Below are 55,872 nucleotides of genomic sequence, written 5' to 3' on the forward strand. Positions count from 1 at the left end.
GATCAGCCTCCACCGACTCACTGGCGCCACCAACATCGCCAAAGCCCTCAGATACACCGCCAGAGATCCCGACCGGGCCCTCAAACTACTCCTGACAACCTAAAACACGACTTTGACGGCACCCTGGGTACTGATCGAATCTCTTAGTACGGCCAACTCCAGCATTTCTGCAAGGGAGGACGGCGCGTCGCTGCCTGCCAGTATATCGACCGTCCTGTCGATCTCTTTGTAGGTGGCAAGATTGCCCGAGGTGGCTCGGTAGAGGAACTCGTGCCGGTCGCGGTCGATTGCCATCGCGACCATACGATCACGGTCGCCGGTTGTTTCGAGCAGGCTGAAGTAGGGCTCGCCTGCGTATTGTGGGGTCTCGTCTGGCCATCCGGCGGCTGCAAAACCGGCGATCCACTCGTGGATGTGTTCTCTCCAGGGAGTGAGTGCCTCGCTGCGTGCCTTGTCCCACGCCACCCGATCCTCGGGACCAAGATTGGCGGGCAGCCGCGGGCGAAGGGCCCGGATGATCCACTCGTCCAGCACAGCGTGCCCCACTTGGTAGCCGATCTCACCCCGCCGCAACGGCACCCCGTGGAGGACTCTGGCCGCATGGTCGTCGAGGAGACCCTGAACGACGAAGTGGTCTGCGGGGATGCTGCTCTGGGAACACAACTCCGCGAGATCGACTGCGGTCAGGGGCGCACCGGCAGCCGCAGCGAAGCACAGCACGCTACGACCAAGGCCGCCCGCGTATCGCCACAGTCTTCCAAGTTCATCCTCTGCTTGCTGACGACGGGCGACCGCCGCCGGTGCCGCCGCAAGTGGCTCAGCCCAACGGTCAGCCGCGAGCGGGTGATCGTACGGCACATGCAGACGCGGATTGCTTCGGGAGGTCACGAGCACGTTGACCCCATCGGGGAGCGTTGCCGGCATCGCCGCCGCGATGGATCCGTTGTTCAGCCGGTCCTCATCCAGTCCGTCGATCAGCAGCAGGAGGCGCTTGCCTTTCCGGAGGCAGTTGTCTCCGGCCTCGGTGAGCAGGCGGGTGAACTGGTCGGACCTCAATGCGAGGTCAGTCGCGGACAAGTCCACCGTCCGTTCGCCGGCGAGAATCGCGAGCTGCGGCAACATGCGGGTGTAGAAACCCGCACGGTTGTTCAAGTCCTCATCGCGACCGATCGTCAGGAAGACCGCCACCTCGGCTCCCTCGGGGGGACTGCATGCGAGGTCGGCCATCAGGGTCGTCTTGCCAGCCCACGGGGCAGCCCTCCACCACAGCCACCGACGCTCACTCTGCACGGCGAACTCCCTCGCTCGCTGTCGATCGGCTTCGCGATCGGGGTCGCTGATCGCCAGTGCCTTGACCGTCGCCAGGTATCTATCGACGTGCGGTTGCGCATTCACCAATCCGATTCGGTTCGGGAGATCCTCGATACCGCTCCGTAGGTCGGCGGCATCCTTCGCGAGCTTCGCCTGGTTCGCAAGGGAGCGGGTGGTTGCTCGGGCTAAGAAGTCCTTGCTCGCGATAGCGGTGTCCCGCAGCACATGCAGGCCCGCGTCGATGAACAGGTCGAAGAACTTCTGTGCGTCAGGCGACTGCAGTGTCGCTCGCACTTCCGCCACACCGGGGGACAGCTGCCGTTTGGTGGCCTCCAAGTCCGCCGCCAGCGCGAGCGGATCAATGGGCTTCCGGTCAAGGGCTTTTGCTGCCGCCCGATCAGCGTCTTGGAAGTCGGCACGCTGCCGCAGCTCCTTCGGGTCGTAGCCAAGTTCGTGGGAGGAGAACCCAGCCAGGATCCTGTCGTCTGCGTCAGTGACGCTCTTCCCAGGAAGGAACTTTTCGACGAGCCCAACGCCAGCCTCAAAGGCCCCGGCGGCAAGGGGGTTGCCGTTCCATCGCAACGCCTGACCGACGACGACCTTCGTCACCGCGAGCACTGCCTTCATCGCCATGGCAGACATTATTCAGTACCCGGGCACTGTATAACGCCGGTTCCCGGCGGCGGAGACGACGGCGACGCTGCTGACGCAAATGACCCGGCGTCGCATGGAGCACCTTCTATCGCCATGAGCAAGTTGCTCTAGACACAGCGAGCCGATGTTCGTGGGGTCGTCCGAGAGTGCGGTCTCAGTCGTTTCCGGGTCGGACGATACTGGTGCAGGGGGGCGTCGAGTTTGGTGCGGATCTGGGCACAGAGTTCGCGCCCCGACAAGTGACGTTCGTTGCATCCTTGTCCTCTTAAGTACCTACAGATATGCTTGATGTGTAGAGAGTTAGGAGCCTGTCGTGTCAGGACGCGAGCTGGCGCCGGTCTTCACTCTCGGCGATGCCCGGGAAGCGGGCCTGAGTAAGGATCGGGTCTACTCGCTGCTCGACCGCGACGAGATCGAGCGCGTCGGGCGCGGTGTCTACGTGCGTCCTGACTCAGTTCCGCCTGCCTTCATCGCCCTTGCGGCTGCGACGAGGCTTGACTTCAATGCGACGATGTGTCTCACGAGCGCTCTTGTGCACCATGATCTGAGCGACGCGATCCCTTTCGCGTCTGATATCGCGTTGCCGCGTGGTGCGCACCATCCAGCTGGGCTCATGAACGTCAGCTGGCATAGCTTCGATCCCCGAACCTTCCAGATCGGGCGCGAGCATGTCGAAGCCGGAGAAGCAGTCAGGGTCGCGATCTACTCTGCAGAGCGGACCATCATCGACTGCTTTCGGCTGATGCATCAGGAAGGCAGTGATGTCGCGTACGAGGCGCTGAGACGATGGCTTCGCCAGAGAGGGAACGCCCCAGCGGTGCTGTTGAAGGTCGCAGGGTCGTTCCCCAAGGCGCTCCCTCGGATCCGTCAGGCGCTGGAGGTACTTCTGTGACCCCTCCGGCACCGTCCAGAGATACGCCAGCAGGGCGCGCTTACAACGATCTGCGCAACCTTGCCAGGAAACAGAAGCGTGACCCTGCCGAGTACATCACGCTGTACGCACTCGAGGGCTTCCTCGCGCGGCTTGCAGCATCGGAATCCGCGGGGGCATTCGTGCTCAAGGGTGGTGTGCTCATGGCTGCGTTTGCTGAACGTCGACCTACCCGAGACATCGACTTCGCCGCGCGCGGTTTCGCGAACGATATCCCTGGGGTGGAACAGCGCGTCCGCCGCATTCTCGCTATTGCTCGTGATGATGGGCTCGAGTTCGATGCGTATTCCGTCAGTGGCGAGCTCATTCGCGACGAAGCCGACTACAACGGCGTCCGTGTCAAGATGACTGCGCGGTTGGTGACGGCGCAGATTGCGCTGCATCTCGATGTGAACTTTGGTGACCCTATTTGGCCTGCGGCGACGGAAGCCGTGCTGCCGCTCCTCTTGGGTGGCACCCTTCGGCTCCTTGGCTATCCGGACCACATGGTGCTCGCGGAGAAGATCGTCACGGCGCTCGAGCGAGGCGAGCAGAACACACGCTGGCGCGATTTCACTGATATTGCTGCGATCACCCGATCTCGAAGCGTTGATGGGGCGGATCTCCGGGAAGCGATTGATGTTGTTGCTCGCTACCGTCAGGTCAGCGTTGAACCTCTCGGGCCGTTGCTCGTCGGGATGCCGGCGCTTGCGCAACGCAAATGGGAGGTCTGGCGCAGGAAGCAACGGCTCGAACAGTCGACGCCGGTGAGCTTTGCTGAACTACTTGGGACGTGTTTGGCCTTCGCGGAACCCGTCCTCGCGAACGAAACTACCGATCTGCGATGGAATCCGACACGCCGGTCCTGGGAAGACGCAATCTCGAGATGACAGCGGCCCCGATCAGCGGGGTTGCTGGTCCATAGCCGGCGGCTAGTAGACCGTCGCGTCTACTGCTCGGGGTATAGGCGGCGGAGCTTGATCCGTGCATCGTTGGTGGTGAACTGCCAGTCGACCTGCCGCTGGTTCGTGTTCGTGGCTGTCTCCCACGCGGCCAGTTCCTGGTTCAGCAGGTCCAGATCGGGCAGGCGGCGGTTCAGGCACTGCCGCGTCAACGCCGAGAGCTCGATCTCGGCGATGTTCAACCAGGACCCGTGTTTGGGGGTGTAGTGGATTTCCAGCCGTTCGGCCAGTGCGCGTGCCTTCGCCGGTTCGAAAGCTTCGTAGAGCGACCCGAGGGTGTGGGTGTTGAGGTTGTCCATGACGAGAACGACTTTCTCCGCCTCTGGGCAATCCCGTGTGAGCTAGAAGGGTTTGGTCCATCCCAAGTGAGCGCACCATCCGGCCCCTGGAGTCCACCACGGAGGGGCGAGACGAGCGGCGGTCCTCCCGGTCTTGCTTGTAGAACCCGCGCGACCTGCGCAAAGATGGGGTTCTCAGGTGTGGGCAGGGGTTCTCAAACTCTCTACGGAGGTCCACCGGATGGCCGCCGTTCACACGGCGGCCTTTTGCTGTCAGCGTGTGGCTGCATGTGTGCTCCCGGATGGATCTGAGATCAGCGGGGTTCTGGATAACAGCATGCTGTTATCCAGAACCCCGATAACTCCAGATGGGCTCTGGCGCTGACGGAATCAGCCCCGATGAGCGTTGGCACCCGACGGAATCAGCCCCGATAGTCATGTGCCGGGAATCCCTCGGCACGCTGTTCGGGTCGAGCAGCAGGTTTGCACGACAGCTTCATAAAGTGCTGAGCACTCGCTTCGTGATCGGTTGGCTGGCTTCACCCAGCCGACTCCGAACCGCGGCGATGGTGCCACCCGGTGATGGTTGCCGCCGTGGTGATGGTGGTGATGACTGCCAGCAGGATTCCGATCACGCTCCATGGGATGACCGGGGCGATAGCGAAGCCCTCGGCGTCGAGGAACACCCGGAAGCGCCAGGAGACGATTCCAAGCAGCCCGGCAGCGAGCGCAAACGCGGCGAGCAACACCGACGTGGTCTCACCGAGTGCCATCGCGAGCAGCACCCGAGGGCTACTGCCGGAACGGGACAGCAGCGCGAACTCACTGCGGCGTTCGCGCAGCGAGGTGAGGACGGTCTGGACGAGTGACATGACCGCGAGCAGGCATCCGCTTCCAGCCATCGCCGTGAGGCCGCGCGACTGCGCCTGCCACTGGGCTGCGGCGGAGCGGTCGACCCACTCGTCCACTGTCATGGGGTCGAGCTGCGAGAGGTTCGCCGCTGCGGTTCGCGCCTTTTCGGTGTCGTTCGCGGCGATGTACCAGCGTTGGTAGGGGGTCGATCCGTGTAGGGGGAAGCTCGCTTCGTCGGCTATCACGTCGTCGACCAGCAGCAGGGTGTCGCGGATGACCGCGACGACGGTCACCTCGACTTCGGCACCGTCGGGTGCTTCGAGGCGCAGCGTGGCACCGAGCGGATGCGGATCGAACGTGGTTGTCGCCACGTTGGTTCCTGAGACGGCGCTGAGGTCTCCTTCGATCACGTCGGTCTTCAGTACCTTGGCGAGACTGCTGGGGTCGGTGACCGCGATGGTCGGGTAGTCGAGCGGATCGTGTGCCCCGGTCCATCCCCAGTCGAAGATAGAGTGGAACGGCACGGTTGTTGTCACTCCAGGCAACTGTTCGACGGTCGTGTTGCCGATTGAAATGCTCGTACTCGACCGTTTGGCAGGCTGAATGATGAGGTCCGCGCGGGTCGCGTCGGTCTGGGCGATGCGGCCGATGTAACCGCCGGTGAAAGCCATCATGAAGAGGGTTCCGGTGAGGCCGAGCAGCAGCACGACAGGGATCGCGAGGGCGGCCGCGCGGCCGGCATGGAAGCTGGTGTTGCGCGTCGCGAGCAGTCCGGAGGCCGGTGAAACCAACGTCCAAGGACGGCCGAGTAGCCGTCCGGCGAGCGGGACGACCACCGGAGCGAATGCGGTTGCCGCGCAGAACAGGGCACCTGCGAGCAGGATCGTCATGGCCTGGAAATCGCCGAGGTCGGTCGGCAGCACAAGCAGCAGACCTGCGACAAGGACGCATACCGAGCCGAGAAGCCACCGGCTGACGCTCATCGTCGCGGCCCGTTGCGTGTGGCCGACGAGGGCTTCAATGGGTTGCACTCGCCCGATTCGACGCACGGAGACCAGGGCGCCGACGACACCGGCGGTGAACGTCATGACGAAACCGGCAACCAGCATGGTGGGGCGCAGAGTGATCTGGAGTTCTCCCGGAGCGAGCCCGGCTGCCACGAGCAGAGCGCGCGCGGGCGATGCGGCAACAACCGACGCGGCAGCGCCGATCCCGGCACCGATCGCAGCCAGGAGCGCGACCTCCCCGATGACGAGGCGCGAAAGCTGACGGGGTGCAGCCCCCGCGAGCCGGAGCAACGCAAGCTCGCGGTGCCGTCCACCGACGACGAACGCGACAGAGGAGGCGGTCAGCGATACGACGACGAACGCGGTCACTGCCGCTGCGATCCCCACCACGTATCGAGTGCCGAACAGCTCGTTCAAAAGGACAGCCCGCGCGTTGCTGTTCAAACCCGCCAGGCTGATCCCGTCTGCGGCGTCCGCTGCGGCGAAGACCAATAAGCAGCTCGTCACGAGGAACGCGGCCAGCACGATCGACGCGAACGCGCCCACATAGGCGACGCGATGTGCGCGCAGCAGCGCGAACGAGAGTTTCATGATCGGGCGCTCCTTCCCGCAGCGAACTCCAGATCAGCGAGCATCGCGTCGATCTCAGTCCTTGTCGCGCCAGACGACTCGGCAGCCACCCTGCCGTCAGCGAGGAAGAGCACCCTGTCGGCGCGAGCCGCGACGGCTGGGTCATGAGTCACCATGACGACCGCAGTTCCGGCCGCGACCAACCCCGCGAACTCGTCGAGCACTCGGGCGCTGGCTCGGGTATCGAGAGCACCTGTGGGCTCGTCGGCGAACACGACAACGGGGGCCATCAACAAGGCGCGGGCGATCGCCACTCGCTGCTGTTCACCGCCGGAGAGCTGATCGGGCCGGTGCTGCGCACGCTCAGCAAGACCGACTCGAGCGAGCGCATCAGCGACAGCGGCGCGATCGAGCCGCGTGCCGGCGAACAACGCGGGCAGTGCGACATTCTGCTCAGCCGTGAGCGCGGGCACGAGGTTGAACGCCTGGAACACGAACCCGACGCGCGACTGACGCATGCGCGTCAGCTCTCCCGGCGACGCCGTCGTGACCTCGACGCCGTCGAGAGTCACCGACCCTTCAGTCGCGCGCAGCAACCCCGCACAGCAATGCAGCAGCGTGGACTTACCCGAGCCCGAAGGCCCCATGATGGCCGTCCAAGTGGCGGATGGAAACATCGCGTCGATGCCTTGAAGCACCCGAACCGGGCCGTTCGGCGTCCGATACTCGTGGCCCAGATCACGGGTCGCGAGGGCAGGTTGAGGAATATGTGTTGTGGTCATGCTCTCATTTGACGCTGTCCTGCGCTCGTATCCGACAGGGCGGGGTTGACTCCTGTGGTAGAGCCAGCTCTACTCTTCACGCCCGACCTGACGTCGCGCCCTGCAAGCTCCATATGCTTGGCGCATGGAATCGGCAACCGTGTGGCAGGCGCTCATGCGCCCACCGTGGCGATTCCTCTTCGGTAGGTGGCCGTGGCTGACGCTGTTGTATCTACTCATCAGCGCCTTGCTCGGGGCGGCGCTGCTCGTGCTCGTGGTCGGGACGCTGCTGGTCGTACCGTTGTGGGGGCTCGCTCTGGGCTCCTTCGAGCGTCGACGGGCCCGCATGCTGGGCTTCCCGCCCCAGGCGTCGGGGCACGTTCGTGTGAATCCCGAGCAGCGGCACAGCTGGCTCAGCGTCCGCCTCTCCGAAACCGCCACCTGGCGAGAAACCGCTGCGCTCTTCGTCGACCTGCTGCTCGGCTGGGTCGCGCTCGGGGTCCTTGCGCTGCAAGCTCTCGCTGTCACCGTGACCGTCTCGATCACGATCGATGCCTTTGGCGCTGAGACCGCAACGCGTCCGATCGAGTCCATCCCCGTCTCGTTGGGACCAACGAACTGGTGGGTGGTCATTCCGATCGGCCTCGTCATGATCGTTGTCTTCGCGTACGCAAATGCACTCCTGGCGGCCGGCCAGGCGTCACTTTTGCGGGTGCTGGCCGGGCCGCGCCAGAGGGAACTTGCCCGCAACACCGAACGGTTGCTCCAATCTCGCGCCACGCTCGTGGAAGCCTTCGAAGCCGAACGGCGGCGCATCGAACGCGACCTGCACGACGGTGTGCAGCAAGAACTCGTCACTCTCGCCGCTCGGCTCGGCATGGTCAGTCTCGAACTCGAGGATCTTGCGCGCGGGGGAGCAGACACGGTGCAAGCGGATAGTGCGCTCGAAGCGGCCCAGCGCCAAGCTGAACACACGCTCGAGACGCTGCGCAGCACGGTGCGCGGCATCCACCCCGCCGTTCTCACCGACCACGGGCTGCGGCCTGCGCTGAACGAGCTTGCTCATCGCACGGCCGTACCGCTTCGTCTCGAACTCGCCGCCTTCGACAGAGTTCCGGTCACCGTCGAAACTGCTGCCTACTATCTCGTCACCGAGGCCGTCACGAATGCGACCAAACACGCTGATGCCACCGAGATCAGAGTTCGCGCGGACGTCGAGAATGGCCGGTTCTCGTTGACCGTCACCGATGACGGCTGCGGTGGCGCTGACGCGAGCGCCGGCACCGGGCTCCGTGGGCTCCGCGAACGCATTGAGACACTCGGGGGCGAGCTATCGATCGACAGCCCTGCGGGAGGGCCCACGACCTTGCGCATGGCCACGCCGATCATGACAGAGAAAGAACATCGCCATGCGACTCCTACTCGCTGAAGATTCGGCCCTGCTGCGCGAAGCACTCGTCGCGCTCCTGGAGCGTCTCGGGCACACCGTCGTCGCCACCGCAGGAACCGCACCTGCGTTAGTCGATGAGTTCGACCGACTCTGCTCGACGGAAGACGCCCCGGATCTCGTGATCACCGATGTTCGCATGCCGCCCGACAACACCGACGATGGGCTCCGGGCCGCACTTCAGATCCGGCGGCTGCGGCCCACTCAACCCGTGCTCGTGCTCTCCCAATACATCGCCGACACCTACGCTCGCGAACTCCTCACCCTCCCAGAAGGAGGGATTGGCTACCTTCTCAAAGACCGGGTGAACCGCATCCGGGACTTCGCCACCGCACTGCAGAAAGTTGCCGACGGCAGCACGATCATCGACCCAGACGTGGTGCAGCATCTCTTGAACAACTCGCGACCCGGCCCGATGGATGAGCTCACCAACCGTGAGCGAGAGGTACTCGCACTTATGGCTGATGGGCTCTCCAACAGCGAGATTGCCGCAAGGCTCGTGCTTTCGGACGGCACCGTCAGCAAACACGTCGGCAATATCTTCCTCAAACTCGGACTCCTCCCCGTGGACGAGAATCGCCGAGTCAAGGCTGTCGTCGCCTACCTCCAGAACTAGCACGACTCCTGAGTGCTGATACACGGATTACGCCGAAGTCGGGACGCAGCCGGTAGCGGTTTTCCCTATTTCCTTGTTCTCCGGGTGGCGGGGAGCGAGAATTCGGAGATGTATACCCATACAGTCCGGTCGGGGCAGCCGGATGGCGCTGTTGCCTCACGTTTCCGGCGCGCAGGATCGCTGTTCCTGGCGCTGCTGATGTCGTTGACTCTGGTGTACGGCTCGGCGGGCACTGCCTCCGCCGAGATCACGTTGTTGCGGGTTGACGTCCAGTTCAAAGATCCCTACACCGGGTTGCCCAACTGGGCCAGCGAGGCGGCCGTCACGGTGACCGGCTCGGCGGGCACTTGGACGGAGGCGACCGACGACGAGGGGGTCGCCCACTTCCGCGACCTTCCGGCGGGGGTCTACAGCGCGACGGTCACGCACCCCGACTTCTTCCCGATGACTGAACCCGCCGAGATCGACTACTCGGGAGGCCATAAGACGCTCTACATCGAACTGACGCATCGGCCGCTGGTCAAGGTGGTTCCCGCCGTGCCGACCATCAACGGCACGCCCCAGGTCGGAGCGACGCTGACCGCCGTGCCGGGTGCGTGGGAGCCGAGTGGCCTCCTGTTTACCTACCAATGGCTGCGCGACGGCGACGAGATCCTGGATGAGACCAAGCCCGCCTATAAGGTCACGGCGGCCGACGTCGGCGCCAAGATCTACGTGCGGGTCACGGGGACCAAGCCCGGAAACGACCGAGCCACGATGACCTCGCTGGCCACCGCGCCGATCGCCAAGGGCAGCTTCACGACGAAGCCCAAGCCCACCGTCTCCGGGACAGCGAAGGTCGGCAAGAAGCTGACCGTGAAGACCGGAGAATGGAAGCCGAAGCCGTCGTCGTTCGCCTACCAGTGGTACCGAGGCGACACGAAGATCAAGGGCGCCACCAAGTCCAGCTACACCCTCGCGTCCGGCGATCGCGGCAAGGCCATCTCGGTGCGGGTGACGGCCAAGAAGGCCGGGTACGCGTCGGCGTCGAAGACCTCGACGGCGACGAAGAAGGTCGCCTCGGGCTCGTTCACCAAGGCCTCCACCCCTGTCATCTGCGGGACGGTGAAGATCGGCAAGAAGCTGACCATCAAGGTCGGCACGTGGAAGCCCAAGCCGTCGTCGTACGCCTATCAGTGGTATCGGGACGGCACGAAGATCAAGGGTGCCACCAAGTCCAGCTACACGGTGGCCAAGGCCGACAAAGGCAAGCGGATCACCGTCAAGGTGACCGGCAAGAAGTCGGGCTACACGTCGGTGACCAAGGCCTCGAAGGCGACCAAACGGGTGGTATAGGTTCTATCCGCCCCCGCCGCAAACCACTGGTTGCCGTTGGTGTAGGTTCTCGTACCGAAGCCAACCAAGGGGGGCCGATGTGGGAGAACCTGACGTCGCCGTTGCCTTTTGCGTCGACGTGCGTTGCGTCCGCTCCCTCGACGGCGCACCGCTGAGCCGGGCGATCGCCTGGCTCAGCGCGAGCTGCGGTGCCGGGCTCCTGGACGTCGACCTCAGCCTGACCACGGAGGTTCTGCATGCCCACGAATGACTCGGTGAAGAAGCCGTTCTTCACTCCCCGCGTGGTCGCCCGGCTGGCGATCCTGGTGGCGCTGTCCGTCGTCGGAGCCTTCGTCAAGCTGCCCAGTCCGACAGGAACCGTCGCGCTTGACTCCGCTCCCGCTTTCCTCGCCGGCGCCGCCTTCAGTCCGCTGCAAGGCTCGATCGTCGGGATCATCGGTCACCTGATCACCAGCTTGACGGCCGGCTTTCCGCTCGGGCTGCCGGTGCATCTGCTCGTCGCTGCGGAGATGGGCGTCTTCGTCTGGGTGTTCGGCTACCTCTACCGCAACGTCAACGCGTGGGTGGCCGTGGTCGTCGGCGTGCTGCTCAACGGCGTGTTCGGTGCGGCGATCATGATCTTCATCGGCGGCCCCGGCATGTTCGCCGCGCTCGTCCTGCCCCTCACCGTCGGAAGCGCCGTCAACATCCTGGTGGCGGTAGTTGCGGAGCGCGCATTGGTGGCGGCCGGGCTGGCCCGGCGCTCGAAGCGCGCAGAGAAGCGCCAGCAGCAGGCGGTGTGAGGTTGCCTCCTATGGATGCCAATTGCGGGAACTCTGCGTCGGTGACGAGGATCGGCGACCTGCTCGTCCTCGAGGAGGCCGGCGCCAGGTTGGTCATCGCCTGCGATTCGGTGGGCGGCATCGGACCCAAGCCCGCCGACACCGTCGCCATCGATGCGCGCTCGGTGGGCCACTTCGCCGCCAGGGTGCCGTTGATGGAGGTGCTGTGCGCGGGCGCGACGCCGCTGATGGTGGTCAACAACCTGTGCGTCGAGGCTGAGCCGACGGGCCGGGAGATGATCGATGCGGTGCGGGGGCTCGCGGAGAGCGTCGGAGTTCCGCCGGGGCGGGTGACCGGCTCCACCGAGGACAACGTCGAGACGCGCGCCACCGGCATCGGCGTCACCGTGATCGGACGCCTGTCCCAGGACGCGCCCGCCGGGGGCTCGCGGTCGCAGGATGTGGTGGTCTGCCTGGGGTGGCCGCGATCGGCGCCGGAGGACGACATCTACCTGGGACGCCCTGATCTGGTCGACCTGGGCCACCTCGCGCGAGCGCTCCGATCGGGTCTGATCCACGACGCGTGGCCGGTGGGATCGAAGGGCATCCGATGGGAAGGCACGCAGCTGGCGCAAGCGGCGGGGCTGGCGCTCCGATGGGCCGACGACAACCCCGTCCCCATCGACCGTAGCGGCGGGCCCGCGTCGTGCGTGCTCATCTCCTGCGACGAGGACGAACTCTCGAGGATCCGGGCGTTCTTCTCGGAGGAGCTGCCGATCACCGTGGTCGGCCGGCTCGCCTCTGATGCCACCGATGGCTGATCACGCAGCTCCTACCCCCGAGATGCCCGTGTGCATCGAGGCCCGCGACTACGGCTTCCGCTACGACGCGGCCGACGAGCCCCAGCTGCGCAACCTGACGTTCGCCATCCGGCAGGGCGAACGCGTCGCCATCATGGGGGCGACGGGCGCGGGCAAGACCACGCTGGCGATGTCGCTCAACGGCCTCGTCCCGCATCATCACGAGGGGGAGGTCTCCGGCCATCTGTGCATCGATGGCCACGACGTGGCGGCGACGACGATCACCCAGCTCGTGCGCGACGTCGGCCTGGTGATGCAGGACGCGGAGGCGCAGGTCACCGGGCGCACGGTGGGAGAGGACGCGGCGGTGGGCCCGGCGAACCTCGGACTTCCGAAGCACGAGGTGCTGATCCGCGCGCGTGCGGCCCTCGAACAGGTGGGAATGGGAGGCCTCGAGCGCCGGGCCACGTCGCAGCTCTCGGGTGGCCAGCTTCAGCGCCTCGCTATCGCCGGGATCCTGGCGATGAAGCCGCGGATCCTGGTGTTGGACGAGCCGACGAGCGAGCTGGATCCCGCCGGTGCCGCACAGGTTCTCTCCGTGCTGCACGCGCTGTCGGATGAGCCGGACGGGCCGACCGTGATCCTGGTCACCCACGAGCCGGAACTCGTGATGGAGTGGGCGAGCCGCCTACTCGTGCTCGGTGACGGCCGGCTGATCTACGACGGTGCCCCCGCCGCCTTCTTCGTGGATACCGATCTGGTCCGGCGCTCCGGCGTACGGCAGCCAGGGGTCGTGTCGGCCGTGGTAGCGCTGCGCGAGGCCGAGGCGATCGCCGCTATCCCCCTCCCCGTCACGATGGAGGAGGCCGTCGCCTTGTTGCGCCCCCATCGTCGGGCCGGAGAGGTCGTCGTTGCCCCGCGCGACGAGCCGCCGGTCGCTCCCAAGAACCCGCCCGTGCTCCGCACTGTGGCTCTCAGCCATCGTTATCCCTCGGGAGTGGTGGCGCTGGCCGGCGTCTCCGTCGACATCCATGAAGGCGAGTTCGTGGCGCTGCTCGGTGCCAACGGCGCCGGCAAGACCACCTTCGCCCGCCACCTGAACGGCCTGCTGCGACCCACAACCGGCATCGTCGAGGTCAACGGCCGAGCCACCGCAGGGCGGCCGGTCCACGAACTCGCCGCCGAGGTGGGTTACGTCTTCCAGAACCCCGACCACCAGATCTTCGCCGCGTCGGTGTTCGACGAGGTGGCCTTCGGGCTACGCAACCGAGGCGTCGGTGAGCGTGAGATCGCCGAGCGGGTCCAGGCCGTCGCCCATCGTGTGGGGCTGGATGGGCAGCTGCGCACGCATCCCTACCGGCTGGGAAAGGGTCAGCGCCAGCGCCTGGCCGTCGCGAGCGTGCTCGCCACAGAGCCCGGCATGCTCGTCATCGACGAGCCCACCACCGGGCAGGACTGGTCCGGTTCGCTCGCGACGATGGAGCTGGTGCAGAGCCTGAGCGACGAGGGTCACACGATCCTCATGATCACCCACGACATGGCGCTGGCTGCCCGCTATGCCCGTCGCGCGCTGGTGTTCGATCAGGGCAGGATCGTGGCGGACCGAGACATGCGCGCCCTCCTCGGCGACGGCGACCTGCTGCACCGCGCCAGGCTGGCGCGTCCCCACGTCACCGAACTCGCGGTCCGGCTCGGGCTGTCTCCGGTGGGCACGCCGGAGGACTTCGTGGTGGCCTGGGGAGCGGTCGGATGAGGTTCGAGTACGTCCCCGGCAACACGTTCCTGCACCGGCTGGATGTGCGTACCAAGCTGCTGGGGGTGGCGGTGGTGGTGGCGATGACCGTCCTGCTCCCGACGCCAGGTGCCCAGGTGCTGCTCGCCGTCGGGAGCCTCGCCCTGGTGCTCCTGCTGCACGTGCCCGCGAAGCAGATCGTGTCGATGTTCGCGCCGCTGTCCTTCGTGATCGCGATGATCGTCGTGTTCGCGTCGCTTTGGCCCCCGTCCGGGCGTCGCGGTGGCGAGGTGCTCCTGCATCTCTGGTTCGACGGTGCCCTGCCGCTCACCACCACGGGGCTGGCCTGGGGCGCGACCCTCGGCCTGCGGATCGTCACGATGGTGGCGATCACCAGCGTGCTGGTGCTCAGCACCCCGATCGAGGATCTCGTCGCCCTGATGCAGAAAGCGCGGTTGCCGTTCCCGCTGGTCTTCATCGTGATGACCGCCCTGCGCTTCGTGCCCACACTTCAGGCCAGGTCGGCACAGATCCTGGATGCCCAGCGCGCCCGGGGCGTCAAGGTCGATGACCGCGGGATGATCGGCGCGATCCGCGCCCACATCAGCATCATGGTGCCGCTGTTCTCGACGAGCATCCGAATGTCTGAGGATCTCGCCGCCGCCATGCTCTCGCGGGGCTACGGCGTGACCAAGCGTCCGACATCGTTGGTGGAGCTCAGGGGAAGCTGGCGGGACGCAGTGGTGGTCGCGATCCTGGTCGTCGTCCTCGCAACGACCATCGTTCTCCGCGTGACCGGGATGGGAACCTCTTAGATACCGGCCGTCGCGACGTCGTCGGGGCTGTCTTCCCCGAGGGCGCGGACGACGGTGCGCAGCTCGGCGAGGCCGGATCGGGCCGTCTCGCGCACTTGTCGCGCCGACGCCGCCAGCTCGGGATCGCGCGTGCTCACCTCCAAAGCGCCAGCTTGCATGGTGACCAGGGTGAGGGCTCGTCCGAGCGAGTCGTGCAGCTCGTGTGCGACCCGGTCGCGTTCAGCCTGAGCCGCCTGCTGGGCGGCGTGTTCACGCTCGAGTTCGGCGCGCGTCGTCTCCTCGACGGTCCGCGCGAGCCGCTCGCGCTGAACGCGAACATAGGTGCCGATGAGCACCGGGGGCAGGCAGACGGAGACGATGTTGATCAGCAGCGTGACGAGCCCAGTGGCGAGGGGAACGCCGTCCTCACTGAGCACGGTCATCGAGAGAACAATGATGACAACGCCGGCGCCGGCGACGAGCGACCACACCGGCCAGCCCCGACGCCTGATGCTGAGGCTGATCATGCCGAGGCTGTAGTAGACGAAGCCGACGGACGAGCCCAACTCGATGAGTCCCAGCAGGGGAAAAGCGTAGGGCCAGCGGTCGCGCCACACGATGGCGGCGATCACGAGGGGCAACAGCGCCAGTTGGAAAGGCCACGCCCAGGTCGGGCGGGCGGAGCCGCCCTCCCATGTGAAGTAGAGGGCGACGCCGATGGCGGCCAAGTAGGGGACATGGGATGCCCAGGTGTCGGCTCGCCGATCGCTCCGCGGTCCACGGTCCGCGGGTGCTTCCTTCCTGCTCGTACCCATGCCCTGACGCCTGACTCAGGCCGAGGCGTCGCGGACGAGGAGCGCGAGACGCACCCTGTTGCTGTCGCCGATCTTGGCGAAGACGTGCGTGAGGTGGGTCTTCACGGTCGCCTCCGAGCAGAACAGCTTGTCGCCGATCTCTGCGTTGGAAAGGCCCTCGGCAACGAACTCCGCCACCTCGCGCTCGCGGGTGCTGAGCTGCGTCAGCAGTGCGCGGGCGGTGTCGCGCCGCCGGTCGCGGCCCGTGTCGGCGAACCGCTCGATCAGGGCGCGTGTGTGAGCGGGGCTCAGCATGGCGTCGCCGCCGGCCACGATCCGCACGGCCTCCACCAGCTCGGAGGGCGGAGTGTCTTTGAGCAGGAATCCGCTGGCCCCCGCCTCGATCGCGGCGAAGACATGCTCATCGAGCCGGAATGTGGTGAGTACCAGAACCCGCGGTGGATCAGGGGTCGCCATGAGGCGGCGGGTCGCCTCGATGCCGTCGATGCGGGGCATCCGGATGTCCATCACTAGCAGGTCCGGCTGGGTGCTGCGCACGAGCTCCGGCACTCCGGTGCCGTCGTCGGCCTCTCCCACCACCTGGATGTCCTCGGCGGAGGACAGGATGGCGCGCAGGCCGGCGCGCATGAGGGCATCGTCGTCGACGATGGCGACCCTGATCACGACGACACCTCCCATGGCAAGCGGACGGTCAGCGTGAACATCCCGTGCGACGTTCTTGCGTCGAGTGTGCCACCCATCACCGCTGCGCGTCGCCGGAGCGTCGCAAGTCCGGTATGTGAACCCGCCTCGCCGCCCGGGGCGAGGGGATTCTCCGCGACGATGGTCACCCCGACGCCGGGCGACCCGAGCAGATGAATGCTCACAGGCACGCCCGGTGCATGGCGGTGAGCGTTGGTCAGCGCCTCCTGCACCACCTGATAGGCCAATCGGCTGGTCGGGGGAGGCAGCGTCGTGGCGTCCTCGAGGTCGTCGATCAGGTCGATGTCAGCGCCGGCGTCCCGGCTGGACTCGACGAGCTGCGGCACGGTCGCGAGCGTCGGGGTGGGGGTGCGGCGGGAGTCCTCGCCGAGCACCTGGACGGCCTGGCGGAGTTCGGCAAGGCCGGAACGGGCCGTCTCACGGATGCGCACGGCCGCGTCGGCGTCGTCGGAGTGGCGAGCGCGCACCTCCATCGCCCCAGCCTGCATGCTCAGCTGCGCCAGGATGTGGCCAAGGGAGTCGTGCATGTCGCGCGCGATGCGCTCGCGTTCCTCGGATACCGCATGCCTGGCGGCGACCTCGCGCTCGAATGCGACGCGGGCAGCCCTCTCCACCGCAGCGGTCTGGAGGGTGCGCTGCCGACGGATGTAGCTGCCGATGATCATCGGTGTGCACGCGTTGAAGAGCACCCAGAACACAGCGGAGATCACCTGCAGCTCTGGCGAGAACTCCTGGACGTAGCCGTACTCGAGGTGGCGAGGTATCGAGAGGGCGCTGCCGAGCCCGGCCATGATCCAGACCCACGGTCCACGACGACGGACGGTGAGGCTGATGAGGCCCGCCCAGAAGACGACGAAGGCTGTGAGGAGAGCTACCTCGAGGATCCCCAGGAGGGGAAGAGCGTAGGGGAACCGGGTCCGCAGAACGACCGCGGCGACGATGACGGGCGCCAGTATCGCGTGGATTCTCCAGTCCTCCGAGAAGACGTTGAACTGGGTGATGTAGAGAAAGACGACGATGGTGCCCAGATAGACCATGTGGGAGGACCAGCGCAGCACCCAGGGCCGATCGCGCAGCCGGGCGTGCGGGGAGGACGTCGCGGCGGCGGGCATAGCTGGATGCTACTGATGGGAGGGCTCGCGGACGCTACACCCTTGGTCGTATTCTCTTCGATCCGATCGGCTGATGCTTCTCGACCCGCTCGGGCGATGTGCGACGATGCGGGCCCGGGGGAGGGTCAAGGCATGACCAGTCAGACTCCGTACGTCACCGGTGCCCTCATCGTCGCCGATCGCCTGTCCAAGTCATACCCGGTGGGCACCTCCACCGTGGATGTCCTGCACAACGTCTCCCTCACCGTCAGCGAAGGGGAGGTCTGCGCCATCATGGGCCCCTCCGGATCGGGCAAGTCCACCTTGCTCTACTGCCTGGCCGGGTTGGAGCCGCCGTCGGCGGGTGACGTCGCTCTGCTGGGGAAGAGCCTGACCAAGAGTTCGCGCACGCAGCTCGCCGAGCTTCGTCGATCCGATCTCGGCTTCGTGTTCCAGTCCTACAACCTCATGCCGACGCTGCCCGTCGCGGAGAACGTCGCCCTGCCGTTCCGCCTGCGCGGGGAGCGCGTCGACAAGGGCCTGGTCGAGTCGGCGCTGACCTCGGTGGGGCTCGGCGGCCGCGGGGCCGTGCTCCCGTCGTCGATGTCCGGCGGCGAGCAGCAACGCGTCGCCATCGCTCGGGTGTTGGCGCAGCGACCGAAGATCGTCTTCGCCGACGAGCCCACGGGAGCCCTGGACACCCGGTCGGGGCGCGCCGTGCTCACCGAACTCCGACGCATCGGCAGCGAACCCGGGCAATGCGTGCTCATCGTGACGCACGATCCTGCCGTCGCCGCGGCCTGCGATCGAGTGGTGTTCATGCGCGACGGACGGCTCGCCAATCAGATGACGGCACCCACCACGGAGGAGGTGGCGAGCATGCTCGCGGCCCTCGAGGAGAGCACGGGGGAGGCGGCGTGATGCGCGGCTTGGTCTTCTCAGAGCTCAGAGCGGCCTGGACCTCGTGGCTCGCGGTTCTGATCGCCTTCATCGTGACCAGCTTCGCGATCGTGCTGGCGGTGCTCGCCATCGACAGCCTCCTTGCGACGATCGCGACGGGCAACATACCGGAGTCGGAGGGCCCGGCCCTGATCTTCCTGCCGGCCTGGAATCTCGCGCTGGCGATCGTCGGCACCCTCAGCGTCATCGGCGCGGTGACCGGGCTCGTGGTGCAGGCGCGACGCGGTGCTCTCGCCCGCCTGTCGCTCGCTGGGGCCACGCCCAAGCAGGTGTCGCGCATTCTGCTCGGGCAGCTCGCGATCGTCGCGCTGGCCGGATCCGTCGTCGGCGTGGTGATCGCGATCCTCGTCCAGCCGGCCGCCATCGCGCAGGCCGTGGGGGAGCGCGGGGTGTCCGGTGACTTCGCCGTCTTGCGCGTCGACCCGGTGCTCGTTCTGGTGGGCGCCGGGGGCTTCGTGCTCTTCGCGCTGCTCGCCGGCCTGCGTCAGTCCAAGGTTGCCGCTGCCGTACCGCCTGTCGAGGCGCTCCGGACGATCCCCGGCGCCGCCGCGCGCGGCCGCCAGATCTTCCGCTGGATCGCCGCCGTGCTGCTCGCCTTCGCCATGGTCGGCGTGGCCGGGGGTGCGATCGCGGCGGCGCCGGAGATGGGGGTGGACGGCGGCGACACCGTCATGCAGGCGGCGGTCGGCTGCATCCTGATCACCAGCGTCGTGCTGTCCTTGGCCGCTCCGCTGACGATCGGGTTGTTCACCCGGGCCTGGACGGCGCTCGTCCCGGCCCGATCCGCGTCCTGGGTGATCGCACGCGCCGCGGTGCTCGCGCGGGGGGAGCGACTGAGCCGCACCGTCACGCCGATCGCGATGGCCGTCGGCCTGATCGTCGGCCTGCAAGCGATCGTCGGCTCCGTCATCGCGGTGCTCGAGCAGCTGCAACGGGATCAGATCGAGCACGCCGGCACCGGAGCCGTTCTCGGCCTGATCGGACTCGTGCTGCTGATCTCCATCTCGGGCGGTGTGAGCGTGGTGCTGATCATGTCGCGGCAGCGCGAGGCGGAGCTCGCCCTGGTCGGCGTGGTCGGCGCCACGAGGCGTCAGCAGGTGCTGGTGCCGGTGTTCGAGGGCCTCATCGTCACGGTGACCGCCATGATCCTCGGACTGATCATGACCGCCGTGGGGGTGGCGGTGTTCGTCATCGGTACCGACGCCTTGGATATCGGTGCCACCGCGCCGATCGTGGTGCCATGGATGGAGCTCGGCGTCGTCACCCTGCTGTGCGCCGTGATCGTGATTGCCGCCACGACGCTGCCGGTGCTGAAGTCCCTCGACAAGCCCGCGCGTCAGGTGATCGCGCAACTCGCTGCCGAATGAGCGGCCGGAGCCCTGTCCCGATGGCGGGCGTACCGCTTAGGGTTTGCACATGATCACCGAGTTCTTGCGAGACCAGGCCGTGGCGATCGCCTGGCTCGCGTTGATGGCCGCCGGATGGTTCGGATGGTCGCAGGAAGACCCGAAGCCGCGGCTGCGCGCCTACCTGGGAGCCGGCTCGGTGATCGGGTTCCTGCTGTCGGTCGCCTTCGGCATCCTCGTCTGGCGCAACTGGGCGACGCCGACCGTCCTGGAAGGGCGGTACTGGGTCTTCGGCTCGGTGGTGCTCGGCGAGGCGTTGTTGATCGGCATCGGTTGCATCGTGCTCGCGCGGCGGAAGCAGAAGCGTTGGTACGGCTGGTGGATCGCCCTGTGCGTCTCCCTGCACTTCCTGCCGCTCGTGTGGGTGTTCTCCGATTGGTCGTATGTGGTTCTGGCGGCCGTGCAGCTCGGTGGCCTGTTCGCGATGCTCCCGGTTCTGCGGCGCGGAACCTACGAGACGAGCAGGTGGGCGTGCTCGTGGGTCGCGGTGACGTTCCTCGTCTACGCGGCTCTTTCCGGTGCGCTGTTCCTCAGCAGATACGGCTACCCCTACTAGGGCCTCACGTCACTGTGTCGCGACGATGCGACGCTGAGCCCGCCCCGGGTCGCGGCGAAGTGGCCAGGCGGTCCGCCCATGGTGCGTCGGAACGCTGCGCTGAACGCGCTGGGAGACTGGTAGCCGACGCGAGCCGATACCTCGGCGACGGTCAGCCCGTCCCCGAGCAGCGACACGGCCTCGCGGAGGCGTAGCAGCGCCCGCCACTGCACGACGCTGAGGCCGGTCTCCTTGACGAACAGCCGGCGCAGCGTGCGAGGGCTGGTGTGGGCCTGGAGCGCCCATGCCTCGACTGATCGGTTGTCGACGGGCTCGGCGAGCAGCGCGTCGGCGACGATCCGGGCGCGTGGATCGCTGGGCATGGGGATGGTCAGCGTGTCGTCGGCGCGAGACAGCATCCCGACGGCGACGTCGACGATCTGGTCGCGCAGGGGGTCGCTCACGTCGGCCACGCTGTTCTGACGCAACGCCTCGGCGGCGAGCGGATTGATAGCGATCAGGCATGGGGCGTCCCACGGCATGGCGAAGGAGTCGGGCTCGACGAAGGTGCAGGCGAACGAGCTTGGCGCGTGAACGGCCACGTCGTGCGTCGTGCCCGCAGGTATCCAGAGCCCGGTGCCGGGTGGCACCAGCCAGAGCCGGTCGGCGACTTCGATCGCGACGCTGCCGGAGACGTCCCACACCAGCTCGTGTTCCCGGTGTCGATGAGCCGACCATCGTGTGGGCCGGCTCACCTGCCACCACCGGGTGAACAGGCGCGCCTCGCCGAGCACCACGTGGGCGTCGAGCTGCTGAACGGTCGGTGCCCTGCGTTCGGGTGGTCGCCTCGCGGCGGCGCGGGTGGTGTGGCCGTTCATAGCATTATCCTGGCAGGTGAGCGCATTGTGGGTGAGGTTTGGCTACCCTAACATCAAGGGAATGGCTCGTACTTCACAGCGCGGACGCGTCCGCGCCGCATTGCTCGCTGCACTCACCACCTTCGCGCTGGTCGGCACCGCGTGCTCGACTCCCACGCCGCCCGCGTCGTCGCCCTCATCGACGCCGTCGGTCACCGAAGCCACCACTCGCGAGGTGGACACGGACCTCGGAAAGGTCACCGTGCCAGGTGAGGCCACCCGTGTCGTCGCCGGCGACTATTTCGTCGGGTTCACGCTGATGGATCTGGGGGTGCCGTTGGTCGGCGTCTCCGGTAGCGACTATTCGGACCAAGGCGAGACCTACTCCGAGGGTGCAAAGGATGCCGAGATGGTCGGCACCTGGACCGATGTCGACTACGAGGCGATCCTGGCCGCCAAGCCCGACCTCATCGTGCGCGGCATCGACACCGACGAGGACACCTACAAGCGCCTCTCCGACATCGCGCCGACGGTGGTCATCTCGTTCCAGGGCCTCTCACTGAATGAGGTCACACAGAGGGTCGGCGATGTCGTTGGACGCAGCGACAAAGCGACGGAACTCATCGAAGAACTCGAGACCCGAACCACGAAGATCAAGACCGAACATGCGGATGCGCTTGCCGACAACACCTTTGATCTGGTCACCCCGACCGGCGACGGTCAATGGTGGCTGTACGGTCCGGCATGGACCGACTTGACGGTGCTGACCCAGGCCGGCGCGCAGCTCGGTGTGACCGCGGCAGGGCAGACCGAGCAGGTGGTGCCCTACGCGTACGAGCAGCTCGACATCCTCGAGGAGGCTGACGTGATCCTGACGGACGCCTATACCGACTACGCCGAGTTCGAGGCGAGCGGACTGTAGGAGAAGCTGCCCGCCGTCGCCGCCGGAAAGACGTACCCGATCACGACGGGAACCTCGTCGGTAGGCACCGCCTTCGAGCTCCTGGATGAGTTCGAGGACATCCTGCAGAAGGTGGCCGGGTGACCGACCCGTCCCAGGCCGTCGTCGTCTCCATGGTGAGGCTGACGCCGTCGATGGTGCGGGTCCGGCTCGCCGGGAGACGGGGATGGTTCGCCACCACCGGGGTGCCCGACGAGTACGTTAGGCTCCATCTGCCGACGCCGCGCACCTACACCGTCCGACAGGTCGGCGACGACTGGATCGATGTCGACTTCGTGCTGCACGGTCATGGCGCCGCCGCGCGCTGGGCGGCGAATGCGACACCGGGGGAAACCATCGGCGTGAGCGAACCCGGCACGATCTACGACCGCACCGACGAGTTCCGCCGCCAACTCCTGCTCGCCGACGCCACCGGCCTGCCCGCGGTGGCGCGCATCTGCGAGCAGACACCGTCCGACGTGAGCACGACCGTCGTGGTCGAGGTGCCCCTCGCCGCCGACTCCCAAGAGCTCTCCTCGGCCGGCCCGCTCCAAGTCCGCTGGCTGCCGGGAACGGGTAACGGCATCGCCCCGAGCCGGCTCGGGGCCGAGCTTCGGCGCGCTCTCGCATCCGAATCTCGTCCCGACGAGACCTATGTGTGGGCGGCCGGAGAGGCCCGCGAGATACGCGCGATCCGCCGGTCGCTCCGGCACGAACACGGCCGCACGCCGTCCTCATACAAAGTGCTCGGCTACTGGACGGACCGCGCTGAGGAGTGGCGCGAACGGTACCTCGCGCTGCCTGAGCAGACGCGCGCGCTGATTGACGAGCTCTATGATTCGGATGCGGATATCGAGGAAGTGACCGACCGGGTGGACGCGCTCTACGACGCGGCCGGGTTGTGACGCGGCCGCGCTTCCCCTGGGTGGTGGTCGCGCTGGCGCTCATGCTGGCGGCCGCCATCGCGGCGAGTCTCCTCTTCGGGGCCCGAGGTGTGCTTGCGCTCCGCTTGACGGAGCTGATGGCCGACCCGGCTTCCCGCTCCCCGGATGCGACGGTGCTGTGGCAGCAGCGGGTTCCGCGCACGCTGGCCGGCGTCGCCGCGGGTGTGGGGCTCGGCCTGGCCGGCGTGCTCACGCAGTCGATGACCCGCAACAGGCTCGCCGATCCCGGCCTGCTCGGCGTCGCGCCCGGGGCGGCTTTCGCGGTCACCGTCGCCGTGGCTTGGAACGCGCACCTTGCGTTGCGAGACCAGATGTGGGTTGGCCTGGTGGGTGCGGGCGTCGTGACGTCCGCCGTATACCTGCTGGGCCGCAAGGCCTCCCCGGCGAGGCTCGTGCTCGCGGGCGTGGCGATCGGCTCGGTGTTCTCGGGGCTCTCCAGCGCCATCGCTCTGCGCAACCCCGACGCGTTCGACCGGATGCGCCGCTGGGGTGCCGGCGCACTGGGCGGGCGCAGCATCGGCGATATCGTCGACTTCGTTCCGTTCGCCATCGTGGGCATCCCCGTCTGCTTCGCGCTCGCGCGCTCCCTCGACCTCCTGGAGCTCGGCGACGACACCGCCAGCATGCTGGGGCTCAACGTGACGACGACCCGGGCGATGATCACGGCAGCGGTCGCCCTTTTGGTGGGTTCGGCGACCGCGCTGGTGGGCCCGGTGAGCTTCGTCGGGCTCATCATCCCTCATCTCATGCACCCGTTCGCCGGAGCGAGGCACGCCCGGTTGCTCCTGTTGACCGCGCTGGCCTCGCCGACGCTGGTCCTTGGTGCCGACGTGCTCGGCCGGACGCTGCCGCTGTCCGGCGAGCTCCCGGTGGGCATCGTGACGGCCCTGCTCGGTGGCACGATGCTCGCGCTCCTGGTCGGCGGTAGGCAATGGAGGGCGAGAACATGAGCGCGCAGCCTGGGTATCGGTTCGGGCGTCGGTCTCACGGCCGCGCCCGTCGTCGCGTCGTCGGCGCGATCCTGCTCGCCGTGCTCGTCGTCGTCGCGACGCTGCAGCTGCTGACGGGGCCGGGGGATCTTGATCTGGTGGCGGTGACCAACGTGCTGCGCGGGGACGGCGACGAGACCACCCGAATGGTCGTCCTGGAGTGGCGGTTGCCGCGTGCGCTGCTGGCCATCCTGATCGGCGTGCTGCTCGCGCTGAGCGGTCTGATCGTGCAGACGCTCGCCGCGAACGACCTCGGCAGCCCCGACCTTCTGGGACTGACCGTCGGCGCCCATACCGGCGTGCTCGTGACGGCGACCGTCGTCGGCACCTCGGCGGCGGCCCAATTCAGTGGAGCGTTGCTGGGGAGTGCGGCGGTCGCGGCGGTGGTGCTGCTGCTGGTTCGGGGGCGCCTCGACGGACCTCGGCTGGTGCTGGTGGGGGTGGGCATCGGAATGGCGGTGGGGGCCGTCAACACGTGGCTCATGCTGCGTGCTGACCGGGATCTCGCCATGGCGGTGGCGGCGTGGTCAGCCGGATCGCTGAACGACGCGACGATGGACCAGGTCGCGATCGTGAGCGTGGTCGGCGTGCTGGCCCTGGTCGTGCTGGCCCTCCTCGCGCGGCCGCTCTCGCTGCTCGAGCTGGGGCCCGAGACGGCGCAGGCCCTCGGCGTGCGGATCGCGTCGCTGACCATCACGAGCTTCGGCCTCGCGGTGGTGATGGCCGCCGTCGCAACAGCCGTCACCGGACCGGTCGCGTTCATCGCGTTGGCGGCTCCGCATGTTGCGAGGGCGCTGCTCGGCGGCAGGCCGGGTTTTACGATCACCGCCCTCACGGGGGCGGCTTTGCTGGTGACCGCCGATATCGTCGCGAAGATGTCGGCCATGCCGGTGGGGTTGGTCACACTCATCGGCGGTGGCGCGTATCTCGCGAGCCTTCTGCTGCGCCGAACGAAGTGACGGGGTGAACCGGTGGTCGAACCCCCTTTCTCAGGCCCAGAGGCGGTCATATGCCGCTGTCACACGGGATAATGGGGAGGCATGAGGCAGACGAGCGCCCGGCTGCGGCCCCCTCGAAACCGGTTCGACGACCGGAGCGTCGGGTGGCGACGCGCCCAGTTGCTCATCGTCGTGGGCGCCGTGGTGCTGCCGGTGATCGTGCTCGGGGTGCTGATCGCCCCGGCGAGGGGGTGGCTGCTGGGGATCGGCGCGGTGCTGGCTGTGTTCGGAGTGCTCCTGGCCATGGAGCTGCCGGCGTGGTGGCACCGCGTGCACCGCTGGGAGGTCACCGACCAGGCCGTGTACGCCCTGACCGGCTATTTCTGGCGCACTTGGCGGATCGCGCCGATGTCGCGGATCCAGACGGTCGACACGACTCAGGGACCGCTGCAGCGGTCGTTCGGGCTGTCGACGGTGGTGGTCACGACGGCGTCGTCGGCGGGAGCGGTGCGGCTCGACGGTCTTGCTCAAGCGGTCGCGGAAGAACTCGCTGAGGAGCTGACCCAGCTCGCCGAGGCCGCGCCGGGAGACGCCACATGACCATCGGTGAGGCGGTCGGGTCGGGGGCCGCCGACTCCTGGGAGCGGCTGCATCCTCGTACCGTCGCGGTGACCGCTCTCACGATGGTCGGGATCGTGGCGGTGGGCGGCGGCGGGGCTGCCATTGCCGTTGCGGCCGCAACCTCGTTGGGCGTCGCACTGATGTGGGTGCTGCCTGCGGCGGTGCTGCTGTTCGTCGTCGTGACGGGGTACGACCTGTTGCGCGTGCGGCACACTCGCTACCGCGTCACACCCGAACGGCTGGAGCTGGAGACGGGTCTCTGGTTCCGGAGCCGCCGCTCGCTCGCCCGCGAACGGATCCGCTCGGTGGACCTGACCGCCGACCCGGTGTCGCGAATGCTCGGGCTGGTCCGGGTGAAAGCCGGTACGGGCGAGACCGGCGGTGGCGAGGGCTCGACGACGGAGAGATCCATCGATCTGGACTCGCTCTCCCGTGCGGCCGGCGAACGACTGCGGGTCGAGCTGCTGCGTCGCGACGGGGCCGCCCCGTCCGATGGGACGGAGCCCGTCGACGAGCGGCTGGCGACCTGGCGGCCGGGATGGCTGCGCTACGCACCGTTGTCGTTTGTCACCCCGGCCCTCGCCGTCGGCCTGGCCGGCGGCATCTTTCAGGTGGCCGAGTGGTTCGGCATGGCGCGGGTGCCGGTGGAGATGGTGGCGGGGCTGATCGCGCGCCATGGCCCTTGGCTCGTGCTCGGACTTGGCCTGGTGGGCTTCCTCCTGATCGGGGCCTTGGGAAGTCTGTTGTTACAGGCGGAGTCCTCGTGGGGGCACCGGCTGGACCGGGAGCCGGGCGGCACCTTGCGGGTGCGGCGAGGCCTGCTGGTCAGCCGCTCGTTGAGCCTGGAGGAACAGCGGATTCGCGGCGTCGAAATCGTGGAGCCACTCGGCGTCAGGATGGCGGGCGCTGCCCGGCTCGACGTGATCGCGATCGGGCTGAAGAGCGCCGACTCGGCCAGTGACCTCACCACGCTGGTACCCGCAGCACCCCGACAGGTTGCGTGGGTCACGGCGGACGCAGTGGCCGGCCCCGTCGACGCCGTCGGCCTTCTCCCGCATCCGCTCGCGGCTCGGAACCGGCGACTGCGCCGGGCGGGCATCGCGACCCTCGCGCTCGCCGCGGTCGTGTTCGGCGTGCACCTGCTCTGGTCACCTCCGCTGTCCTGGTCTCTGTTGACGATCGGTGTCGCCGTGTTTCTGGCGACCTGGGCGTGGTGGAGTGCGTTCGACGCCTACGCCTCGCTGGGGCACACGCTCGACGGCGAGTACCTGGTGACCCGCCACGGCACCCTCCGGCGCGCGACGGTGCGGCTCCGTCGCTCAGGAATCGTCGGGTGGCGGATCCGGCAGTCCTTCTTCCAGCGCCGACTGGGGCTGGTCACCGTCGAGGCGACCACCGCGGCGGGACGCGGTCACTACGTGATCATCGATGCGGCCCAGGACGAAGGCGTCGACTTCGCCGCGATGGCGACCCCGGGCCTGCTCGACGCCTTCCTCGACTCGCGTCTTGACGCGTGATCCCGTCGCGTCGACAACAAACATCCAGTCGTGCGAGGCTTCAGTTCTTGCGAATGTCGCGGGACATCGCGAGGGTCATGAGCTGAACGTCACCTCCGGGAAGTCGACGGGCACGTCCAGCGAGATGTTGATGTAGTTGGTGAACAGGTTGAGCGCCACCTGCGCGATGGTCTCGACGATCTGCTCGTCGCTCCACCCGTGCTCGCGGAGCGTGGCGACGCTGTCGGCGTCGACGGCCCCGCGGTTCTCGACGAGCAGGACCGCGAACTCAAGCAGCGCCTGGACGCGAGGGTCGTTCGACTGGGCCTGCTGGGCGGCGGCCAGATCATCGGCGGCGAGACCGGCGTTCGTGCCGAGGACGGTGTGAGCGGCGAGGCAGTAGTGGCAGCGGTTCCGGTCGGCGACGGCGACGGCGATCTGCTCGGTCAAGGCGGCGCCGAGCGATCCGGTGGAGAAAGCGCCGAAGGCCGCCCACATCGACTGGAGTGCGGCTGGAGAGTTCGCCACCGCGCGGAACATGTTGGGCACGCCGCCGAAGGCGCCCTCGATCTTCGTGAGCAGCGGCTTGACCTTGGTGTCGGCCTGGGTGGGATCGATGAGCGGTACGCGGGACATGACGGTTCTCCTTCGGTGGGATCGGTGCCTGGGTGGCTGTGTGATCCACTTTGCCTGCATCTGGTGGAGGATTCGCGTCTTTTAATCCGTGATACTTGTCTGATCGTCTAGAGTTGGCGCATGTCGGCCATCGATCGTCTCGACGCGGTGCTGGAGCGCTTCTCCGTCCGCGCTCAGCAGTTCCACCTCGGAGGGCTCTGTGAGGTGCGGCGGTTCGAGGCCGAACCGGGCAGAGGTTTCCTGCACATCCTGCGCGCGGGCAGCCTCGTCGTCGCCGACGGTGCCGACCGCACGCAGCGCCTCGTCTCCGAGCCGAGCCTGCTGTTCTACCCGCGACCCAGTGAGCACATCTTCCACGGTGCACCGGATCTGGGGATCGATCTGGCGTGCGCCACGCTCGACTTCGACGGCGGCGACGATCATCCGCTCGTGCGCGCCCTGCCGGACGTGATGACGGTGCCATTGCGCGAGGTTGCCGGCATCGAGGGGGCCTTGGATCTGCTATTTGCAGAGATCGACGAGTTTCGCTGCGGGCGGCGTCACATCGTCGACCGATTGTTCGAGATCGTGCTCCTGAAGCTGTTGCGCTGGCTGCTCGACCACCCTGGAGAGCTCAAGCTTCATCCTGGCTTGATCACAGGGCTGTCGGATCCCGCCATCGCTCGTGCAATGGTGGCGATGCACGAGGATCCCGGACGGGCTTGGACGCTGGATCTGCTCGCCCGGAGCGCGGCTATGTCGCGCAGCGCCTTCGCCGCTCGCTTCCGCGAACTCGTCGGCACCACGCCTCACGACTACCTGACCGCCTGGCGCCTGACCGTCGGGCGGCAGATGCTCCGAGCGGGGCGCCCGGTCGCCCAGGTAGCGGCCGATCTCGGATATACGAACAGCTCCTTCTCCCGGGTCTTCGCCCAGCGACATGGTCTCTCGCCCCGTGCCTGGGTCGACGCGCACCGCAGATAGCGGGCGGGTCACGACTGTTAGGGTTCGATCATGCCCAGTCCCTCTGCCGTTCTTTTTCCGTCTGCTCGACCGTGCGATGACGTTGAAAGAGAACTCATCGAGGTGGCCCGGGCGGCCGTCGATGAGAACACGGATGCCGGCCCAGACGGCGATGGCGTTCATACGATGGGCGCCGCGGTCCGCTGCGCGGACGGACGGATGTTCGCCGGGATCAACCTCTATCACTTCACTGGCGGGCCCTGCGCCGAACTCGTCGCGCTGGGGGCCGCGCGCGCTGCCGGTGGACGAGAGTTCACCCATATCGTCGCCGTCGGCAACCAAGGCCGTGGAGTGTGCAATCCATGCGGCCGGGACCGCCAGGTGTTCGTCGATTACTGCCCCGAGATGCGGGTGATCTTCTCTACGCCTGAAGGCGTGCGAAGCATCCTTGCCGCCGATCTGTTGCCCCTGTCCTACGCTCGCCCCGCGCAGCTAGCGTGACAGAGGCGCTGCTTGCTGCTGAGCGTCGCGCCAACGCGCTGTGGTTGAGGCGTTCGGACTGATATCGAATGAATTGTGACCGCAGCGCGGTCACAGTCGGGGGAGAGCGATGCATAACGCTGGCTGAGCGGGGGTGATCTGTGCAATACGTACAGATCACCCCCGCTCAGCCAGCGTTATGTTCGCCATGCCGAGTAGCACGGCGGTGCGGCCACGTTCTCAAGGCTGCTCGTCCTCGTGGGTGGACTGCTCCGCCGCGACGATCTCGCGCTCGATCTGCGTTGCCAGCTGTTCTTCGGTGGGGAGATACAGCTGGTACCGGGAAGCATGGATGGCTGTGTTGTCGACGGGCAGTGAGTAGCGAACGACGGTGTCGTTCTTGTCGGCGCAGAGCAGGATGCCGACCGTCGGATTCATCTCGGACGTCTTCTCGTTGCGGTCGAAGTAGTTGACGTACATCTGGAGCTGGCCGATGTCGTGGTGGGTCAACTTGCCCGACTTCAGTTCCACGATCACGAAGCACCGGAGCAGCCAGTTGTAGAACACGAGATCAGCGAAGAACTCGTCGTCTTCCAACAGGATGCGGCGTTGCCGCGCGACGAAGGCGAAGCCGTTCCCGAGTTCGAGAAGGAAGTCTTGAAGGTGCGTGATCAGAGCCGTCTCGAGATCGCGTTCGTAGTAGGAGGCCTGGGGTTTGAGGCCGACGAACTCAAGCATCATCGGATCCTTGATGATCTCTTCCGGGCGTTCGGGCACACGCTCGCCGTGAGCGACGGCCAAGACGGACTCCTTGTCGCTGGAGGCGAGCAGGCGCTCGTACAACATGGAGTTGACTTGGCGTTCTGTCTCGCGGCCGGTCCAGCTGTTGCGGATGGACTCAGCTTCGTAGAAGCCGCGCTTGTCGGGATCCTCGATACGAATGAGGGTGCGGTGTTGGTACCAGTTCAATTCGGAACGCACTGCGTTCCACATTGGGTAACGCTGGTAGAACTGCCGCGCGTACCTCAGCTGACGAGGCGAGAAGCCGCTGCCGAACTCTGGTTGGATCTGGCGCGCGAGGTCTTCGATCAGTGCCGCGCCATACGGTGCTCGCCGCAGACCGTCTTGTTCCTCCTCGAAGATGCGTTGGCCGAGTCGCCAGTAAGTGACCACGCGATGGTGGTCGACGCTGCGAACGGCTTCTGCGCGCCCGGTCAGGATGATGTGCCTGACATCCTTGACCAGGACGTCGAGGCGGTCGGGATTAGAGACCTCTGACATTGGACTTCCTCCTTCGCGGGCGGTTGGGGCTACACCGGTTCTGCCACGGAAGTCACGCTAGATGTGGGGTCTGACATTTTGGATTCGGGGGAGCCCGGCCGAGGTGGCCGGGCTCCCCCGATGCTTATCCCTTCACGCAGAGGATCGTGGTGAGGCGGGCCTCGATGGCGACGAGGTCGGACTGGTTGGCCATCACCTCGTTCAGATCCTTGTAGGCCGCCGGGATCTCGTCGAGCACCCCGCCGTCCTTGCGGCACTCGACACCAGCGGTCTGCGCGGCGAGGTCGGCGATCGTGAACTCGCGCTTGGCGCGAGCACGCGACATCCGACGACCGGCGCCGTGCGACGCCGACTGGAACGACTCCTCCGAGCCCAGGCCCGAGACGATGAACGACCCCGTGCCCATCGAGCCGGGGATGATCCCCAACTGGCCCGTGCGGGCCGAGATGGCGCCCTTGCGCGTCACCACCAGGTCGAGACCGTCGTGGACCTCCTCCGACACGTAGTTGTGGTGGCACTGGATGGGCTCGTCGAACGCGATCTGCGGGAAATGGGTCCGCAGCACGTCGGTGAGCAGCGCCAGCATCACGTGCCGGTTGAGCAGGGCGTAGTCCTGGGCCCAGTACAGGTCGTGCAGGTAGTCGTCCCACTCGGGCAGCACGCGGCCGGCCTCGTCGCGGTGCAGGAACACCGCCAGATCGCGATCGGGCAGATCGGTGTTCCAGTCCAACGTCTTGGCCTTGAGGATGTGGCGCTCCGCGATCTCCTTGCCGATGTTGCGCGACCCGGAGTGCAGCGTCAGCCACACCTGGTCGTCGGCGTCGGTGCACAGCTCGATGAAGTGGTTGCCGCCACCCAGCGTGCCGCACTGCGAGCGCGCCTTCGAGCCGCGTTCCTGCACCCGGTCGGCGCGGAGCTCGTCGAAGCGACCGAACAGGGCGTCGAAGCGAGCCTTGAGCGGTCCGCGACGGGCGGTCTCGGCGATCCCGTCGTGCCCGCGGAAGCCGACGGGCACCGCCTCCTCGAATGCCCAGCGGAGATCGCCCAGGTCGTCGGGGAGGTCGGCGGCGGTCAGGCTGGTGCGCACGGCCCCCATCCCGCAGCCGATGTCCACCCCGACGGCGGACGGTGAGACGGCATTGCGCATGGCGATCACCGAGCCGACGGTCGCACCCTTGCCCAGGTGCACGTCGGGCATGGCGCGCACGCCGTGCACCCACGGCAGCTTGGAGATGTTGCGGAGCTGGTCGAGGGCGGCGTGCTCGATCTCGTGCTCGGGCGCCCAGACATAGGTGGGGGCCACCGCTCCGCGCAGAGCGAAGGGGAGTCCTCGTGCGTTGACCATGATCGGTCCTTTCGTGTTGGTGATGCGGTTGGCGACGACGTTCCTGGTTCCGGCGTCGTGTTCCGGATGGGGCCCGCTCCCGCCCGGCCGCGTTCCGGCGCTTCGCGCGGGCCCACGGCTTTTACGCCCACCAAACCCACTCGCGAACCCCATCCTCCACACGACTAGGCGTTCGGGTGCGAGTGGGGGTGGTGGGTCATTGACGGTGTTGGAGGCTGCGCCAGACCTCGGCCTGGACGCCGGCGTATTGGGTGACGTCGACGCGGGGATCCCACAGCAGCTTCATGCCGGCCTCTTCGGGGGTCCGGGCGGCCTTGAACTCGTTGCAGCCGCCGCAGGCTGCGACGAGGTTGCCCCAGGTCCACCCGCCGCCCCTGGAATCGGGGAGGACGTGGTCGACGGTGTTGGCGTAGTCACCGCAGTAGGCGCAGGTCCAGCCGTCGCGACGCAGCACGTCGAGGCGGCTGCAGCGGGTGTGCAGGTCGGGCGCCTTCCGGTGAGGGATGGTGACCCAGTAGTTGAGCCGCACGATGATCGGCCACGCCATGTCGACGGTGCCCCCGGCGGAGCGGACGCGACGCGTCGGCTCCACCTTGAACGGGGAGTAGATGCCGTCGAGGATGCCAGAGACCGCGCTGGTCCAGTGCACCTCGCCTTTGACGTCGTAGTCGAGGCCGATGACGAACACGGTGTTCGTCCGGGATGGCTGAATCCCATGGGTGGGAAATGCCCTGCGGGTGTGCAGCATCGTCTTCATGGGTGGCCTCCTTTCTGCTCTTTCTGGCTACGTGAAAACATGTGATTGCCTGTTTTGAGGCAAGGTGAATAAGCCGATCCCGAATTGTCGGATTTCGGCGGATAAGGACCAACAAAAAGGCCCCTCGGGATGATGTTTCCCTCGGGGCCCTGGCCTTGCGCTGCCTGCAGCGTGACGGTGCTGCGTGGCTTTAGGTCAGTAGTGGCCCCTGGCTCGGGGATTCGTCGCGGCGCGACGGCCGTGCGGAGACGGTAAACCAGTCCTGCGGGTGCAGGGGGCTTCGCGCGCCGCGCGGCAAGCCCGTCATCGGGCACGCCACGTACAGGCCCTCATGGCCCATCGTCTTGATGCCCTGTTTCACGGTTCCTGCTCCTTTGAGGCTGATTAACCGAATACACGATAACAGCCGCTTCTCGATATTGCCAAATGTGAGGTGTCGTCGGTGAATGGCGAGGATAAAAGAAGACGGTCCGCCCAGGGGGATACCCAGGGTGGACGGCTCAATGCTCGACAGATGGCTGGGCTATTCGTCGTCGGGAACCCAGCGCAGGATGTCGCCCACCTGGCAGTCGAGCGTGCGGCAGATGGCGTCCAGGGTGGAGAAGCGCACGGCCTTCGCGCGGCCGTTTTTCAAAACGGAGAGGTTGGCCGGCGTGATGCCGATGGCGTCGGCGAAGTCACCCACCGACCACTTCTTCTTGGCGAGTTCCACGTCCAGGTCGACGATGATGGCCATCAGATCACCTCCTCGAGTTCGGCGCGAGCATCGGTGGCCTGGCGCAGCAGCGCTCGCATCACGGTCATCAGGAGCGCGAATGCCGCACCACCGAGGGTGAGGACGATCATCATGATGAACGGGGCGGGTGCGCCGGAGGTAGGTACGAAGACCATGATGCCGACGACGATCAGAGCCAAGGTTGTTGCGATGCCCGTGGCCCAGATGATCGCGTCCACCCATCGGAAGGCGCGCTCCGAGAACACGGAGCCTTGCTGTGCCATGCCGAGGAGTACCCACAGGGAGACCAGCACCGCCTCCACGCAGATGAACGCGACGAAGGCGCTTCCGACGTAGGGGACCAGCACGTGGGAGAACTCGCGCGCGTACCGCAGCACGTCCATGGCCAGGCCCGGGATGGCGAAGAACTGCATCAGGAGCGCGAAGGCGAAGAAGATCGAGATCAAGACCTTGAGGACGACGGTAGTAACCTTGCTCATACATCGATTATCGATGGATATATGTTGAAAATCAACAGAAATCATTTGAGAGACGATGGATCACTGCGGGGCTGTGCTTACTGAGATCTCCCGGGGGACGGCCGCGGGGCCGAGCGCCGCGCGCACCGCCGCTCTCCACGACTCGAGGTCTGCGTGGGTGCCGGGGGTGAGGCGCACCGATGCCGTGACGCGTCGGCCGTACAGCTTGTCCGGGACCACCTCGACGATCGCGTCGGCGACGCCCGGCTGCGCGAGGAGCACGTGGCGCACCTGTTCGGGGTGGATGAACTCGCCACCCAAGCGGGCGACCGGGCCCACCCGCCCCAGGATGGAAAGCCGTCCGCGGCGGTCCATCCTGCCCAGGTCGCTCATGGTGAGCCAGCGCGTTCCGGGGCCGTCGGCCTGCGACGCCATCGGTGTGCGCACCCGCACGCGGCCGGGTTGGCCGATCGGCACCGGGGCGCCGTCGTCGGCGACCACCTGGACTCTCGACGCCACGAGCGGTCGGCCCACGGAGGCGGCGTCGTCGGCCAGCATGGAGCCATCGGCCATGGTGAAGGTGCCTGCCTCGGTGGAGCCGTAGTAGCTCACCAGGACCGGACCGAGGGTCTCGGTGAGCGAGACAATGGTGTCGGCGTCGAGCGCGTCGGAGCCGCTCATGACGGCTCGCAGCCGAGGCGCGACGCCGGTATCCTCGTGGAGCGCCGCCGCCAGGGCGCGTAACTGGGCCGGGGCGCCGAAGACCACCTCGACGCCGTACCGACGGATCGCCGCGAGCGCCACCTCACCAGCACCCTCGGCGAGACTCAGCCGGGGGAGGGCGCTGGAGGTGACCATCGGTGAACCGGCCACCAGGCAGAGGGCCGCTGCCGCGAAGCCGTAGCCGTGATAGAGCGGCGGCCAGGCCAGGGTGGGGGAACCTGCTCGAACCTGGGTGGCACCGGCCAGCCCGAGCGCGACCAGAGCCTGGGTGGGGCGACGCTGGATGGCGATGCCCTTCGGGGTGCCCGTCGTGCCGGAGGTCACCATGATCGAGCGCGACTCCCTCGCCCGTGACGGTGCCGCGTGGCCTCGAGGTGTCGCGGCGATCAGTTCGCCGAACGTGGTCGCAGCGACGGTGCGTCCGGGGAAGCGGGTCGCCAAGTCATCAGCGGTGCGGGAATGTAGCAGCAACTCGACGCCGGCCTCGGTGATCCAGGAGTCGAAGGCCGTGTGTCCCATACGCGGCGAGATCTGCGCCACGGCGGCTCCGGTCAAGCCCAGGGCGGCGGCTGCGATGAGAAGGTCGCGGTCGTCGTCGCAGGCGATGGCAACTCGGCGTCCCGGGCCGGCCAGGTCGTGGTGGTCGAGTGCGGCGGCCAGCTGCGTCGTGGCGCGACCGAGTTCGGCGTAGGTGATCGCGCCTCTGTCATCGATCAGCGCCACTCGATCTCCCCAGGCGTGAGCGGTCGCCGAGATCGCCGCAGAGATGGTCATGCCTTGAGCGGGGAGTCCGCTCAGCAGAATCCTGGCGAGGGTGATGGGGTGCGAGAAAAGGCCGAAGACTCGCAGCCCGTCCCGGAGCTGACGCAGTGTCTCGGAGACGGTGGGCCGGGTATCGGACAGCATGGGCTCATACCCTCCGTCCGGAGGAGAGGATCCCAGCGAAGACGGTGTCGGCTACGCCGGGGGCGAGTCCGGTGAGCGTGCCCCCTGCGGCCGCCCACCAGGGGCGCACGATACGCGGGCGGTGCACGATGGCGCGGCACACCACGTCCGCGGCCTGGTCGATGGTGAGCTCCGGCACGGGGTACCGGCCTGCAGTCGGGGCGCTCATCGCCGTGCGGACCCGGGGAAGATGGAGCGACGTGGTGCGCACGCCGGCGGCGCGCAGCTCGGGAGCGACGCTCGCCAGCCAGACGTCGAAGCCGGCCTTGGTGGAGGTGTAGGCCGACCAGCCCGGAAGCGGTACGTCGATGCTCGTGGTCGAGACGTTGATCAGATGGCCCGAGCAGGTCGCGGTCATCTCGCGCAGCAGCGGCAGCAAGAACGCGATGGGGCCGAGGAAGTTGACGCCGCTGAGCCTGGCGACGTCGTGAAACCGATCCGTGTACTCGGCCAGGTAGCGATGGATCGAATGCCCGGCGTTGGAGATCACCAAACCAGGGGCGCCGTGTTCGGCGAGTAGGTGCTCGGCCGTGGCCGTGGCGGCATCGGTGTCGCGCAGATCCAGCACGCAGGGCACTGCACCGCCTGGAAGGCTTTGCAGCGCCGTCTCGTCGCGGGCCACCGCGAGCACCGTCGCGCCCACCTGCGCCAGCCGTTCCGCGACGCAGCGTCCGATGCCTCGAGAGGCTCCCGTGACCACCACGGTGCGGCCCACCACCATCGGCCTGACCATGGCGGGCGTCGAGCCGTCGACGCGGACCCCTAGAAGCGCAGGAATCAGCGGCTGCGCCCACGCCGTCGAAGGGCTGCGTTCGGGTTGCCGGTCCACGCGCCCAGGGTAGCGACTGGGGCCAGGCACCGTGTGGTCACGGCTGATAGGTCACGACCACCCGGCGGTTCTTCTTGCGGTCCTCTTCGTTGTCGTTGGGTGCGATGGGCTGCTCGGCCCCGCGCCCGACCGACTCGAACTCGACGTCGATGGTGACCGAGGCCGCCAATGCGTCGCGGACCGCGTCGGCCCGGGCCTGTGACAGGCGCTGCTGAAACTCGACGGAGCCTTCGTCGGTGCCCGCCACATGGCCTTCGAGCAGGATCTTCTCGCCGGCGGCGACCGACTGGTCGATGTCCCTGGCCACTCGGGAGATCGTCGCCTTGGCGGCGTTGGTGAGCACCGCTGAGTCCGGCTCGAAAGAGACCGTGGCGTCCAGGGTCACCTCGACGACCTCGCTGTCGCGGCGTTCGATGGAGGAGTCATCAGTGCGCACCAGGATCAGCTCGTCGACGGCGGTGTCCGCCGCCGCGATCGCAGCCGGATCGGGAAGCGGGGTGGGCCATTCATCGAGACTCCATCCCTGCCCTTCTGATTCGGGAACCCAGGTGCCGAGATCATCCGCATCCACCTGTGTGAAGGGAAGGATCGCTGGAGCCGGGGTGGTGGGCACTTGGGTGAACGGTGCGAGGGAGTCTTCTGGGAATGTGACGTCGGTGGCCGTGCTGCCCGCCGGCAGCGCGGGAAGCTGAACGAAGTAGGTTTGGGTGTCGCCCTTGGTGGCGAGACGGTTCGGGCGAGTGATACTGAACGGGATCCGGGAGGCCAGTGCCTCCTGCATGGGCTGCTCCTCCACGTAGCGCGTGCCTATCTTCTGATCCTCCATCTGCGAGACGGTCGCGACCCACGCGCGAAGCGTCGCCGCTTCGCCTGTATCGCTGCTGACTCGAAGTCCTGGCCCCGACACGGTGCTCATCGAGATCGACCACCACCAGTAGGGCACCTGTCCATCCCTGAGGGGCAGACTGGTTGTCACGCCGATGCCGGGGCCGTCCTCGAGTGCGGTGACGGTCAACTGGAGCGACGTACTCGCGGGGCCGACGAGGATTTGGTCGATGCGCAGCGAGAGTCTCTGTTCCGGCTCCTCGTGGGTGCTGACCGGATAGCCGAACTCGACATCCGGTGTGGCGGGGGAGATGGGCGTCGCAGGGGCGGCGAGGTCGACGGTGGGGCCGGTCAGGATCTTCCCGGCGTCGGCGATCGGCACGTCTTCGATCAGTGGCCCGCCTTGCATCGATATGGCGATTGCGGTCAGCTCGTCAGGCAACTCCGGGAACGCGGTCTGCAGCACTCGGGTGACGCCCACCTGGAACTCGTTCTCGATCAGGTTCCATCGCGTCGACAAACAGCCGATCACGTTGTGCTTCCCCCAGGTGGAGGGGTCGTCGTCGAGCGGCCGGTATGCCATCCGGGCCTCCAGATCGAGGAGGCTCACCCCGCATCCGCGCTCCACCCACTCGTCCATCCCGACGCTGAGGGCTTGCCCGACGGCGTCCCCGACGTTCTGACCCGACGCGGCCAGCGGTGTGACCGACCAGTCGAGCACGCTGGCTCCGTCCAGGCGACGCACACCGTGCAGTGCCACCCGCGCCTCCTGTCTCGACTCCGTGCCGGCATCCACCACCCATGACGCGACCACCGGGATCTCCGGCGCGGAAGGGCTCTTCGAGGGTGCGACGCTGGGCGACGGCGACACGCTGGGATCGGGCACCGGCGGCGCCGTCGTGCCGCATCCGGCGAGCAGGGCAAGCGCGACGAAACCCACGGCAACAATGAGCGGCCGCGCGGAGCGGATGGCGGGCACTGAGCGCATGGTCGCCCCCTTCGTTGACGGGAAATCACTGGGATTTCGCGTCACCCTACGCGGGGGATGCGACGAGCAGAAGGGGCGCGAGCCAACCTGTGGATAACTATGTCGTTGTCCCCATGATCTCCCTCTCCAGCTCGTCGATGCGCCGGATAGGGTGACCCTCATGACCGTCGCCCCGGATGCACACGAGCTTGAGCTGCCCCGGCAGCCTGGGGCGATTCGTGGGCTGATGCGCCGCCATCCGCGCTGGGTGGATGGCTTCATCGCCGGGTGCTATCTCCTGGGCACGGCGGGTCTTGCCGCGCTTCGCCTGGTGGCGATCGAGATGGCGGGGGCGGACGTCGTGGGCGACGACGTCGACTATGGGCATTGGCCGAACATCCTGCGGTTGCTGCTCGGGATGGGCGTGACGGCCACCGCCCTGCTGTTGCGCCGTCGCTTCCCGCTGTCCAGCCTGGTCGCGGTATTGCTGGTGCTCTTGGCGGCGCCCGACGACATGCTTCTGAGCGCCGGCGCCTCGGTGGCCTCCTGGGTGCTGCTCTATTCGGTGCCCGTCTATCGCTCCGCCAAGGCCGGCTGGGTGGGATACGGCGCGGCCGTGGTCGCCTCACTCCTGCCGATTCCATCCATGATCGGCGACCCGGTCAGCGCCGATCTCTCAGGGCCCGGTGGCGCGTTCTCCGTCGCGATCACGTCGGCGCTGATGATGCTGATCCCCGTCGTGATCGGCATCAATGCCGGCAATCGCAATCGCTACACCGAGGCCATCATCGATCGGGCTCACCAGCTGGCACGCGAGCGCGACCAGTTGGCTCGCTTGGCGGTAGCGGAGGAACGCTCGCGGATCGCGCGTGAGATGCACGACATCGTCGCCCACTCCGTCTCGGTGATGATCATGCTGTCCGAAGGCGCATCCCGGGCGGCGGCGATTCAGCCGGAGGCGGCGGCCAAGGCGATGGAGCAGTGCGCCGAGACCGGCCGCTCCGCGCTGGGGGAGATGCGTCGCCTCATCGGCGCGCTGCGCGAGCCCGACGCCGTCGAGGCCGCCGAGTTGGAACCCACCCCGGGCGTCGAGGCGTTGCCAGAGCTGATCGATGGTTTCCGAGCCGCCGGTCTTCAGGTCGATCTCACGCTGAAGGGCGCCCCTCGCGTCGCCGATGGTGCGGCCGGTCAAGGACGGGAGCTGGCGATCTACCGCACGGTGCAGGAGGCGTTGACCAACACGCTGCGGCACGCCGGCAGAGGTGCGGCGGCAACTGTCCTGATCGATCAGCGGGGCGGGTCGACGGTGGTGCGCGTCACCGACGACGGCGGGCCACCCGGACAGGCGGCGCCCATGTCGGGCGTGGGCTCAGGCCAGGGGTTGATCGGGCTGGCCGAGCGGGTGCGGGTCTTCGGAGGCGAGCTCGACTACGGACCCGACGGAGCACGTGGGTGGCGCGTGACGGCGACGCTCCCGGACGGCGAGAGGCCGGCGGACGAGCTCCGGGCCGGCGCCACCGCCATCGAGTTTGGAAGCGAGACGAGAGATGACTGACCAGATCCGCGTGCTGCTGGTCGACGATCAGGATCTGATCCGAACCGGGTTCCGGCTGATCCTGCTGGGCGAGCCCGGGGTTGCCGTCGTGGGGGAGGCCTCCGACGGACGCGGCGCGCTCGCCGAGCTGACCCGTCTCGACGGCGCGTGCGACGTCGTGCTGATGGACGTACGTATGCCGCGGATGAACGGCATCGAGGCCACCCAGCAGATCGTCGCCCGGTTCCCGGATGTGAGGGTACTGGTGCTCACCACCTTCGATCTCGACGAGTATGCCCAGGCCGCCGTCCAGGCTGGCGCCGCCGGTTTCCTGCTCAAGGACGCGCGCCCGACCGAGCTCGTCGACGCGATCAAGCGCGTCGCGACCGGCGACGCCGTGATGGCACCGTCGACGATGCGCCGCATGATGGAGCAGATGCGCGGGGGCGGTGCCGCCCCGGCCGCTCCGTCAGCCCCGGCAGGCACGCCAGCACCACAGCAACCGCGGCAGGCCCCGGTCGATGCCGGCGCGCTCTCCGTGCTGACGGAGCGCGAGCGCGAGGTATTGGCGCTGATCGCCGAAGGCCTCAACAACACGGAGATCGGCGAGCGGCTCTATCTGTCGGAGTCGACGGTGAAGACCCATGTCGGCCGCGTGCTGTTCAAGCTCAACCTCCGCGACCGCATCCACGCGGTGATCCTGGCGAAGGAACTGGGGCTCTAGCACCACGCGACTGGTACCGGGGTACCACCCGGCCGCGAGGTGGTACTCGAAGACAGCCCCGGCGGGCGACGCGCGGGGGTGCCCTTCCTCGGAAAGCTAGGGGTTACAGACAAACCCCCACCGAGGAGACAGAAAATGATCACCGCACGCGGACTCAGCAAGCGCTACGGCAACAAACTCGCCCTGGACGGCGTCAGCTTCGACATCGAGCCCGGCCAGGTCACCGGATTCCTCGGCCCCAACGGCGCCGGCAAGTCCACCTCGATGAGGCTGATGGTCGGCCTGGATCGCCCCACCTCCGGTGAGGTCACCATCGCCGGCAAGCCCTTCGCCCAGCACGACGCGCCGCTCACCGTCGTGGGCGCGCTGCTCGACGCGAAGGGCGTTCACCCCGGCCGCTCGGCCCGCAGCCACCTGCGCGCTCTGGCCGCCACCCACGGCATCGGCAGCCGCCGCGTCGACCAGGTGCTCGAGATGACCGGCCTCACCGACGTCGCCGGCAAGCGCGTCGGCGGCTTCTCCCTCGGCATGGGGCAGCGCCTCGGCATCGCCGCCGCACTGCTCGGCGATCCCCAGGTGCTGATTCTCGACGAGCCGGTCAACGGCCTCGATCCCGACGGCGTGATGTGGGTCCGCCACCTGGTCCGCAGTCAGGCGGCCGCCGGTAAGACGGTGCTGCTCTCCAGCCACCTGATGAGTGAGATGGCGCAGACCGCCGACCACGTCATCGTGCTGGGTCGCGGCCGCGTCGTCGCCGACGCCCCCATCGCCGAACTGCTGGGTGCGAGCTCGCCGCGGGTCCGCGTCGTCACTCCCGAAGGATCGCGGCTGGTGCATGCGCTGCGCAGCGCTCAGCTTGGCGGCGCCGAACTGAGCATCGACGTCGGCAACGACGGCGCCCTCACCGTCCGCGGCGTCGATGCGGCCGAGGTCGGCCGGCTCTGCGCACATCAGGGCATCGAGCTGCATCAGCTGACGCCGGTCACCGTCAGCCTCGAAGACGCCTACCTGGCCCTCACCCGCGGCGAACTCGAGTACGAGACGCAAGAACCCGTCGCCATCCCCGCCTGAACCTCATTCACTGCTCAACTAAGGACTTCACGATCATGACTGCCACCACCGTTCCCCAGCCCTCCGTCGTCTCGCTTCCCGCCACCCGTTCCGCCCGGCTCACCTTCGGTGGGGTCGTGCGTTCTGAGTGGATCAAGGCGCTGTCGCTCCGCTCGATCCGCTGGAGCGTGATCGTCTCGATCGGCCTCGGGGTGGCCATGAGCGCCGCCATCGCCTTTGCGCTCAATGCCATGGCTGCCGACGCTCCGGCCGAGAGCCACGTCGGCTTCCTGACCACGGTGACCAGCTTCCCCGCCGGCTTCCTTTCGCTCGTCTTCGGCGTGCTCGGTGTGTTCCTGTTCTCCAGCGAGTACGCCTCGGGCATGATCCTCTCCACGCTGACCTCGGCCCCGCGTCGCGGCCTGGTGTTCGCTGCCAAGGCCGTGGTGCTGACGGTTCTGTCGGTGTTCGTCGCCGTCGTCGTGCTGGCCTCGGGCATCGGTGCCTCGGCGATCGTGCTTCCTGCCTCCACCGGCAGCATCCTCGATCCCCAGGCGCTGACCGGCTTCCTCGGCACCCTGGTCTTCCTGCTGGTCGTCGCCCTGTTCGCCTTCGCCGCCGCCGGCATCCTGCGCAGCACCGCGGGCGGCATCACGGTGATGGTGGCCGTGGTCTTCCTGCTCCCGACGATCCTGCAGATCGTGACCCAGGTGTCCGACTGGTCGTGGGCGCCGGTCATGCTGAACTACCTGCCGAGCACGCTCGGCACCGTCGTCGGAGCCGGCGTCGTCGAGGGCGGCATGGGCTCGGACCTGGGGATGCCCGGCTACGGCACCGCACTCGTGGCGCTGGCCGCCTGGGCGCTGATCCCGATGGGTGCCGCCGCCTGGCTCTTCTCCTCCCGCGACGCCAAGTAACCCGTCGCGCCTCCGTAAAGCCGCCGCCCTGGGCCACCAGGGCGGCGGCTTCGTCGTGCTGCTCGCCGGTTTGTCCCAGGTGGCGGTGCGGTAGGCTGACCGGCGGTGCGTCCGCACCGACACCGACGTGAGAGGACTCACTTTCATGAAGCTGACTCGGCTCGTTCCCGCGGTGGCCGCGCTCGCTCTGCTCGCAGCCTGCACCCCGGCGCCCAGCACCGTCGCGCTCGTGGGTGGCACGCCGGTCACGGCCGCTGATCTCCAGCGCAGCATCGACGGATGCGCCGAGTTGGGCATCACCACCCAACAGCTGCCGGTGAAGCAGCACGTGCTGCTCCTCGCCGCCGGCGAGCTGGTGGACCAGGCCGCCGAGGCACGTGGCTTCGAGGTCTCCGACGGCGAGCTGAAGTCGCTGGCGGAGCAGAACGGGTCGGCGGATCTGCTGGGCAACGAGGAGTGCGCCAAGCTCGCCTACCCGGGTGTCAAGCTGACCCTGCTGGGTCAGGCTGCCGGTCAGGACGAGCTGATTGCGGAGCTCAAGGCAATCGAGGTCGACGTCAATCCCCGGTACGGCGAATGGGACGCGGAGGCCCTTGGGCTCGCCGGAAGCGGCTCGTTGTCGCTGCCGTCCGCATCCTGAGCACGCGATGTCGGAGGCCTTGGAGCGGCTTCGCGATGTGATGGCGACGCTGCGCGTGCGCTGTCCGTGGGATGCCAAGCAGACGCATGAGTCGCTGCTGAACCACCTCATCGAAGAGGCGTGCGAGGTGGTCGACGCCGTCGAGGAGGGCACTGACGACGACCTGCGCGAGGAACTGGGCGACCTGCTCCTTCAGGTCTATTTCCATGCGCAGATCGCGACGGACGAGGGTCGCTTCACCCTCGACGACGTGGCCGATGGCATCGCTGACAAGCTGATTCGCCGCCATCCGCATGTCTTCGGCGATGCGGAGAACCCCGCGGACCTGCGCTCCAACTGGGAGATCGCGAAGAAGGCCGAGAAGGGGCGCGAGTCGTCCCTCGACGGGATCGCACGCTCGATGAGCGTGCTCGCTCGGGCGCACAAGGTGGTCTCCCGCACGCGCTCGCACCACGTCGACGTGGCTCTTCCCGACCAGGCGATCGGTGCCGAGGAAGTGGGCGACGCCATGATCGCGCTGGTGGCGCGGGCACAGGCCAACGGCATCGACGCCGACGCCGCCACGCGCGCCGCGCTGCGCCGTCTGGAGGCGGAGATTCGGGCGGCGGAGAAGTAACGGGTGAACATTGCGTAGAGGTTCCGCGGATGGGTGGTGCCGTAGCGAGGACGTGCTGGATGGATGACATGGCAAGGCAGAGAACGAAGCTGCCATTGGGTATGCCAGTGAGTTCGATAACGAAGCCAGGTCGCCATCCAGTGCGCCGCAGTAGGTGCCACGCACCCGCGGAACCTCTAAGATGCAGGTGTCCAAACCTTGCCCCGGACACGCAACGTCGCTCGCGGCAGTTAGGCTTGGCCCCGTAAGCCCCATTGTTCGAAAGGGATCACATGGCATACATCGAGTTCATTCAGGCCCGCGAGGTTCTTGACTCGCGAGGCAACCCCACCGTCGAGGTCGAGGTCGAGCTCGACTCGGGCGCGAGCGGCCGTGCGATCGTGCCCTCGGGCGCCTCCACCGGTGCGTTCGAGGCCGTTGAGCTTCGCGACGGCGACAAGAGCCGCTACGGGGGCAAGGGTGTCCTCACCGCGGTCTCCAACGTTGCCGTGATCGCCGAGGAGATCGAGGATCTCGACGCTACCGATCAGCGCACGATCGACAACGCGATGATCGAGCTGGACGGCACCGACAACAAGGGCAAGCTGGGCGCCAACGCCATCCTCGGCGTGTCCCTGGCCGTCGCCAAGGCTGCCGCCGAAGAGGCCGGCCTGCCGCTGTACAAGTACATCGGTGGCCCCACCGCCAACATCCTGCCCGTTCCCATGATGAACATCCTCAACGGTGGGTCGCACGCCGACTCCAACGTCGACATCCAGGAGTTCATGATCGCCCCCATCGGCGCGGCGACCTTCGCCGAGGCCCTCCAGATGGGTGCGGCGGTGTACCACCAGCTGAAGAAGGTGCTCAACACCCGCGGCCTGAACACCGGCCTGGGCGACGAGGGCGGCTTCGCTCCCAACCTCGAGAGCAACGCTGCGGCGCTCGACCTGATCGTCACCGCCATCGAAGAGGCCGGTTACAAGCCCGGCACCGATGTGGCGCTGGCGCTCGACGTCGCCGCGTCCGAGTTCTACAAGGACGGCGCCTACCAGTTCGAGAGCGAGGCCAAGTCGGCCGAGCAGATGATCGACTACTACGCCGGTCTCGTCGACAAGTACCCGCTGATCTCCATCGAGGATCCGCTGAACGAGGAGGACTGGGACGGCTGGAAGGCCATGACCGATCGCCTCGGCGACAAGGTGCAGCTGGTCGGCGACGACCTGTTCGTCACCAACGTGACCCGCCTGCAGCGCGGCATCGACACCGCTACCGCCAACGCCCTGCTGGTGAAGGTGAACCAGATCGGCTCGCTCACCGAGACGATCGACGCGGTCAACCTTGCCCACCGCAGCAGCTACCGCACCATGATGTCGCACCGCTCCGGCGAGTCCGAGGACACCACGATTGCCGATCTCGCCGTCGCCCTCGGCTGCGGCCAGATCAAGTCGGGTGCACCCGCTCGTACCGACCGCGTCGCCAAGTACAACCAGCTGCTGCGCATCGAGCAGGATCTGGACGAGGCTGCGGTCTACGCCGGACGTTCCGCGTTCCCGCGTTTCCAGGGCTGAGCATTTCGAATGATCCGGCACACTGTATAGGTGGCACGGACCCCTGGGCATAAGCCCGTAACGAGTGGTCCGGGAGGCGGGAAGCCGTCCTCCCGGACCACTTCTTCGCGTCCGGGGGGACGGCGTGAGCGCTCCCGCCCGGTCGCCGACGACGAGGCGCGCTCGACGGAGGATGCCGTCGCAGCCTCGGCGCCACGACGTCCGCGTGCCGGCACCATCACCTGGCGGCTGATCGTGCTGCTGGTGGTGCTCGCGAGCATCGCGCTGCTGCTGGCCAACGGGCTGCGGGTGTACTTCGCCCAGTCGCAGCAGTTGGCGGAGGTGCGTGCAGAGATCGTGTCCCAGCAGGAGAAGATCGCCGATCTGGAAGACCAGCTGAACCGCTGGAACGATCCCGACTACGTGCGTTCGATGGCCCGTTCGAAGCTGGGCTGGGTGATGCCGGGCGAGGTCGGCTACCGCGTCCTCGGTGCCGACGGCGAGCCGCTGGACGGCTCCGAGAGCGCCTCCGACCTTCCCGAGGGCCCGGAACTGCTGTGGTGGGAGGCGCTGGTCTCCTCCATTCACACGGCCGACCAGCCCGTCGAAGAGGAAGCGGAGAAGACGGAGACCACGCCGTCGCTCGATCCCGACCGCGTCGTCGGCGCGTCCCCCTCGCCCTCCCCCGAACCCGAAGAATGACCACACCCCACCCTCGCCCCGCAGTCCCATCCCCCCACTTCCTCCCGCCCCAATCCGGGAAAATCGGCCAATGGCCGATTTTCCGGTGTCTTGGGCCGAAAATCGGCCACTGCCTGGCGATTCCGAGGGTCTGGATCCCGTCGAAAGGTGCCTCATGCCTGAACTGAACCCCGACGACCTCGCCGTCGTCGCCGAACAGCTGGGACGCGAGCCCAGGGGAGTGGTGGAGGTGGCCTATCGCTGCCCGAGCGGCCACCCCGGCGTGGTGAAGACGCTGCCCCGGCTGCCCAACGGCACGCCGTTCCCGACCGTGTACTACCTCACCTGCCCGCGTGCCGTCTCCGCGGTCTCCACGTTGGAGGCCTCGGGCCTGATGACCGAGATGTCGGCGCGCCTGGCCGACGACGAGGACCTGGCAACCCGCTACCGCGCGGCCCACGAGGCCTACCTGGCGGATCGTGAGGCGCTGGGCCACGTCGACGAGATCAGCGGCATCAGCGCCGGCGGCATGCCCACCCGGGTGAAGTGCCTGCACGTGCTCGTCGGCCATGCGCTCGCGGCCGGGCGCGGCGTGAATCCGTTCGGCGACGAGGCCCTCGACGCCATGGGAGACTTCTGCTCATGACCCACACCGTCGCCGCCATCGACTGCGGCACCAACTCCATCCGCCTCCTGGTGCTGCGTCGCGGCGCCGATGGCATCGTCGAGGAGCTCGCCCGCGAGGTGCGCCTGGCCCGGCTGGGGCAGGGCGTGGACGCCACCAGCGAGTTCCATCCGGACGCCCTGGCCCGTGCCAGCGCGATCTTCGACGAGTTTGCCGCGACGATGCGCGAGCTGGGCGTCGACCGGGCCCGCTTCGTCGCCACCGCCGCCGCGCGCGACGTGAGCAACCGTGACGTCTTCGAGGCCGACGTGCAGCAGCGGCTGGGGTTGGCCGTCGACGTGATCTCCGGCGACGAGGAGGCCCGGTTGTCGGCCGCCGGTGTGCTGAGCGGCGTCGACGCCCCGGCACCCGTGCTGGTCTTCGATATCGGCGGCGGATCGACGGAATTCGTCCTGATCGACGCCGACCGTCAGGTCACCCACGCCGTCAGCACCCAGATGGGTGCCGTGCGGGTGAAGGAGCGCTTCCTGCACGACGATCCGCCGACGGATAATCAGATCTCGTCGGCTCGGGGCTTCGTGCTGGGCACCATCCTCGGCACCGGCGTCGACTTCTCGCAGGTGGCCACCGCGGTCGGCGTAGCCGGCACCGTGACCAGCGTCGCGGCCTCCATGCTCGGCCTCCAGGAGTACTCGCGCGACGCCGTGCACGGCACCCGGCTGGACCGTGGCCAGATCGCCGCCGCCTCGCATCGCTGGCTGGCGCAGACGGCCGACGAAACCGCCAAGGAACCGTGCATGCACCCCCTGCGCGCGAGCGTGCTGGGGGCCGGCTCGTTGATCCTCGACGAGATCGCCTCTCAGGTGCCTGGCCAGGAGATCCTGGTCAGCGAGACCGACATCCTCGACGGCATCGCCCACGGCCTGCTTTAGAGATCCCGTCCGCGGGTGCTGGCTGACGGAACCTCTCAGCCCAGCACTGCGTTGATGACCGCTGTGGCGGTGATCGCGAGCAGCACGATGCCGGCCCAGGCGGGCGCGCCGAGACGTGTTCCGCCGCGGGCGGACGGTGCCTCCGCGTGCCAGGTGCGCATGAGCCGGAGGGCCTGCTCGCTGGTGGCATCCTCATGGTGGAACACGTCCTCCGGCGCGAAGAAGAAGACCTCGTCGGGATCGGTCAGGCGCAGCCCGACCACATCGTCGTTCGCCGCCATGAAGCTCACCCGAGAGGCCGGAGTCCGCTCGTCCTTCAGCACGCCGTACAAGACGATGAGCGCGCGGCGGAGGGCCATGTTGCCGATGCCAGGGGCGTAGACCACGACCACGACTGTTCCGATGAGACCGACGATGAGCGGCGTGCCCCAATCGGTGGGGTCGTCGATCACGCTGATCGCGACGATAGCCGAGGTGACCACGACGATCAGCATGCTCCACAGCACCCGCGAGAGCTGCGGGTGGCGTTCGATGAAGCGGGACAGCCAGCTCTGAGAAGCGTCTGGCGTGGCCAGATCCCGGAGATCGGATCGCAGCCCGCGGGTGCCGGTGTCATCCGTGACCTCCGCCATCCAGGTGACGCCCCGGTGGTGAAAGGCGATGGTCGCACCGCGCCGAGGGATGCCGAGCGTCGACACCGTGATCAGATCGGACTCGTCTGGCTCGGCGGCTTCGTCGGGATCGTCGGCGGTGAGGTCGTCGAGGTAGGCGCGCAGTTCCTCGACGGAGTCGGGGAGCTTCTCGTCGTTGTCCTCGTCGTCCTCGTCGTCATCCCAGTCGTCGTCATCCTCAGACGCATCGAACCAGCCGCTGGAATCGGCCTCCATGGCGGTGATGCCGGACAGCCGCATCGCCGGCCAGGTGGCGTCGGTGGGAATCAGGTACGTGTACTCGCTCGGGGTCGCGATGCGCGCCCGTCCCATCGGGCCGCCTTGGCGGGCCAGTCGTCGCCGATTGAGCGCGGGGAACAGCCAGTGCAAGGCCGCGTACCAGGCGGCGAGCGGGCTCAAAGCGGCGATGCCGAGCAGCCACGAGGGATCCTCGGGAGCGTCGGCAAAGACCACCCGCTCGGGGTCGGTGGGGTCGACCAGCAGCGCCACCGTGTCTCCGGGCTCAGGCATCTCATCCAGCCACTCCAGTTCATGGGTGATGCCGTTCACGCTGACGCTCACGTAAAGGTCCTCCTCGTCGACGGCGAGAACCTCGGTGTCCACCACCTGAGCGCGCTCCTCGAAGGCGGCCACGTCGGCCATCTCGTAGCTGTGGAAGACGACCAGGCCCACTCCTGCCAGCAGGGCTGCCGAGATTGCCACCAGACCGGGCCACAGTCCTCGGTAGGCCTCGGTCTTGGCAAAGGGCACCTCGGCCGTGGGGACCGCGTGCCGCGCCGCTGGTGCGGCTCGTAGTTGGGCGACGCTCAGCCAACCCCAGACGCCGAGCGCCACGGCTGCGATAGCCGCCCACAGGGACGGATACGCAGCCGCCCCAGGCAGTGCTGCTAGTGCCACGGCTGTCACCGCCGCGAAGAGCGCTCCCGTGGCCGGCAGCAGAAACACCGCCGCGAATTGGGCGAGGACGAAGACGAAGCCGACGCCGTCGAGCACGTAGTCCAGCGATCCCAGCGGCGCCCGGGTCGTCGGTTCATCCGGAGCGGAGAGTTCGAGGGCAGCAGCCGCGATCAGGCAGAGCAGCAACGCGACGCGGATGCCCGTGACGGGCGGCCAATGACGGCGCAGTCGGGACGCATTCCAGTCGATCATGGGGTACATGATGGCATGGACTCTGGCGGGTCGCGGCGCGGGTGTGCTATAGATTCGGGCCGCCTAATAACAGGGATGTAACCCAATCCCTGGTGTCGCTTGCGGGGCCCGCCCCCTATATGTAGTATTCGAGACCTGCTGACGCGCAACTGGGGGCGTCGGAGATAGATCTCGAGGAGTGACTGGTCACTATGGCAATCACCGTCTACACCAAGCCGTCCTGCGTGCAGTGCAACGCCACCTACCGTGCGTTGGACTCGAAGGGTCTCGACTACGAGATCCTGGACCTCAGCGAGGACGAGAAGGCGCTGGAGATGGTGAAGTCGCTGGGTTACCTGCAGGCCCCCGTCGTGATCACCGATGACGACCACTGGGCGGGCTTCCGTCCCGACAAGATCGCCGCCCTGCGCGTCGCCTGAGACGCCAGCCAGGCGACAGACAAGCATAAAACTGCGTATACGGCGAGGCCTGCGCTATATGGCGAGGCCGAGCTGAATAGGCAGTTTTATGCACGGCAATCCGACGTGAACGACACAGAACTCAATCCGGAGCTCCCGCTGGTGGTCTACTTCTCCAGCGTCTCGGGCAACACGGCCCGATTCGTGGAGAAGCTGGGCCTTCGGGCGGCACGCATCCCGACCGTTGCCGCCGATCCCGCGATCGCCGTCGAGGAGCCCTACGTGCTGGTGACGCCCACCTACGGCGGCGGCCAGGGCAAGGGTGAGGAGAAGGGGGCGGTTCCCAAACAGGTGATCCGCTTCCTCAACGATCCGCACAACAGAAGCCTGATCCGCGGAGTGATCTCCGCGGGCAATACCAACTTCGGCGAGGCATACTGCTTGGCCGGGGAGATCGTCAGCCGCAAGTGCCGCGTGCCGCACCTGTACAAGCTGGAACTGTTCGGTACGCCAGAGGACGTCGCGCGGGTGCGCGCCGGATTGGAGCAGTGGTGGCAGCAACGACCGCAGAGTTGACGTACAAGAACAACCCGGCCTTCGAGGGGATGGACTACCACGCCCTGAACGCGATGCTGAACCTCTACGACGCCGAGGGCAACATCCAGTTCGAGGCCGACAAGCGCGCCGCCCGGGAGTACTTCCTGCAGCACGTCAACCAGAACACCGTCTTCTTCCACTCGCTGAAGGAGCGCCTCAACTATCTCGTCAACAAGGAGTATTACGAGCCCGAAGTGCTCGACAAGTACGCCTTCGACTTCGTCAAGGCCCTCACCGAGCGCGCCTATGACGCGAAGTTCCGCTTCGAGACCTTCCTCGGCGCCTTCAAGTACTACACCAGCTACACCATGAAGACCTTCGACGGTCAGCGCTACCTCGAGCGCTTCGAGGATCGCGTCGTGATGACGGCGCTGGCGCTGGCCGACGGCGATCCGGAGCTGGCCACGTCGCTCGTCGACGAGATCATCTCCGGCCGCTTCCAGCCGGCTACCCCCACCTTCCTCAACGCGGGCAAGGCCCAGCGCGGCGAGCTGGTGTCCTGCTTCCTGCTGCGCATCGAGGACAACATGGAGTCCATCGCGCGCGGCATCAACTCGGCCCTCCAGCTGAGCAAGCGCGGCGGTGGTGTCGCGCTGCTGCTGAGCAACGTCCGTGAGCAGGGCGCGCCGATCAAGCAGATCGAGAACCAGTCGTCGGGCATCATCCCCGTGATGAAGCTGCTCGAGGACAGCTTCAGCTACGCCAACCAGCTGGGCGCACGCCAGGGTGCGGGTGCGGTGTACCTGTCGGCGCACCATCCCGACATCATGCGTTTCCTCGACACCAAGCGCGAGAACGCCGACGAGAAGATTCGGATCAAGACGCTGTCGCTCGGCGTCGTCATCCCCGACATCACCTTCGAGCTGGCCAAGCGCGACGAGGACATGTACCTGTTCTCCACCTACGACGTGGAGCGCGTCTACGGTGCGGGCCTGGCCGACATCTCGATCACGGAGAAGTACCAGGAGCTGGTCGACGATCCGCGGATCAAGAAGACCAAGATCAACGCCCGCAAGTTCTTCCAGACGCTGGCCGAGATCCAGTTCGAGTCGGGCTATCCGTACATCGTCTACGAAGACACCGTGAACCGGGCCAACCCCATCAAGGGCCGGATCAACATGTCCAATCTGTGCTCGGAGATCCTGCAGGTCAACACGGCCACCACGTTCAACGAGGATCTGTCCTACGACCAGATCGGCAAGGACATCTCCTGCAACCTCGGGTCGCTGAACATCGCGCTGGCGATGGACTCGCCCGACCTGGGCGCCACCGTCGACACGGCCATCCGCGCGCTCACCGCCGTCAGCGACCAGAGCCACATCCGCTCCGTGCGCTCCGTGGAGGAGGGCAACGAGCGTTCGCACGCGATCGGCCTCGGCCAGATGAACCTGCATGGCTACCTGGCCCGCGAGCGCGTCTACTACGGCTCCGAAGAGGGCGTCGACTTCACCAACATCTACTTCTACACCGTGCTGTTCCAGGCGCTGAAGGCGTCGAACAAGCTGGCCATCGAGCGCGGCCGGGCCTTCGACGGTTTCGCCGAGTCGAAGTATGCCAGCGGCGAGTTCTTCGACAAGTACACCGAGCAGGAGTGGGTGCCGCAGACGGAGCGGGTGCGCGAGCTCTTCGCGGGCCATCACATCCCGACGCAGGAGGACTGGCGCGAGCTGAAGGCGTCCGTTCAGGCCCACGGCATCTACAACCAGAACCTGCAGGCGGTGCCGCCCACCGGCTCGATCTCCTACATCAACAACTCGACCAGCTCGATCCACCCGATCGCGTCGAAGGTGGAGATCCGCAAGGAGGGCAAGCTCGGCCGCGTCTACTACCCGGCGCCGTTCATGACGAACGACAACCTGGAGTACTACCAGGACGCCTACGAGATCGGCTACGAGAAGATCATCGACACCTACGCCGCGGCGACGCAGCACGTCGACCAGGGCCTGTCTCTGACGCTGTTCTTCAAGGACACCGCCACCACGCGCGACATCAACCGTGCCCAGATCTACGCTTGGCGCAAGGGCATCAAGACCATCTACTACATCCGCCTGCGTCAGATGGCGCTTGAGGGCACCGAGGTCGAGGGGTGTGTCAGTTGCACGCTGTGAACGGTGATGGCACGCTCCTCGAGGTGCGAGCGAAGCGAGCCCTTCGAGACGGGCGCGGGGCGCCCTCCTCAGGGACCACCCCGAAAGGGGCACCCCCGAAGGGAACCCGTGCGACCGTCTGCCGGGATGTGGCCATCGCTCGCTGGGGTCTGCGCTTCGTCGAGCGTCAAACGAATGTCCAAGAACTCCGATCTACCGGGAGCACGAAATGATGAGTGGTCACCTGCTGGACCACGTCCAGGCGATCAACTGGAACCGCATCCAGGACGACAAGGATCTCGAGGTCTGGAACCGTCTGACGGGCAACTTCTGGCTGCCGGAGAAGGTGCCGCTGTCCAATGACATCCAGTCATGGAACACGCTGACGCCGCAGGAGCAGCAGCTGACCATGCGGGTGTTCACCGGCCTGACGCTGCTGGACACCATCCAGGGCACCGTCGGCGCGGTCTCGCTGATCCCCGACTCGCTCACCCCGCATGAGGAAGCCGTCTACACCAACATCGCCTTCATGGAGTCGGTGCACGCCAAGAGCTACTCGTCGATCTTCTCGACGCTCTGCTCCACGGAGGAGATCGACGACGCCTTCCGCTGGTCGATCGAGAACGAGAACCTGCAGCGCAAGGCCAAGATCATCATGAGCTACTACCACGGCGACGAGCCGTTGAAGCGCAAGGTGGCCTCGACCCTGCTGGAGTCGTTCCTGTTCTACTCGGGCTTCTACCTGCCCATGCACTGGTCCAGCCGTGCGAAGCTCACCAACACCGCCGACCTGATCCGCCTGATCATCCGCGACGAGGCCGTGCACGGCTACTACATCGGCTACAAGTTCCAGAAGGGACTCGAGTTCGTCGACCAGGCCAAGCGCGACGAGCTGAAGGACTACACCTTCTCGCTGCTGTTCGACCTGTATGACAACGAGGTGCACTACACCCAGGATCTCTACGACGCCGTCGGCCTGACCGAGGACGTGAAGAAGTTCCTGCACTACAACGCCAACAAGGCCCTGATGAACCTGGGCTACGAGGCCATGTTCCCGTCCACCGTCACCGACGTCAGCCCGGCCATCCTGTCGGCCCTGTCGCCGAGCGCCGACGAGAACCACGACTTCTTCAGCGGCTCCGGCTCGTCCTACGTCATCGGCAAGGCCGTCGCCACCGAGGATGAGGACTGGGACTTCTGAGTCGTTGATGTAGCCCCAGGCCCGTGAGGGCTGATGAGAGGCCCGGAACTGCAGGATTCTGCAGTTCCGGGCCTCTTTTCATGCCACCTCCTGATGAACAGAGGAGGACGGAAATGCACATCAGTATCCAGTCGGAGTGGCACGGAGGTGGCACGGGCGCACCTGCCAGACCAGAGCGGGGTGGGTTCCCGGACGGAAAGCAGGTTCGAGAGGTCACCGAGGCCGTGCCACAACGTGCCAGCGAGGACGTTTCAGGCTCGCTCGGAACCGCAGAATCATGCGGATCTGGGCTGATCCAGGTGCCTAGTGGCACGAAGTGGCACGACCGTCCGCAACAGTCCGTTTGCGGCCACGGGAGGGCATGATGAGCGTCACGGAGCAGAAGAGGCCAACTACAAAGCGTGAGACCTGGGGAAGCCTGCGAAAGCTCCCTTCGGGGCGATGGCAGGCTCGCTATCCGGCGCCTGACGGGGAGATTTACACTGCGCGAACCGACGACGACAAACCGCTGACGTTCCTTACCAAGACGGATGCTCGCACCTGGCTCGCAGGCGCTCACACGAAGATTGCTCGCGGCGACTGGCAGCCTCCGTCCGCAGTGGCTGCACGTCGTCGCGCGGAAGCAGCTGCGGATCAGGCGCGCGCGGTCGGGTTCTCGGAGTACTCGGAGCGTTGGCTTGCAATGATCCGCACGGAGCCGAACCGCAGCGGTAAGAAGCGTGCCGTCGGCACCGTCCGCTCTTACCAGAGCAAAGTCACGGGCTATCTGGTGCCAGAGTTCGAGAACACTCCAATCCGTGACATCGACGAGGCCCGGATTCGCGTCATGACAGAACGCCTCGACAAGATCCCATCGCCGTTGAATCCGAGGTCGAAGTTCAACGGCGTCACGCGTCCGGTCTTGATCGTATTGATGATGATCTTGCGACAGGCGGCACGGGACGGCATCACTCCTGCGGCTCCGAACGTCTCGATTCCACGTCAAGAGCCGGTGCGACACGATGCCGACCACGATGCCAGCGAGGACGTGATCGCACCCGAACAGGTTGAAGCTTTGTATGCGGCGGCACCCCCTGAGTGGTCGATCATGGTGCTGCTGGCCGCGTGGTGCCAGTTGCGGCGAGGCGAGTGCCTCGGACTCCAACGCCGAGACGTTGAATGGTACCCAGACGGGAGCGCCACGCTGCACGTACGTCGACAGCTGAACGCGAACACCGGGGACTACACAGATCTGAAGAGCGACGCAGGCAAGCGATCGCTCAGCGTCCCAGATCTGATGGTTGATCGCCTGCGCGAGCACCTTCTGTCGCGCGTCGCGCCGGAGGCCAAAGCGCCCTTGGTGCCGGCAAGCCCTCGCGGAAGCATGCCCCTTTCCAACACTCGCTGGGGGTTCATCTGGGGTGACGTCCGTGACAACGTCGCTGGGCTGCCCCCAAGGTTTCGCTTCCACGATCTGCGCCACACCGGTCTGACGCTGTTCGCTCAAGAGGGTGCCACGTTGGCTGAGCTGATGCGTCGGGGCGGGCACTCGGATATGAGGATCGTGTTGCGATACCAGCACGCCACGATGACGAGAGATCGAGAACTCGCCTGTCGAATGAGTCGCCGTGTCGAGGCTGCCATCACCTCCGCACTGCCTGAGAACGGTAGTAGCGGTGCGGCCCGGGATTCGTGAAGGGCACCTATGGGATGAACCCATGTGACGACAGAGAAGGAGAGGTGTTGACATGGTTCGTCAATCTCGAACAAAAGTGCCCGTCGAGAACCTGGTCCCGTTGGCAGAGGCCGCGGTGAGATTCGGGGTGTCCGTGAAGACGCTACGCCGGCGGATCTCGGACGGCACGGTTACTGGGTACCGTGTGGGACGCCTGATCCGAGTCGACATGAAGGAGCTGGAAGAACGATTGCTGGTCGAGATTCCATCGACGCGATAGAAGTGAAAAGGGAGGAACGGTCCTGGCGGACGTTCCTCCCTTTCGTGTTGGCCGGGAGTCCAACCACGGGTGCCGGCCGGGATCATTGAGACTTCGAACCCTTTGCGGCCGCGACCGCGGCGGCGATCGTTTCCTCTTCGATCTGGGCGCGACGGGCGGCGTCGGCAGAGACGAACGTGATGAAGTCAGCGTCCCGATCCGGGATTACCTCATCCTCAATCGGTGCCTGCGCAACCTCACCAGGCCAGGTGGTCTGCCGAGTTGGCCGGTCGCGATCCAGGCGGGTGCCGCAGGTGGCCACCCATTCGCGGAGCCGTTCGCGGGCGAGCGCGAAATCGGTGTGCCACGCGATCGGCCCCGACCCGTCCTGTTCGGGGTCGTAGCTGCACAGCCAATGCGTGTGCAGCGCAGAGAGCTCCCAGACGAGTTCGGGATGCCGATGCCAGAACGGCGGCACTACCGACGCGGGCAGCCCATAGGTCTCGCGGAGCTGGTTCACCCACTGGTTCAGATCGAGCCATTCTTGTTCGGCTTCGTGCGAGCGCAGGAGATGCCAGTTGATCGGCTTCGGGGTGATCG

Annotated in this window: 55 protein-coding genes and 1 pseudogene (1 of these 56 only partly in view); 37 read left to right on the forward strand and 19 right to left on the reverse strand. The window is 66.9% G+C overall.

Features of this window, described 5'->3' with window-relative positions:
- Nucleotides 1-99: 99 nt before the first annotated feature.
- Nucleotides 100-1,920: a hypothetical protein gene (locus P0D62_RS10145; protein WP_275702515.1), complete on the reverse strand. Its 1,821-nt coding sequence runs from the start codon at nucleotides 1,918-1,920 to the stop codon at nucleotides 100-102.
- Between the two features lie 358 nt (nucleotides 1,921-2,278).
- Here P0D62_RS10145 and P0D62_RS10150 point away from each other — a divergent pair, with 358 nt between their 5' ends.
- A complete protein-coding gene (locus P0D62_RS10150) occupies nucleotides 2,279-2,857 on the forward strand; it encodes a type IV toxin-antitoxin system AbiEi family antitoxin domain-containing protein (RefSeq protein ID WP_275702516.1) in 579 nt (192 codons plus the stop codon).
- Complete coding sequence (locus tag P0D62_RS10155) at nucleotides 2,854-3,765, forward strand: nucleotidyl transferase AbiEii/AbiGii toxin family protein (RefSeq protein ID WP_275702517.1); 912 nt, start codon at nucleotides 2,854-2,856, stop codon at nucleotides 3,763-3,765. Before P0D62_RS10150 ends, P0D62_RS10155 begins: the two co-directional genes overlap by 4 nt.
- 59 nt (nucleotides 3,766-3,824) lie before the next feature.
- On the opposite strand, the pseudogene P0D62_RS10160 reads toward P0D62_RS10155, so the two are convergent.
- The 3 genes and pseudogenes from P0D62_RS10160 to P0D62_RS10170 all read right to left on the reverse strand — a co-directional run.
- Nucleotides 3,825-4,157, reverse strand: a pseudogene (locus tag P0D62_RS10160) (transposase); the annotation flags it as partial.
- A 497-nt stretch (nucleotides 4,158-4,654) separates the two neighbouring features.
- Nucleotides 4,655-6,565, reverse strand: a complete 1,911-nt coding sequence (locus P0D62_RS10165; RefSeq protein ID WP_275702518.1) for an ABC transporter permease — start codon at nucleotides 6,563-6,565, stop codon at nucleotides 4,655-4,657.
- Nucleotides 6,562-7,326, reverse strand: coding sequence for an ABC transporter ATP-binding protein (locus P0D62_RS10170; protein ID WP_275702519.1), 765 nt, complete (start codon nucleotides 7,324-7,326; stop codon nucleotides 6,562-6,564). Before P0D62_RS10170 ends, P0D62_RS10165 begins: the two co-directional genes overlap by 4 nt.
- 124 nt (nucleotides 7,327-7,450) lie before the next feature.
- On the opposite strand from P0D62_RS10170, the gene P0D62_RS10175 reads away from it, so the two are divergent.
- The 8 genes from P0D62_RS10175 to P0D62_RS10210 all read left to right on the forward strand — a co-directional run bounded on the left by P0D62_RS10175 (nucleotide 7,451) and on the right by P0D62_RS10210 (nucleotide 14,811).
- A complete protein-coding gene (locus P0D62_RS10175) occupies nucleotides 7,451-8,734 on the forward strand; it encodes a sensor histidine kinase (RefSeq protein ID WP_275702520.1) in 1,284 nt (427 codons plus the stop codon).
- A complete protein-coding gene (locus P0D62_RS10180; protein ID WP_275702521.1) occupies nucleotides 8,715-9,368 on the forward strand; it encodes a response regulator transcription factor in 654 nt (217 codons plus the stop codon). Before P0D62_RS10175 ends, P0D62_RS10180 begins: the two co-directional genes overlap by 20 nt.
- Nucleotides 9,369-9,476: 108 nt before the next feature.
- On the forward strand, nucleotides 9,477-10,703 hold the full coding sequence (locus tag P0D62_RS10185; RefSeq protein ID WP_275702522.1) for a hypothetical protein: 1,227 nt from the start codon (nucleotides 9,477-9,479) through the stop codon (nucleotides 10,701-10,703).
- Between the two features lie 79 nt (nucleotides 10,704-10,782).
- Nucleotides 10,783-10,953: a hypothetical protein gene (locus P0D62_RS10190; RefSeq protein ID WP_275702523.1), complete on the forward strand. Its 171-nt coding sequence runs from the start codon at nucleotides 10,783-10,785 to the stop codon at nucleotides 10,951-10,953.
- A complete protein-coding gene (locus tag P0D62_RS10195; RefSeq protein ID WP_275702524.1) occupies nucleotides 10,940-11,485 on the forward strand; it encodes an ECF transporter S component in 546 nt (181 codons plus the stop codon). Before P0D62_RS10190 ends, P0D62_RS10195 begins: the two co-directional genes overlap by 14 nt.
- 41 nt (nucleotides 11,486-11,526) lie before the next feature.
- Nucleotides 11,527-12,285, forward strand: coding sequence for an AIR synthase related protein (locus tag P0D62_RS10200; protein ID WP_275702525.1), 759 nt, complete (start codon nucleotides 11,527-11,529; stop codon nucleotides 12,283-12,285).
- Nucleotides 12,278-14,017: an ABC transporter ATP-binding protein gene (locus P0D62_RS10205; RefSeq protein ID WP_275702526.1), complete on the forward strand. Its 1,740-nt coding sequence runs from the start codon at nucleotides 12,278-12,280 to the stop codon at nucleotides 14,015-14,017. The genes P0D62_RS10200 and P0D62_RS10205 overlap by 8 nt, the downstream gene beginning before the upstream one ends.
- The gene (locus tag P0D62_RS10210; RefSeq protein ID WP_275702527.1) at nucleotides 14,014-14,811 is read left to right on the forward strand and encodes an energy-coupling factor transporter transmembrane component T family protein; all 798 of its coding nucleotides are present in this window, start codon (nucleotides 14,014-14,016) and stop codon (nucleotides 14,809-14,811) included. Before P0D62_RS10205 ends, P0D62_RS10210 begins: the two co-directional genes overlap by 4 nt.
- On the opposite strand, the gene P0D62_RS10215 is transcribed toward P0D62_RS10210, so the two are convergent.
- From P0D62_RS10215 to P0D62_RS10225, 3 genes are read right to left on the reverse strand one after another with little or no spacing between them, the layout of a single operon-like run.
- Entirely contained in the window at nucleotides 14,808-15,605 is a 798-nt protein-coding gene (locus P0D62_RS10215) for a sensor histidine kinase (RefSeq protein WP_275702528.1), read from the reverse strand. The genes P0D62_RS10210 and P0D62_RS10215 overlap by 4 nt on opposite strands.
- 15 nt (nucleotides 15,606-15,620) lie before the next feature.
- Nucleotides 15,621-16,268, reverse strand: coding sequence for a response regulator transcription factor (locus tag P0D62_RS10220; RefSeq protein WP_275702529.1), 648 nt, complete (start codon nucleotides 16,266-16,268; stop codon nucleotides 15,621-15,623).
- A complete protein-coding gene (locus P0D62_RS10225; RefSeq protein WP_275702530.1) occupies nucleotides 16,265-17,419 on the reverse strand; it encodes a sensor histidine kinase in 1,155 nt (384 codons plus the stop codon). The genes P0D62_RS10220 and P0D62_RS10225 overlap by 4 nt, the downstream gene beginning before the upstream one ends.
- 132 nt (nucleotides 17,420-17,551) lie before the next feature.
- On the opposite strand from P0D62_RS10225, the gene P0D62_RS10230 reads away from it, so the two are divergent.
- From P0D62_RS10230 to P0D62_RS10240, 3 genes are read left to right on the forward strand one after another with little or no spacing between them, the layout of a single operon-like run.
- Nucleotides 17,552-18,319: an ABC transporter ATP-binding protein gene (locus tag P0D62_RS10230; RefSeq protein ID WP_275702531.1), complete on the forward strand. Its 768-nt coding sequence runs from the start codon at nucleotides 17,552-17,554 to the stop codon at nucleotides 18,317-18,319.
- The gene (locus tag P0D62_RS10235; RefSeq protein ID WP_319947001.1) at nucleotides 18,319-19,725 is read left to right on the forward strand and encodes an FtsX-like permease family protein; all 1,407 of its coding nucleotides are present in this window, start codon (nucleotides 18,319-18,321) and stop codon (nucleotides 19,723-19,725) included. The genes P0D62_RS10230 and P0D62_RS10235 overlap by 1 nt, the downstream gene beginning before the upstream one ends.
- Nucleotides 19,726-19,774: 49 nt before the next feature.
- Nucleotides 19,775-20,320, forward strand: a complete 546-nt coding sequence (locus P0D62_RS10240) for a hypothetical protein (protein WP_275702533.1) — start codon at nucleotides 19,775-19,777, stop codon at nucleotides 20,318-20,320.
- Here the strand turns inward: P0D62_RS10240 and P0D62_RS10245 are convergent.
- Nucleotides 20,317-21,177, reverse strand: a complete 861-nt coding sequence (locus P0D62_RS10245; RefSeq protein ID WP_275702534.1) for a helix-turn-helix domain-containing protein — start codon at nucleotides 21,175-21,177, stop codon at nucleotides 20,317-20,319. The two genes, P0D62_RS10240 and P0D62_RS10245, sit on opposite strands and share 4 nt — an antisense overlap.
- A gap of 61 nt (nucleotides 21,178-21,238) precedes the next feature.
- Between P0D62_RS10245 and P0D62_RS10250 the strand changes: the two genes are divergently transcribed.
- The 6 genes from P0D62_RS10250 to P0D62_RS10275 all read left to right on the forward strand — a co-directional run bounded on the left by P0D62_RS10250 (nucleotide 21,239) and on the right by P0D62_RS10275 (nucleotide 27,105).
- Nucleotides 21,239-22,078 (forward strand): ABC transporter substrate-binding protein, encoded by an 840-nt coding sequence (locus P0D62_RS10250; RefSeq protein WP_275702535.1) that lies wholly within the window; start codon nucleotides 21,239-21,241, stop codon nucleotides 22,076-22,078.
- Nucleotides 22,079-22,197: 119 nt separating this feature from the next.
- Complete coding sequence (locus tag P0D62_RS10255) at nucleotides 22,198-23,001, forward strand: siderophore-interacting protein (protein WP_275702536.1); 804 nt, start codon at nucleotides 22,198-22,200, stop codon at nucleotides 22,999-23,001.
- A complete protein-coding gene (locus P0D62_RS10260; RefSeq protein WP_275702537.1) occupies nucleotides 22,998-23,990 on the forward strand; it encodes a FecCD family ABC transporter permease in 993 nt (330 codons plus the stop codon). The genes P0D62_RS10255 and P0D62_RS10260 overlap by 4 nt, the downstream gene beginning before the upstream one ends.
- Nucleotides 23,987-24,988, forward strand: coding sequence for a FecCD family ABC transporter permease (locus P0D62_RS10265; RefSeq protein ID WP_275702538.1), 1,002 nt, complete (start codon nucleotides 23,987-23,989; stop codon nucleotides 24,986-24,988). Before P0D62_RS10260 ends, P0D62_RS10265 begins: the two co-directional genes overlap by 4 nt.
- Nucleotides 24,989-25,069: 81 nt before the next feature.
- On the forward strand, nucleotides 25,070-25,567 hold the full coding sequence (locus P0D62_RS10270; RefSeq protein ID WP_275702539.1) for a PH domain-containing protein: 498 nt from the start codon (nucleotides 25,070-25,072) through the stop codon (nucleotides 25,565-25,567).
- Entirely contained in the window at nucleotides 25,564-27,105 is a 1,542-nt protein-coding gene (locus P0D62_RS10275) for a PH domain-containing protein (RefSeq protein ID WP_275702540.1), read from the forward strand. The genes P0D62_RS10270 and P0D62_RS10275 overlap by 4 nt, the downstream gene beginning before the upstream one ends.
- Nucleotides 27,106-27,180: 75 nt before the next feature.
- Here P0D62_RS10275 and P0D62_RS10280 read toward each other — a convergent pair whose 3' ends face one another.
- Complete coding sequence (locus P0D62_RS10280; RefSeq protein WP_275702541.1) at nucleotides 27,181-27,720, reverse strand: carboxymuconolactone decarboxylase family protein; 540 nt, start codon at nucleotides 27,718-27,720, stop codon at nucleotides 27,181-27,183.
- Nucleotides 27,721-27,840: 120 nt separating this feature from the next.
- Here P0D62_RS10280 and P0D62_RS10285 point away from each other — a divergent pair, with 120 nt between their 5' ends.
- A complete protein-coding gene (locus P0D62_RS10285; protein ID WP_275702542.1) occupies nucleotides 27,841-28,683 on the forward strand; it encodes an AraC family transcriptional regulator in 843 nt (280 codons plus the stop codon).
- Between the two features lie 30 nt (nucleotides 28,684-28,713).
- The gene (locus P0D62_RS10290; protein WP_275702543.1) at nucleotides 28,714-29,163 is read left to right on the forward strand and encodes a cytidine/deoxycytidylate deaminase family protein; all 450 of its coding nucleotides are present in this window, start codon (nucleotides 28,714-28,716) and stop codon (nucleotides 29,161-29,163) included.
- Nucleotides 29,164-29,382: 219 nt separating this feature from the next.
- Here the strand turns inward: P0D62_RS10290 and P0D62_RS10295 are convergent, their stop codons facing one another.
- The 8 genes from P0D62_RS10295 to P0D62_RS10330 form a co-directional block, all read right to left on the reverse strand.
- Complete coding sequence (locus P0D62_RS10295; RefSeq protein WP_275702544.1) at nucleotides 29,383-30,423, reverse strand: PDDEXK nuclease domain-containing protein; 1,041 nt, start codon at nucleotides 30,421-30,423, stop codon at nucleotides 29,383-29,385.
- Between the two features lie 124 nt (nucleotides 30,424-30,547).
- Nucleotides 30,548-31,768, reverse strand: coding sequence for an RtcB family protein (locus P0D62_RS10300; protein ID WP_275702545.1), 1,221 nt, complete (start codon nucleotides 31,766-31,768; stop codon nucleotides 30,548-30,550).
- 196 nt (nucleotides 31,769-31,964) lie between these two features.
- Nucleotides 31,965-32,525, reverse strand: coding sequence for an HNH endonuclease (locus P0D62_RS10305; RefSeq protein ID WP_275702546.1), 561 nt, complete (start codon nucleotides 32,523-32,525; stop codon nucleotides 31,965-31,967).
- 523 nt (nucleotides 32,526-33,048) lie between these two features.
- Nucleotides 33,049-33,261, reverse strand: coding sequence for a helix-turn-helix domain-containing protein (locus P0D62_RS10310; RefSeq protein WP_275702547.1), 213 nt, complete (start codon nucleotides 33,259-33,261; stop codon nucleotides 33,049-33,051).
- On the reverse strand, nucleotides 33,261-33,740 hold the full coding sequence (locus P0D62_RS10315) for a DUF2975 domain-containing protein (RefSeq protein ID WP_275702548.1): 480 nt from the start codon (nucleotides 33,738-33,740) through the stop codon (nucleotides 33,261-33,263). The genes P0D62_RS10310 and P0D62_RS10315 overlap by 1 nt, the downstream gene beginning before the upstream one ends.
- Nucleotides 33,741-33,800: 60 nt before the next feature.
- The gene (locus P0D62_RS10320) at nucleotides 33,801-35,348 is read right to left on the reverse strand and encodes a class I adenylate-forming enzyme family protein (protein ID WP_275702549.1); all 1,548 of its coding nucleotides are present in this window, start codon (nucleotides 35,346-35,348) and stop codon (nucleotides 33,801-33,803) included.
- Between the two features lie 4 nt (nucleotides 35,349-35,352).
- Complete coding sequence (locus P0D62_RS10325; protein ID WP_275702550.1) at nucleotides 35,353-36,216, reverse strand: SDR family NAD(P)-dependent oxidoreductase; 864 nt, start codon at nucleotides 36,214-36,216, stop codon at nucleotides 35,353-35,355.
- 37 nt (nucleotides 36,217-36,253) lie between these two features.
- Nucleotides 36,254-38,029, reverse strand: coding sequence for an OmpA family protein (locus P0D62_RS10330; RefSeq protein WP_275702551.1), 1,776 nt, complete (start codon nucleotides 38,027-38,029; stop codon nucleotides 36,254-36,256).
- 160 nt (nucleotides 38,030-38,189) lie between these two features.
- On the opposite strand from P0D62_RS10330, the gene P0D62_RS10335 reads away from it, so the two are divergent.
- From P0D62_RS10335 to P0D62_RS10380, 10 genes are all read left to right on the forward strand, one after another.
- Entirely contained in the window at nucleotides 38,190-39,563 is a 1,374-nt protein-coding gene (locus tag P0D62_RS10335; RefSeq protein ID WP_275702552.1) for a sensor histidine kinase, read from the forward strand.
- Entirely contained in the window at nucleotides 39,556-40,266 is a 711-nt protein-coding gene (locus P0D62_RS10340) for a response regulator transcription factor (RefSeq protein ID WP_275702553.1), read from the forward strand. Before P0D62_RS10335 ends, P0D62_RS10340 begins: the two co-directional genes overlap by 8 nt.
- A 135-nt stretch (nucleotides 40,267-40,401) precedes the next feature.
- Nucleotides 40,402-41,337 carry an ABC transporter ATP-binding protein gene (locus P0D62_RS10345; protein ID WP_275702554.1) on the forward strand — a complete coding sequence of 312 codons (936 nt, stop codon included), beginning with the start codon at nucleotides 40,402-40,404 and terminating at the stop codon, nucleotides 41,335-41,337.
- A 35-nt stretch (nucleotides 41,338-41,372) separates the two neighbouring features.
- Nucleotides 41,373-42,233 carry a hypothetical protein gene (locus P0D62_RS10350; RefSeq protein WP_275702555.1) on the forward strand — a complete coding sequence of 287 codons (861 nt, stop codon included), beginning with the start codon at nucleotides 41,373-41,375 and terminating at the stop codon, nucleotides 42,231-42,233.
- A 145-nt stretch (nucleotides 42,234-42,378) separates the two neighbouring features.
- Complete coding sequence (locus P0D62_RS10355; protein ID WP_275702556.1) at nucleotides 42,379-42,873, forward strand: SurA N-terminal domain-containing protein; 495 nt, start codon at nucleotides 42,379-42,381, stop codon at nucleotides 42,871-42,873.
- 7 nt (nucleotides 42,874-42,880) lie between these two features.
- Nucleotides 42,881-43,489: a MazG family protein gene (locus tag P0D62_RS10360; protein ID WP_275702557.1), complete on the forward strand. Its 609-nt coding sequence runs from the start codon at nucleotides 42,881-42,883 to the stop codon at nucleotides 43,487-43,489.
- Between the two features lie 272 nt (nucleotides 43,490-43,761).
- The gene (gene eno / locus P0D62_RS10365) at nucleotides 43,762-45,039 is read left to right on the forward strand and encodes a phosphopyruvate hydratase (RefSeq protein WP_275702558.1); all 1,278 of its coding nucleotides are present in this window, start codon (nucleotides 43,762-43,764) and stop codon (nucleotides 45,037-45,039) included.
- Between the two features lie 30 nt (nucleotides 45,040-45,069).
- Nucleotides 45,070-45,720 carry an FtsB family cell division protein gene (locus tag P0D62_RS10370; RefSeq protein ID WP_275702559.1) on the forward strand — a complete coding sequence of 217 codons (651 nt, stop codon included), beginning with the start codon at nucleotides 45,070-45,072 and terminating at the stop codon, nucleotides 45,718-45,720.
- 154 nt (nucleotides 45,721-45,874) lie between these two features.
- The gene (locus P0D62_RS10375) at nucleotides 45,875-46,345 is read left to right on the forward strand and encodes a DUF501 domain-containing protein (protein ID WP_275702560.1); all 471 of its coding nucleotides are present in this window, start codon (nucleotides 45,875-45,877) and stop codon (nucleotides 46,343-46,345) included.
- Nucleotides 46,342-47,256, forward strand: coding sequence for a Ppx/GppA phosphatase family protein (locus P0D62_RS10380; protein WP_275702561.1), 915 nt, complete (start codon nucleotides 46,342-46,344; stop codon nucleotides 47,254-47,256). Before P0D62_RS10375 ends, P0D62_RS10380 begins: the two co-directional genes overlap by 4 nt.
- A 35-nt stretch (nucleotides 47,257-47,291) precedes the next feature.
- Here P0D62_RS10380 and P0D62_RS10385 read toward each other — a convergent pair whose 3' ends face one another.
- Nucleotides 47,292-49,076 (reverse strand): hypothetical protein, encoded by a 1,785-nt coding sequence (locus P0D62_RS10385; protein ID WP_275702562.1) that lies wholly within the window; start codon nucleotides 49,074-49,076, stop codon nucleotides 47,292-47,294.
- 191 nt (nucleotides 49,077-49,267) lie between these two features.
- Here P0D62_RS10385 and nrdH point away from each other — a divergent pair, with 191 nt between their 5' ends.
- The 6 genes from nrdH (at nucleotide 49,268) to P0D62_RS10415 (ending at nucleotide 55,293) form a co-directional block, all read left to right on the forward strand.
- A complete protein-coding gene (gene nrdH, locus P0D62_RS10390; RefSeq protein ID WP_275702563.1) occupies nucleotides 49,268-49,495 on the forward strand; it encodes a glutaredoxin-like protein NrdH in 228 nt (75 codons plus the stop codon).
- 105 nt (nucleotides 49,496-49,600) lie between these two features.
- Nucleotides 49,601-50,050: a class Ib ribonucleoside-diphosphate reductase assembly flavoprotein NrdI gene (gene nrdI, locus P0D62_RS10395; protein ID WP_275702564.1), complete on the forward strand. Its 450-nt coding sequence runs from the start codon at nucleotides 49,601-49,603 to the stop codon at nucleotides 50,048-50,050.
- Nucleotides 50,026-52,179, forward strand: coding sequence for a class 1b ribonucleoside-diphosphate reductase subunit alpha (gene nrdE, locus P0D62_RS10400; protein ID WP_275702565.1), 2,154 nt, complete (start codon nucleotides 50,026-50,028; stop codon nucleotides 52,177-52,179). The genes nrdI and nrdE overlap by 25 nt, the downstream gene beginning before the upstream one ends.
- 208 nt (nucleotides 52,180-52,387) lie before the next feature.
- A complete protein-coding gene (nrdF, locus tag P0D62_RS10405; protein WP_406708242.1) occupies nucleotides 52,388-53,359 on the forward strand; it encodes a class 1b ribonucleoside-diphosphate reductase subunit beta in 972 nt (323 codons plus the stop codon).
- 682 nt (nucleotides 53,360-54,041) lie between these two features.
- Nucleotides 54,042-55,034: a tyrosine-type recombinase/integrase gene (locus P0D62_RS10410; protein WP_017883934.1), complete on the forward strand. Its 993-nt coding sequence runs from the start codon at nucleotides 54,042-54,044 to the stop codon at nucleotides 55,032-55,034.
- 52 nt (nucleotides 55,035-55,086) lie between these two features.
- A complete protein-coding gene (locus tag P0D62_RS10415) occupies nucleotides 55,087-55,293 on the forward strand; it encodes a helix-turn-helix domain-containing protein (RefSeq protein ID WP_051066173.1) in 207 nt (68 codons plus the stop codon).
- Nucleotides 55,294-55,375: 82 nt separating this feature from the next.
- Here the strand turns inward: P0D62_RS10415 and P0D62_RS10420 are convergent, their stop codons facing one another.
- Nucleotides 55,376-55,872 carry the 3' portion of a hypothetical protein gene (locus tag P0D62_RS10420; RefSeq protein ID WP_024356177.1) on the reverse strand. It continues 97 nt past the right edge of the window, so 497 of the gene's 594 nt are visible here — the last part of the coding sequence; its start codon lies beyond the right edge, outside the window — the gene reads right to left on this strand; its stop codon occupies nucleotides 55,376-55,378.

It is taken from the genome of Tessaracoccus caeni, from assembly GCF_029211185.1.
GTDB classification, from domain to species: Bacteria; Actinomycetota; Actinomycetes; order Propionibacteriales; family Propionibacteriaceae; genus Arachnia; species Arachnia caeni.

Excerpts from the sequence above, each read along its gene's own strand:
- P0D62_RS10295 (WP_275702544.1), bottom strand. The coding sequence starts at position 30,423 with ATGTCAGAGGTCTCTAATCCCGACCGCCTCGACGTCCTGGTCAAGGAT.
- P0D62_RS10250 (WP_275702535.1), top strand. The coding sequence starts at position 21,239 with ATGGCTCGTACTTCACAGCGCGGACGCGTCCGCGCCGCATTGCTCGCT.
- P0D62_RS10235 (WP_319947001.1), top strand. The coding sequence starts at position 18,319 with ATGCGCGGCTTGGTCTTCTCAGAGCTCAGAGCGGCCTGGACCTCGTGG.
- P0D62_RS10345 (WP_275702554.1), top strand. The coding sequence starts at position 40,402 with ATGATCACCGCACGCGGACTCAGCAAGCGCTACGGCAACAAACTCGCC.
- P0D62_RS10315 (WP_275702548.1), bottom strand. The coding sequence starts at position 33,740 with ATGAGCAAGGTTACTACCGTCGTCCTCAAGGTCTTGATCTCGATCTTC.
- P0D62_RS10360 (WP_275702557.1), top strand. The coding sequence starts at position 42,881 with ATGTCGGAGGCCTTGGAGCGGCTTCGCGATGTGATGGCGACGCTGCGC.
- P0D62_RS10290 (WP_275702543.1), top strand. The coding sequence starts at position 28,714 with ATGCCCAGTCCCTCTGCCGTTCTTTTTCCGTCTGCTCGACCGTGCGAT.
- P0D62_RS10340 (WP_275702553.1), top strand. The coding sequence starts at position 39,556 with ATGACTGACCAGATCCGCGTGCTGCTGGTCGACGATCAGGATCTGATC.
- P0D62_RS10330 (WP_275702551.1), bottom strand. The coding sequence starts at position 38,029 with ATGCGCTCAGTGCCCGCCATCCGCTCCGCGCGGCCGCTCATTGTTGCC.
- P0D62_RS10265 (WP_275702538.1), top strand. The coding sequence starts at position 23,987 with ATGAGCGCGCAGCCTGGGTATCGGTTCGGGCGTCGGTCTCACGGCCGC.
- P0D62_RS10210 (WP_275702527.1), top strand. The coding sequence starts at position 14,014 with ATGAGGTTCGAGTACGTCCCCGGCAACACGTTCCTGCACCGGCTGGAT.
- P0D62_RS10165 (WP_275702518.1), bottom strand. The coding sequence starts at position 6,565 with ATGAAACTCTCGTTCGCGCTGCTGCGCGCACATCGCGTCGCCTATGTG.
- P0D62_RS10305 (WP_275702546.1), bottom strand. The coding sequence starts at position 32,525 with ATGAAGACGATGCTGCACACCCGCAGGGCATTTCCCACCCATGGGATT.
- P0D62_RS10410 (WP_017883934.1), top strand. The coding sequence starts at position 54,042 with ATGATCCGCACGGAGCCGAACCGCAGCGGTAAGAAGCGTGCCGTCGGC.
- P0D62_RS10285 (WP_275702542.1), top strand. The coding sequence starts at position 27,841 with ATGTCGGCCATCGATCGTCTCGACGCGGTGCTGGAGCGCTTCTCCGTC.
- P0D62_RS10185 (WP_275702522.1), top strand. The coding sequence starts at position 9,477 with ATGTATACCCATACAGTCCGGTCGGGGCAGCCGGATGGCGCTGTTGCC.
- P0D62_RS10180 (WP_275702521.1), top strand. The coding sequence starts at position 8,715 with ATGCGACTCCTACTCGCTGAAGATTCGGCCCTGCTGCGCGAAGCACTC.
- P0D62_RS10240 (WP_275702533.1), top strand. The coding sequence starts at position 19,775 with ATGATCACCGAGTTCTTGCGAGACCAGGCCGTGGCGATCGCCTGGCTC.
- P0D62_RS10300 (WP_275702545.1), bottom strand. The coding sequence starts at position 31,768 with ATGGTCAACGCACGAGGACTCCCCTTCGCTCTGCGCGGAGCGGTGGCC.
- P0D62_RS10375 (WP_275702560.1), top strand. The coding sequence starts at position 45,875 with ATGCCTGAACTGAACCCCGACGACCTCGCCGTCGTCGCCGAACAGCTG.
- P0D62_RS10205 (WP_275702526.1), top strand. The coding sequence starts at position 12,278 with ATGGCTGATCACGCAGCTCCTACCCCCGAGATGCCCGTGTGCATCGAG.
- P0D62_RS10225 (WP_275702530.1), bottom strand. The coding sequence starts at position 17,419 with ATGCCCGCCGCCGCGACGTCCTCCCCGCACGCCCGGCTGCGCGATCGG.
- P0D62_RS10310 (WP_275702547.1), bottom strand. The coding sequence starts at position 33,261 with ATGGCCATCATCGTCGACCTGGACGTGGAACTCGCCAAGAAGAAGTGG.
- nrdH (WP_275702563.1), top strand. The coding sequence starts at position 49,268 with ATGGCAATCACCGTCTACACCAAGCCGTCCTGCGTGCAGTGCAACGCC.
- P0D62_RS10380 (WP_275702561.1), top strand. The coding sequence starts at position 46,342 with ATGACCCACACCGTCGCCGCCATCGACTGCGGCACCAACTCCATCCGC.
- P0D62_RS10280 (WP_275702541.1), bottom strand. The coding sequence starts at position 27,720 with ATGTCCCGCGTACCGCTCATCGATCCCACCCAGGCCGACACCAAGGTC.
- P0D62_RS10175 (WP_275702520.1), top strand. The coding sequence starts at position 7,451 with ATGGAATCGGCAACCGTGTGGCAGGCGCTCATGCGCCCACCGTGGCGA.
- P0D62_RS10170 (WP_275702519.1), bottom strand. The coding sequence starts at position 7,326 with ATGACCACAACACATATTCCTCAACCTGCCCTCGCGACCCGTGATCTG.
- P0D62_RS10415 (WP_051066173.1), top strand. The coding sequence starts at position 55,087 with ATGGTTCGTCAATCTCGAACAAAAGTGCCCGTCGAGAACCTGGTCCCG.
- P0D62_RS10195 (WP_275702524.1), top strand. The coding sequence starts at position 10,940 with ATGCCCACGAATGACTCGGTGAAGAAGCCGTTCTTCACTCCCCGCGTG.
- P0D62_RS10215 (WP_275702528.1), bottom strand. The coding sequence starts at position 15,605 with ATGGGTACGAGCAGGAAGGAAGCACCCGCGGACCGTGGACCGCGGAGC.
- P0D62_RS10355 (WP_275702556.1), top strand. The coding sequence starts at position 42,379 with ATGAAGCTGACTCGGCTCGTTCCCGCGGTGGCCGCGCTCGCTCTGCTC.
- P0D62_RS10320 (WP_275702549.1), bottom strand. The coding sequence starts at position 35,348 with ATGCTGTCCGATACCCGGCCCACCGTCTCCGAGACACTGCGTCAGCTC.
- P0D62_RS10350 (WP_275702555.1), top strand. The coding sequence starts at position 41,373 with ATGACTGCCACCACCGTTCCCCAGCCCTCCGTCGTCTCGCTTCCCGCC.
- eno (WP_275702558.1), top strand. The coding sequence starts at position 43,762 with ATGGCATACATCGAGTTCATTCAGGCCCGCGAGGTTCTTGACTCGCGA.
- nrdF (WP_406708242.1), top strand. The coding sequence starts at position 52,388 with ATGATGAGTGGTCACCTGCTGGACCACGTCCAGGCGATCAACTGGAAC.
- P0D62_RS10270 (WP_275702539.1), top strand. The coding sequence starts at position 25,070 with ATGAGGCAGACGAGCGCCCGGCTGCGGCCCCCTCGAAACCGGTTCGAC.
- P0D62_RS10335 (WP_275702552.1), top strand. The coding sequence starts at position 38,190 with ATGACCGTCGCCCCGGATGCACACGAGCTTGAGCTGCCCCGGCAGCCT.
- P0D62_RS10385 (WP_275702562.1), bottom strand. The coding sequence starts at position 49,076 with ATGATCGACTGGAATGCGTCCCGACTGCGCCGTCATTGGCCGCCCGTC.
- P0D62_RS10275 (WP_275702540.1), top strand. The coding sequence starts at position 25,564 with ATGACCATCGGTGAGGCGGTCGGGTCGGGGGCCGCCGACTCCTGGGAG.
- P0D62_RS10230 (WP_275702531.1), top strand. The coding sequence starts at position 17,552 with ATGACCAGTCAGACTCCGTACGTCACCGGTGCCCTCATCGTCGCCGAT.
- P0D62_RS10245 (WP_275702534.1), bottom strand. The coding sequence starts at position 21,177 with ATGAACGGCCACACCACCCGCGCCGCCGCGAGGCGACCACCCGAACGC.